Annotated in this window: 34 protein-coding genes (1 of these 34 running past the window's edge); 9 read left to right on the top strand and 25 right to left on the bottom strand. The window is 57.5% G+C overall.

What is annotated here, in order from left to right; translation table 11 throughout:
- From FYK55_RS05145 to FYK55_RS05270, 25 genes are all read right to left on the bottom strand, one after another.
- Window positions 1-1,063: the 5' portion of a glycosyltransferase family 2 protein gene (locus FYK55_RS05145; protein WP_161604315.1), read on the bottom strand. It extends 14 nt beyond the left edge of the window; 1,063 of the gene's 1,077 nt are visible here — the first part of the coding sequence; the start codon lies at window positions 1,061-1,063; the stop codon falls past the left edge of the window.
- 660 nt (window positions 1,064-1,723) lie between these two features.
- Entirely contained in the window at window positions 1,724-3,028 is a 1,305-nt protein-coding gene (locus FYK55_RS05150; protein WP_150075279.1) for a phenylacetate--CoA ligase family protein, read from the bottom strand.
- A complete protein-coding gene (locus FYK55_RS05155; RefSeq protein ID WP_150075280.1) occupies window positions 3,025-4,119 on the bottom strand; it encodes a glycosyltransferase in 1,095 nt (364 codons plus the stop codon). The genes FYK55_RS05150 and FYK55_RS05155 overlap by 4 nt, the downstream gene beginning before the upstream one ends.
- A 65-nt stretch (window positions 4,120-4,184) precedes the next feature.
- Entirely contained in the window at window positions 4,185-5,498 is a 1,314-nt protein-coding gene (locus FYK55_RS05160; protein WP_161604316.1) for a nucleotide sugar dehydrogenase, read from the bottom strand.
- 93 nt (window positions 5,499-5,591) lie between these two features.
- Window positions 5,592-7,451, bottom strand: a complete 1,860-nt coding sequence (locus tag FYK55_RS05165) for a hypothetical protein (protein WP_150075282.1) — start codon at window positions 7,449-7,451, stop codon at window positions 5,592-5,594.
- Window positions 7,452-7,462: 11 nt separating this feature from the next.
- Window positions 7,463-8,746, bottom strand: coding sequence for a glycosyltransferase (locus tag FYK55_RS05170; RefSeq protein ID WP_150075283.1), 1,284 nt, complete (start codon window positions 8,744-8,746; stop codon window positions 7,463-7,465).
- Complete coding sequence (locus FYK55_RS05175) at window positions 8,739-10,883, bottom strand: heparinase II/III domain-containing protein (protein WP_150075284.1); 2,145 nt, start codon at window positions 10,881-10,883, stop codon at window positions 8,739-8,741. The genes FYK55_RS05170 and FYK55_RS05175 overlap by 8 nt, the downstream gene beginning before the upstream one ends.
- Window positions 10,884-11,174: 291 nt before the next feature.
- Window positions 11,175-12,122: a sulfotransferase family protein gene (locus FYK55_RS05185; protein ID WP_161604317.1), complete on the bottom strand. Its 948-nt coding sequence runs from the start codon at window positions 12,120-12,122 to the stop codon at window positions 11,175-11,177.
- 102 nt (window positions 12,123-12,224) lie between these two features.
- Entirely contained in the window at window positions 12,225-13,196 is a 972-nt protein-coding gene (locus FYK55_RS05190; protein ID WP_161604318.1) for a sulfotransferase family protein, read from the bottom strand.
- A 250-nt stretch (window positions 13,197-13,446) separates the two neighbouring features.
- Window positions 13,447-14,757, bottom strand: a complete 1,311-nt coding sequence (locus tag FYK55_RS05195) for an O-antigen ligase family protein (RefSeq protein ID WP_150075288.1) — start codon at window positions 14,755-14,757, stop codon at window positions 13,447-13,449.
- Complete coding sequence (locus FYK55_RS05200; RefSeq protein ID WP_150075289.1) at window positions 14,754-16,112, bottom strand: glycosyltransferase; 1,359 nt, start codon at window positions 16,110-16,112, stop codon at window positions 14,754-14,756. Before FYK55_RS05200 ends, FYK55_RS05195 begins: the two co-directional genes overlap by 4 nt.
- Window positions 16,025-17,908, bottom strand: a complete 1,884-nt coding sequence (gene asnB / locus FYK55_RS05205; protein WP_150075290.1) for an asparagine synthase (glutamine-hydrolyzing) — start codon at window positions 17,906-17,908, stop codon at window positions 16,025-16,027. Before asnB ends, FYK55_RS05200 begins: the two co-directional genes overlap by 88 nt.
- A 53-nt stretch (window positions 17,909-17,961) precedes the next feature.
- A complete protein-coding gene (locus FYK55_RS05210) occupies window positions 17,962-18,936 on the bottom strand; it encodes a methyltransferase domain-containing protein (protein ID WP_150075291.1) in 975 nt (324 codons plus the stop codon).
- 38 nt (window positions 18,937-18,974) lie between these two features.
- Window positions 18,975-19,652, bottom strand: coding sequence for an SAM-dependent methyltransferase (locus FYK55_RS05215; RefSeq protein ID WP_161604319.1), 678 nt, complete (start codon window positions 19,650-19,652; stop codon window positions 18,975-18,977).
- Window positions 19,653-19,784: 132 nt separating this feature from the next.
- Window positions 19,785-20,903, bottom strand: coding sequence for a glycosyltransferase family 4 protein (locus tag FYK55_RS05220; protein WP_235908441.1), 1,119 nt, complete (start codon window positions 20,901-20,903; stop codon window positions 19,785-19,787).
- Between the two features lie 83 nt (window positions 20,904-20,986).
- The gene (locus FYK55_RS05225) at window positions 20,987-22,102 is read right to left on the bottom strand and encodes a glycosyltransferase (protein WP_161604321.1); all 1,116 of its coding nucleotides are present in this window, start codon (window positions 22,100-22,102) and stop codon (window positions 20,987-20,989) included.
- 141 nt (window positions 22,103-22,243) lie between these two features.
- Window positions 22,244-22,870, bottom strand: coding sequence for a polysaccharide pyruvyl transferase family protein (locus FYK55_RS05230; RefSeq protein ID WP_161604322.1), 627 nt, complete (start codon window positions 22,868-22,870; stop codon window positions 22,244-22,246).
- Between the two features lie 846 nt (window positions 22,871-23,716).
- Entirely contained in the window at window positions 23,717-25,150 is a 1,434-nt protein-coding gene (locus FYK55_RS05235) for an MOP flippase family protein (RefSeq protein ID WP_150075296.1), read from the bottom strand.
- 220 nt (window positions 25,151-25,370) lie between these two features.
- Complete coding sequence (locus FYK55_RS05240; RefSeq protein WP_150075297.1) at window positions 25,371-26,699, bottom strand: glycosyltransferase; 1,329 nt, start codon at window positions 26,697-26,699, stop codon at window positions 25,371-25,373.
- A 525-nt stretch (window positions 26,700-27,224) separates the two neighbouring features.
- Window positions 27,225-28,178, bottom strand: a complete 954-nt coding sequence (locus FYK55_RS05245) for an XrtA system polysaccharide deacetylase (protein ID WP_150075298.1) — start codon at window positions 28,176-28,178, stop codon at window positions 27,225-27,227.
- Between the two features lie 233 nt (window positions 28,179-28,411).
- Entirely contained in the window at window positions 28,412-29,326 is a 915-nt protein-coding gene (locus tag FYK55_RS05250) for a sugar transferase (protein WP_235908429.1), read from the bottom strand.
- 12 nt (window positions 29,327-29,338) lie between these two features.
- A complete protein-coding gene (locus FYK55_RS05255) occupies window positions 29,339-29,989 on the bottom strand; it encodes an exosortase-associated EpsI family protein (protein ID WP_235908430.1) in 651 nt (216 codons plus the stop codon).
- A 215-nt stretch (window positions 29,990-30,204) separates the two neighbouring features.
- Window positions 30,205-35,424 carry a hypothetical protein gene (locus FYK55_RS05260; protein WP_150075300.1) on the bottom strand — a complete coding sequence of 1,740 codons (5,220 nt, stop codon included), beginning with the start codon at window positions 35,422-35,424 and terminating at the stop codon, window positions 30,205-30,207.
- 147 nt (window positions 35,425-35,571) lie between these two features.
- Complete coding sequence (locus FYK55_RS05265; RefSeq protein WP_161604323.1) at window positions 35,572-37,818, bottom strand: polysaccharide biosynthesis tyrosine autokinase; 2,247 nt, start codon at window positions 37,816-37,818, stop codon at window positions 35,572-35,574.
- A gap of 409 nt (window positions 37,819-38,227) precedes the next feature.
- Entirely contained in the window at window positions 38,228-39,187 is a 960-nt protein-coding gene (locus tag FYK55_RS05270; protein WP_235908431.1) for an exosortase/archaeosortase family protein, read from the bottom strand.
- Between the two features lie 755 nt (window positions 39,188-39,942).
- Between FYK55_RS05270 and FYK55_RS05275 the strand changes: the two genes are divergently transcribed.
- The 9 genes from FYK55_RS05275 (at window position 39,943) to FYK55_RS05315 (ending at window position 54,254) form a co-directional block, all read left to right on the top strand.
- Window positions 39,943-41,304 carry a hypothetical protein gene (locus FYK55_RS05275; RefSeq protein ID WP_150075302.1) on the top strand — a complete coding sequence of 454 codons (1,362 nt, stop codon included), beginning with the start codon at window positions 39,943-39,945 and terminating at the stop codon, window positions 41,302-41,304.
- A gap of 595 nt (window positions 41,305-41,899) precedes the next feature.
- Window positions 41,900-42,187 (top strand): hypothetical protein, encoded by a 288-nt coding sequence (locus FYK55_RS05280; protein WP_150075303.1) that lies wholly within the window; start codon window positions 41,900-41,902, stop codon window positions 42,185-42,187.
- 194 nt (window positions 42,188-42,381) lie between these two features.
- On the top strand, window positions 42,382-43,410 hold the full coding sequence (locus FYK55_RS05285; protein ID WP_235908432.1) for a FemAB family XrtA/PEP-CTERM system-associated protein: 1,029 nt from the start codon (window positions 42,382-42,384) through the stop codon (window positions 43,408-43,410).
- Window positions 43,411-43,415: 5 nt separating this feature from the next.
- Window positions 43,416-44,036, top strand: a complete 621-nt coding sequence (locus tag FYK55_RS05290; protein WP_150075304.1) for a YdcF family protein — start codon at window positions 43,416-43,418, stop codon at window positions 44,034-44,036.
- A gap of 178 nt (window positions 44,037-44,214) precedes the next feature.
- A complete protein-coding gene (locus FYK55_RS05295) occupies window positions 44,215-44,706 on the top strand; it encodes a hypothetical protein (RefSeq protein WP_150075305.1) in 492 nt (163 codons plus the stop codon).
- A 329-nt stretch (window positions 44,707-45,035) separates the two neighbouring features.
- Window positions 45,036-46,163, top strand: coding sequence for an ABC transporter permease (locus tag FYK55_RS05300; protein WP_150075306.1), 1,128 nt, complete (start codon window positions 45,036-45,038; stop codon window positions 46,161-46,163).
- 4 nt (window positions 46,164-46,167) lie between these two features.
- A complete protein-coding gene (locus FYK55_RS05305) occupies window positions 46,168-46,935 on the top strand; it encodes an ABC transporter ATP-binding protein (RefSeq protein ID WP_150075307.1) in 768 nt (255 codons plus the stop codon).
- Window positions 46,932-48,011, top strand: coding sequence for an HlyD family secretion protein (locus FYK55_RS05310; RefSeq protein WP_150075308.1), 1,080 nt, complete (start codon window positions 46,932-46,934; stop codon window positions 48,009-48,011). The genes FYK55_RS05305 and FYK55_RS05310 overlap by 4 nt, the downstream gene beginning before the upstream one ends.
- Before the next feature lie 351 nt (window positions 48,012-48,362).
- Entirely contained in the window at window positions 48,363-54,254 is a 5,892-nt protein-coding gene (locus tag FYK55_RS05315) for a PVC-type heme-binding CxxCH protein (RefSeq protein ID WP_235908433.1), read from the top strand.
- Window positions 54,255-54,448 lie beyond the last annotated feature (194 nt).

The raw sequence follows: 54,448 nt of genomic DNA on the forward strand, positions 1-54,448 counted from the left end.
TCCAAGTTCCGATAGTGCGGCCCGATGCCAGTAGCCCAAGTCCTACCGCAGCGGCGGCGTTGACCAGCAACACATAGTAAGCGATGTAGATCAGGCGAATGGTGCGACAAGGCGGGAACCAGTACAGCGCTGCCACCCCATAGCCGGCCAATTGCAACAGCAAGATCAACGAGAACAGGTGGGAATTGCTACTCCCTGTCGTTTCCTGCATCGCCGCGACAGCTGAGCTGACCAGCATCAGTGCTAAGAAGACGGGGCTGAGCCACCGCAGCACCTTGTGGCCTATAAGCTCAAAGGCGAACCACCCGACGCGGAATGGATTGAATGCCTGGGGCACTTTCGTCACTGCCCGCAGGCTGCGGTTGACGATCCGGTACTTGCGACGGAACTCGCCGCCAAAATCGGGCGCGGCGTCTTCGAAACAGATTGCTTCCGGGTCAAAAATGCCCCGGAAGCCCTTTACCACAACCTTCAGCGGAATCAGAAAGTCGTTGATGTCCTCGGGGGCAAGCGGCTCGAACAATTCCTTACGCAGTGCATAAATCGCACCGTCGGCGCCGACGACGCTGCCGAGCCGGCTTTCCCACGCCTTCAGCTTCAGTTCCAGGCTCCAGTAGACGTTCTCCGAATCGGCAGAGGCACCTTGGTCGACGTGGTCATACTGCTGGCTGCCGACGGTGTACCCGACCTCAGGATTGTCAAAGTGGCGTACAAGCATCCGCAGCGCGTCGGGCCGGAACATCGAATTCGCATCGGTGAAAACCAGCACCTGACCACTGGCAGTGGGGCAGAACCGCGTCAGTCCCGCTGACTTGCCCAAACGCTGTTCTTGACGACAGAGGCGGACGTTCCGGTCGGCGTACTCCAGGACAATCTCGTCCGTACCGTCATCGGAAGCATCGGAGATAACCATCACCTCCAATTGGTCACGCGGATAATCCAGCGCCATCGCATTCTCAAGCTTTTCGCGGATCACCCCCGCTTCATTGAACGCGCTGATCACCAGCGTCACCGAAGGCACGGCCACACCAGTGCGCAGCGGACACCTCAGCCGCGACAGCAAATACAGCAGCGGCGGATAAATCAGATGCGGAAAGCAAAACGCCACCGCAGAGAGGATGAAAAGGGTTGTCAAACTAGAGAAGGGAAAGTGAGTGAGTGAGACGGCAGTCCGCGGTCCCACGTTATTGCTTCTTAATCATTTACGAAACGGCAACTCGCGTCTTGGTGTAACAAAAACTGTTTAGATTCCAAATCGAAACACCGAATGGATTTCTGCGAACCTGCTAAGCTGGACAGCGCAACTCTGGGCTAATCCGAACCCGACGGGTAAACAAGGAAACGACTTGCAGCAAAACCCCTCACTCACCCTTCGGGTTAAAAACAAGCAACTTTCGGTGAAAAGCGACGCTGTCCATTTAGTGATTTCGTTGTTGTTGCAAATACCGTTCTTAAATCAAGCATTTTGCTCGTTCCAGCCGCCAGGAAAACATCCGGGCGTACCTGTTGCCACGGCGTGATTCGCTAGCGGCGAGCGTCGGCCGTCTTATCATTGAGCCGATTATAATGCCGGATCGCCACCCATAATCTGTGAAGCGATAACGTGATCACCGTTGGTCAGCGACTTTACGACATTATTTCGAACAACCGGTCCCCACCAGTCTCGTCGGAAATGAATTCACAAGGCATCACATTCTATCGCTTCTGTCAGCCGATCGCGAAATCAAGAAACGCCGTCATCAATCGACGACACAAAATCTCTCTTTTTGCGACCTTGGGACCGCAAATTGCAGCTTTCGCGAATCTCTACATCGACATCTTTTCCATAGTAAGCCTCGCATTCCCCCAACAACAAAACTCTTGTTTCGGACGAGACCTTCTCTTCGATGTCGAGTCGAAGTACACCTGCTTGCTCCTGCACTCCCTGATAGTTCAAAACTAGATCATGCTTTCGCGCTAGATTCTTGAAAACGTAGTAAAGCGTTAGACTGGGAAAGGAACGGCTCTTACCGACAATGCGCTTTCCGATCCGGCCTGTAACCTCGCGAATCACGGGATGTGCGCGGCCGCAGGCACACTTCATTTCGCGGTCAAGCACAATCGAATCGCCAAGTCGGTAACGAATGATCGGAAACGAACGAGACACCAGGTTCGTGACCAGAATCTCGCCGTTCTCTACCTCCACAATGCAGGTTTCCATGTTCACGTGCATCGAGCCTTCTGGACATTCGAAGGCAATGATTCCCGACTCGGCAGCGCCGTACTCACTCACAATTCTTCTCCCAAACGCCTGAACTGCCTCCTGCTGATACCTTTCGAAGATTTTCTCAGACGTGCCCCGAATAAGTTTTAAATTGGTCAGTGGCTCGATACGCGGGTTTCTATTAATCGCCTTTGCGATTTCGTAAATCATCGACGAATAGCCGCCAAGATAAACTGCATGCCTCAGCTTACCGGCAAATGATGCGATTTCGTCGTCATCATACGAGAACATTCGAAAACGGTTCTGAAGCGCATCGAGTGCCCGCGTTTTAAGCCGCTGCGATGGAGAAAAATTGAATCCCCATAGATATCCATTGCGCTCCCATGGACGGACACCATGCCATTCATACCCACGCATCACTGACGCATTGTGCCAAGCATCCCAATCTGCGTTACGGTAGAAGACAAGCGGATTTCCAGTACTCCCTGATGTCTCGGAATAAAAAAGCCTTTCTCCACCATCCCTAATCTGCAACCTGTCTCGCTCACTAAGAATTTCATTCTTTTCAAGAATAGGAAGGCTTGCCAGATCATCAAGCGTCTTAATTTGCTGTGGTTCCAGGCCGGAATCATCAAATTTAACCCTATAAAATACGCTGTGCTCATACGCGTTCTGAACAATTTCCCGCAGAAGCGACTCCTGCCATTCTCGCAATTTTTCCAAACTCCACCATTGGCTCTCGAGCAAAAAAGCACGATGTGAAGGAATTTGGCGATTGCGAATGGCGACGCCCGCACGGAAGATTGCTTGATGAAAATTTATCACAAGCGAAGTTCCGAGCTGGTGACGAGCGGCGCACCCTCCTCGACGGAGACTTCAAGACCAACGCGCTGGAGGAGCTCATGACGTACGCGATCCCAGCGTAAAGTGCGTTCGCCACATGCATGCTGAGCCTCCTGCATGAGTCGCGATTGCGCATCCTGACACCGGCGAACGGCGTCAGAGATCTCCGCCGCGGAATTCCGAGTGAAGATTGCTCCCTTAGGAAATGCTTCCCTCAGGCAGCGCCAATCGGAAACAATGACCGGGGTAGACTGATAAATTGCTTCCCATGCTCCACGTAGCATCGTGTGGTCTTGAGTAGTGAGGGTCATGACCGCATCCGCCTGCTTTAGTAGCGCGCCATATTCCGTATCCGATAGATATCCGGTCAAGGCAACGTTGGCAGGGTATGAAACATTCGCATGACTGCGAAGCTTTGCAGGGTTGCCGGTTACAAAGAAGCGTATGTCTTTAACAAGTGCAGCCGCTTCGAACATTTCCTGAACAGGCTCATCGTAGTTGAATGAACAAACGACCGCGACATTGAACGATTTTGGTAGCTGCATGTCGATTTGCTGGTCAAAGATAACCGGTACATCGCGGACGATTGTTGCGTGCCCGCCATTGGATTCGACAAGTTCCGCCAAATGTTCGTTCGTAACTAGGTTGGTTGCGGCTTGGCGTCCTAGCCAGTGCTGAAGCCATTGGAACTTCCGCCACCGTGGATTTTTATAAGCTCCGGTGTGACAGTCGAGCGCAAAGGAAGCGCCCGAGATCCATTTCCACAGCACTGCCGGAAGGGCAGCGAACAGCGGTGGCGACATCACGAACACCGCCCGCGGACGCTCGCGGAGCAAGATCCACAACGTCATCAGGAACTGCCCGGCATACTTGAAGGGTACGGTCGCTGGATGGCTGCCGAGCCAACCGAGATACACCATGTACGACTTCCCCCCCAGCTCCCGTGCCGTATGATCGCTTCGGCTACAAGACTCCGCCCACGAGATATAAACGATCCGCCGCTGTGCAGTGCTTTTCGATTCCGCCGAGGTCACAGGTCTGGTTTCTGCTTCGGTCACTAATGATTCGGTCATGAGAGCTTAGTGAAGGGCTTGACGTACAGCGAGCACAGAGTTCCAAAATATCCGCCTGCCCGGTATCAGTGCGTCGGTACGAAATCGCTTTTCGGCAAGCTTTCTTCCCCGGCGACCAAATCTCGCCGCAAATCAATCACCTGGCCCTGAAACCGGTCCAAATCGCCGAACCGTTCGACCGCTCCAGTCGCTACGATCAGCAACTCCGATTCGTCGAGCATCTGCTGCGCGTCGTCGCAAAGCAGTCTGGCTAGGTGTGGAAGTTGCTCGTCGATGTAGTGACGATTCGCGCCTACGAGCGCCGTGACACGCACATCGGGGTCGAAAATAAGCAACTCGTAGCCCTCGCCAAGCAGTGTCTGCGCAAGGATCACCTGGGGACTCTCCCGCAGGTCGTCGGTACCGGCCTTGAAGCTGAGCCCCACCAGGCCTATTCGACGGGCGCCATTTTCCCGCACCAGCTTCAGCGCCCGCTGTAGGTGCGTCTGGTTTGACGCCAGGATTCCTTGCATCACTTCACAGCGTTGACCTTGTTGCTCTGCGTGTCGGACGAGTGCCCGCACGTCTTTGGGAAGACAGGAACCACCGAAAGCGAATCCCGGGCGAAGGTACGCTTTGGAAACATTTAGTTGTGTGTCTTCACAGACAATTCGCATCACTTCCTGGCCATCGGTACCAAATGCCTTGGCCAGTGCCCCGATTTCGTTGGCAAAGGAGATCTTTAACGCATGATAAGCGTTGCTGGTGTACTTCACCATCGCCGCGGCCCGCGTCGAGGTGACGATCTTTTGGCAGTCGAGATCACTGTACAGCCCCATCGCCGTCGCAGCGGCCGCGTCCGAGTTCGCCCCGACCAGCACAAACGGAGGCTGGTCATAATCGCGAATCGCCGTCGTCTCCCGGAGAAATTCGGGATTGTTGCAGAGCTGAATCCGTTCGCCGACCGCAGCCCCCGTCGCTTCTTCCAGTGCCGGTTGCAGCACGTCTTCCAACACGCCGGGGAGAAGGGTCGAACGGACGACGATGGTGTAAGGATTTACCGAAGCCTGCAGGCAGCGACCGAGCTGTTCGATTACCCGGAGCACCGTCTGATAATTCACACTGCCATCATCGGCCGATGGCGTCCCGACCGCGACCAAAGCGAGTTCGGATTCTGCGACCGCTTCTGCGATATCCGTCGTCCCCCGCAGCCGACCTGCATCGACCTGAGATCGAAGTAGATCCTCCAGCCCCGGCTCGAAGACCGGGGAGATGCCTGCGTTGATTGAATCCACCTTCCGCGGATCAATATCAACTCCGATCACCTGATTGCCATCACGAGCCAAACACGTCGCTGTGACGCAGCCGACGTAGCCCATTCCCACTACCGCAATACGCATCCTCATTCAGCTCCAAAAACTAAAAACAACCAAAACGCGGCGAGACGCGAAACACAAACAATTTCGCTGCCTTTCAAAATCGCCACTCGCCACTCACTTCACCTCCACAAGCATTTCCGCGTCGACCTTTCCGTCGACCACCTCCGGACGAATCTTCACTGTACCGATAGTCCACTGCGTCCCGCGACGGTCGTCCTCACGCTCGCTTGGATCCCAGACGATTTCGCGGTAGGGACTCAGCACGGTGATGCGAACTCTCGAGTTCTCAATCACATTGGCTTCGATTTTTGGCTTTTCGTGCAGACCAAAGTTGCTTTCTGTATCGAGTCCTCGCGCCAGCTCGACACGGTCGTTTATACGTACAGTCTCCTGATGCGGATCGATCACGACGGTTCGTTCAGCCAGAGGCGTGATCACGCCCAGCAACTTTTCAAAACGAGTCGTGGCGGTAACCACGCCATTTTCCTCGGAATAATGCGTGAGCGTCTCCGGTCGATGCCACGGCTTGTCTGGGTCGACCACATCCGCGGCCGAGTAGGCACGCTTATTATTCGGTTGCGACGGCATCGCACCACCGTACTTATCACCCCAGTACGAAGAACCTTGATTCTTGGAGCGTGGTTCAAGCGGATCCCAAACGCGAAGCTGGGTATACGCCGTCGCAGCAACCGACTTATACTGAGTCGAAAGCGGGAGCACTGGATTACCTCCTTTAGAGATCACCAGTTGCGATGAATCTTGTTCGTATCGCCCACGGTCCCAGTGGCGAGCAAAGAAAAGGAAGTTTGTGGAGGACCGTTCCCATGATGTCCTCACGAACACGCAATTTGCACCCGCCTGATACCCATGCAATTCCAGTTTCAGTTCACTCGGTGATAAGGGAGCGACACGCAGGTCGCCCAGCAACAGTCTCGGTATCAGCCCATTGGTGCCATCTAGCCTTCCAAATTCTTCCAACAGCCACTGGGCCAGTGCTGCTGACTCTTTGCCATTCGTCCCCGTACAGTATTCCAACGCCATTTTCCCGTATCTTCCCGGTCCTGGCTGGATCCAAAGTCGGGATTTCGCTATGTCGTAGGGCAGAAGCTCGAAAAAAGTTGTGCGGTCAAAGAGTGACTCGCCCGTCGCTGTTTCCCAAGCGCGAAGCACGATGGGACCACCAAGGGCTGCGTACATGCTTTCATAGCCTGTATACATGGCAGCGTGATTTCCAGCGTGCCAGCTTCCTCCACTATTCACCGCCAATGTTGTCAGCACATCCAAAGCACCGTTATAAACCTTGAACCGTCCGTAATCCTGGTCGAGTAGATCCTTGCGCTTCGCGATTGCCCAGTCGTTGTCCAGTGCCAGCGCCGCAACCACTTTCCACGAACCAAGATACCCCCACTCTGTTGACCAGTAATACTGCGCTGAATCAAGGCCCTGATCCAACTGATCCAGAATTACTTTCTGAGCCTGCTCGCGTTCTTGGATGGACATCAGTCCATATAGCCAGTCGTACATCAAAATAGACTGTAGCTGATTTGCGCGATCTTCCATGCCTGGCCACATACCGATTCTCCAGCCCAGCAAAGCCTCCACCGCCTCTCTGCCCTTCGTTTGGTCGCCCCAGACGAGATAACAGAACGCCTTGTCCGTGGCGTTGTTACTAGATCGGACAGTTGCAACATCAGCGGCGTATAGCGGATCCCTCAGCTTCTCCCGCAGCGCGAAAAGCGACTCATTCGTCACCAGAATACGGGGGTGGTCGGAGCTAAACACCGTGTCTCTGGGCGGGTCCGTAAGTCCACTCCATTGCTCGCCATTGGGTAGCGTGATAGGAATCGTGGAGCTGTGTGCCGGCGCATTACCTGTTGCAGAATTCGGTTGATCCTGTGGCTTATAGGGTTCGAACTGCCACAGCATCAAAACTGCAGCAACCCCGACCCCTGTTAAAGCAAAAATTTTGATCATGGTTCTTGATCCTAATCGCCAGAAATTGATGCGGTACACGCAGATAGCTTCGCCACTTGAAGCCGGCTCGCCTTACTCTCAGGAAGCAAGCTGCAAAAGTGCTGCAAAACGTGCCGAGCGGTCACATCCCACGAGCGATTTTCCATCCCATGACGAATCTGCTCTCGATTCCATTGCCGATCACACGCGGCAAGAATCGCATCCGCTGCGGCGATTGCGGATCGTTCACGCATGATGATTCCGTATCCAGTTTTCTCGATTTCGTCGGGTGCACCACCGACACGCGTTGACACTGCTGGCAAACCGCAGGCAAGTGCCTCCAGAAGCGCGTTGGGAGAACCTTCGCGGGACGAGGCAAGCACGTACAGGTCACTCGCGTTGTGCCATTTGTACAGCTGATCGTGCTCGCAGATCCCAGGGAACAGAACCCGATCCGATAATCCCAGTCTCGCAATCGCGGATCGCAGCTGAGATGTAAAATCAGTGCCATGCCGCCCCGGTCCTCCGACGCAGACGTACATCACGTCGGGACGTCGCTGCAGGACTTTTGGAAGAGCCTCGACGATAACCTGAAATCCCTTCAGCGCAATCCGATCACCGACACTCAGCAAAATGGTCTTAGCTTGCGGAAGCCCAAGCTCGGCACGGCACTGAGCGGAATCTGCCGGGCGAAACTTGTTGGTGTCCACGCCGTTTGGAATGAGAGCGACACTCTCCTTTGCGGCACCATTGATGATCATCGCCTCAGCGATTTCTGAACTCAAGGCGATAGAACCATCGCAATTTCGAAGGGCCCAGCGAATCGGACGCCCTTTTAAGGGATAGGAAGGAAATCGCAACATGTCGGCGCCACGTCCCGTCATGCAAACTGGCACTCGGAAATGGCGTGCGACTCGAGTTGCAGCGACGCCGCTCGGATAAACAAAATGGGCATCGATCAAATCAAACGGGAATGCTTGGTGTATCCGCTTCGCCTCTTTCAACAAGGCCGGATACATCAACTGTGGATGGATATAACCTCCGACTTTGGGCGGCAGCGGGTATCTGGGTCGACTAACAGAAAGGCCGTCCACAAACTCATGTTGTGGAAACTGGGATCGCTCGTACCATGACGGGATGGAACGGATCGGCGGCGCCCACGGGGTCGGCGCAATGACCCGGACCTCCACGCCCGGAATGCGATCGAGCGCGGCAATTCTTTCCTTGACAAAGATTCCTCGCGTGGGATCCACTGAAGACGGAAAGGTGGCACTCACGACAAGCACCCGCATGACGGTTTCGTCGCAATCACTCATGCAGATACCACGCTCCAATTCCGAGACTATCGTACTCTCGTTCTACGCAATTGCTCGCTCGGTGTCCCAACTCCACCGAGTCATCGGTGGAAGTCAATTGCACTTCCGTCTCTCCGGCGACAAAGCGGGCGGATCGACGCGGTGACCCGATCACCGTCAAAATCAAACTCGAATGACCTACGGGAATCTGAAACCGTAAAGCCGCCGCCCTTTCCACGACTCCATATCCCGGACTCGATCCTGCTGCGCAACCCTCATCGTCCGGGCCGATCAGCTCGAACTCCAGCCTATCACCATCAACCGCGGTAGTGATCGTTAGCGGACCGCTTTCGAACATCGGACACCGAGGAGTTGTGTTCGCCAACTGCCAATCTCGCGACGCCAACTGCCAATACCACTCAGCCGTCTGCTCGCGTGCTGTCTCCAGCCAGTCGGCAATCCAGACCGCCTCGCCGGGAATTGCCAACAAATGCCGGGTGATCGCGCAATCGTCCCACTTCACGCTGCCACACGCGCGCCAGCGAGCAGTATCCTTCGCCCAGCGAAGCTGTGTCGTCGCGATATCATGAGACCAGGAGAGTCCGCCAGCCGCACGGACAAGCGGAGCGCCATCAAAAATGATCGAGCTGTGGGCTGACGGCGATCGGAAATGATCACGCCGCATTGAGTTTCCCGCGTAGTTCGGCATCCCAGAGTCGCGAATAACTGAGCGCCCTGCCCAGTGAACCAGCACCTGCAAGGTATCAGCATGCCCGTGGGCAGCCGAAGGTGTTGCATCCGGATGCAGCCCATGCGCGATGGGACCCGCGTCGAAGGTGATCGAATCGCTCGCGTTGCAAGCGGTAAAATAGCCGGCGTGCGGGAGTACTGCGACACGCGCCTCGCTTTCGGAAACCGATATCGAATGCAAGTATTTCAGCCCTTCGATGCCCAGCAGCCAGAAGCTTTCCACAAAGCTTTCCTGGCCAACGCAAGCGATTTCCGGATCGTTGAGTGCCGCGGCGGCGAATTGGTGCAACGGGGCAAAATCCCAAAAATCCTCTCGCGCCACCGGAATGGCACTGGCCGAATCCACGTCTCCGATTGCCGGCCAACGACCGTCTGGCTGCCGAAACAGCAGTCCCGCCTGGTATCCCTTCCTCACCAGCTCGCTAATCGCCAAATCCGTGTCGCCCGGGGCCTGCCCAGCAACCATCGCCAGCGTGAGAAAACCCAGCGTGAAGTAATGGTAACCCATCGCCTGTTCAACGCAGAAACCGTCGTCATAAAACTGACGCGGACCAAATCCATGAAGCAGATCACGCCCTTTGTTCCGCCACCGATCGGCATCTGGCAGTCCCTGAAAGACCGCCCCCAGCAGGTACATGCCCGTGGCTTCGCCGATCACGTGGTTGTAGGGACTGGAGTAAATTGAAAGATGGTTTTCCAAGTAATGTCCATGCAGGAACAATTCACCAATCCACCGCTTCGCTAGCGCTTCGTCGTTCAGCAGTGATGGCGCACTGGCGATCATCCAGATCCAGGACATCGACCGCATTGCCACTTCCAGGCCACTGGTCCAGTGGATGCCATGGCCAAAGCGATTCTGCGCTAGCCAGCTTTCCAGGACGTGGCGAGCGAGTTCCAAGTGGGACTCAACACCGTTGAGCAATCCGCTGCGGGTCAGCTCGACCAAATACTGGTGTCGGCCTAGCTCCCAAATGTGTTTGAAATCAACATGCTCGGGGATACGGTGGTATGAAACGCGGCTGAAGAAGGCATCGTCCCAACGATGACCGCTCACCGGATCCGCGTGCCAATCGATCGGCCGGTCGACACGTACTGGCTGCCCCAACAGGTGATACTCACCCACCGCGATCCTGCCAGCGACTCGCTCTGTGGACTGACACAGCATTTTTAGTTCGCGAGGAAACTCCCTGGCCAATCGCTCCCGTTGATCCGGCCGTGTCCCTGGCACCAATGTCTGGCAAGCGGCGGCAATCTCTGCTTCCATCCCCGCGACCTGACCCGTCCAGTTCTCAGGCGTTCGCGCCATCCGTTTCAGCCGCTGGATCCCCCAGTGTCCCGCAGCACGCCCCAGCAGTTCCCCCGGAGGCATCCGCCGCAACTTCTTAAGTTTATTTAAAGACAACAACATTTAACTAAAGCAATCGGCTTTCCACCCTCGCTTGAGCCGACGGCGCTCACCGCTCGCTGCTCACCACTCGCCACTCACCACTCGCCACTCGCCACTCACCACTCACCACTCGCCACTCGCCACTCGCCACTCGCCACTCACCACTCACCACTCGCCACTCGCCACTCGCCACTCACCACTCGCCACTCGCCACTCACCACTCACTACTCACCACTCACCACTCACTACTCACCACTCACCACTCACTACTCACCACTCACCACTCACTACTCGCTACTCGCTACTCGCTACTCATCGCTGAAACAAATCCTTCACCCGGCACTTCACTTTGTAAACGTTGTCGCTCCAGTACGCTGGAAACTTCCATTTCATCAGTTCATCATGCGAACGCCAGAGACAAGCCTGCCACTTAGTCCCGTTAAGACTTTCGCATTCGGTGAGCGTTTCATAGCCGTGCCGCCGCAATTGGCTCCCCGCGTACCGCTCGAATGTCGCCACCTGCTCCCGCGACCATTCCCGTTTCCACTTGTTGCTATTATCCGTCATCAATCGCTGTGACAGCCCTCCGCGGATCTGTGAGATCAGCTTTGCGCGATCCCCGGGAACGTGCAAAAAATCAATCAGCTGTCCAAAAAACTCTCCCGGCTCGGTGAGCATGTCCTCATACCGCAGCGTGATGATCTGGTCGGGAGGAAGCTTTTCTGCGAATCGGCCTCCCTTGTCGATCGTGTCCCGCCACCGCATGGCAGCCGTGTACGGATTTTTGGAACCAAAGTAGGTTTTTGAAAGCGAGAGCGCTACGTCGCGTCCATCACGGACCAGATGAACATACTTGGCGTCCGGGAACAACTCATAGATCACATCCAGGTGGTGGATGTACCCCGGCGTCTTGTCGCCCCAGCGCTGGAGTCCAACGTGATCGGCAAAGCAGGAGAAGATCGCATCCAGGACTCCCGCGTACGTTTTGACCTCGACGTGAGCGATGACCTCATCAACGGTCAACGTGAATTTGTTGAACTTATGCGAGCGTTCCAGCCAGCGTTCCGAAAGCAGATGTTCCACGAGTCGTCGCAGATTGACTAGGTCTTCGAGCGGACGGTAGGCCTCTTGTCGCTCGAAATATTTGATGATGAACTGACTTTCGGTCGGGAACGCGATCCCCAGCCAGTCCCTCATCAGGTGACTGAGAATCGACGTGCCGCTACGAGCGTTGCCGATCAAAATTACCGGATGGTTCACTGCAGGTCCCACTATACTTGTTGTTTTCAGCGATGATGAGGCAGGAATGTTCATGAGCGGGATCCAAATCAAAGAGACACCCATCTCCGTACACGAGTGGGACTAGCCATAAAGCAATCTCGCCGCTTTCGCACCGAGTTTCTGTGGCACCCGTTGTGCCACGTCAGATGCACGTCGCCGTGCGATTTCTAAACGACCGAGCGAATCTCCTTCGCGGGTAGCACACTCGTATCCGAACCGCAAAATTTGTTCACGCAGAACAGATTCAGAAGCGATTAAATCTTTTTGGCTTAGCTGTTTCCACTTCAAGCTATTGCCTCGCTTTACAAAGACCTCGCTTACATGCTCAACCACCTCTGGTGTCACCGGCTCCCCAACAAACTCCGCAAGCTTCTCAACCTCGGACATGGGGTCAGTCAGCAAGTCCTCGTACTTGATGCACAAAATGCGATCAGGCGACTTTTCCAGATGGGCAGCATAGATTTCAAGCTGAAAGCGAATGTACCTGGATGCGAAGTACAGATCTCTCGGGCCAAAGTTCTTGTTTGCGACTGAAAGCGCATTGTCACGAGGGTCACGTACAAGCAAGATGATTCTGTAGTCAGGAATCACCTGTTCCAGATAATTCAGATTTTGCCAGATATCATCGCTTTTAATCGCCTTGTGCTTACCGCCCGTGTTGAAGGCATGATAGCCGTAGAAAAAATCAGCGAATTCGGCCCCCGATGCTGTAGATGCGTGGCTCAAATGCTTTTCGATTCCCTCGTAATTTGCTGCCTGTCTGAAATACTTTCGCGAGAGCATCCGTTTTCGTATCGGCCCAGGAAAAAGGGAACGATAAACGCGAATTGCTTCACGTTCGCCTGCCGACTTCGTCTGCTGCTGACACACCCTTACCGCAGCATCAAAAATGAGCGATCGATCAATCACAACAGAAAACTGCAACGCCTTTGCCATCAATTGCGAAATAAAATTAGTGCCCGATCCTTGAACGCCAAGGATCACATAGGTAGGTTCCGCACGCATCTTCTGTAGTGAACTGTTCAGAATCTCTTCGCTGGTTTCATTTCTCATTGCATTTCCTGACCTATGCTGGGTGCTTCGCCTAGTAGATTCGACTGACATATTGACCAACTTTTCTTCAGCAACATCGCAACGTTCATCCATCGTCAAAGCCAAAAGCGCCAATAGCCCAGCTGCTTTGCATACCGTGGCTTCAGGCAGTGTCCGGACACGGCCGATGGTCGTCGTACTCCGCGCAACGCCAAGCAGGAACAAAGTACCCCGCTTCGACCAGCCGACGACGTACTGAAGCGTCGCAATTTCAGAATGCGACTTCCTGTGCAGGCACTAGCAAGTCTCCGCGGTCGAGTAGCCGGTGACAGCCGATCGCAAGCGCGATTAGCCAAAGGCCCCATTCATTGTTGAGGAAGTTCCCGAACAACGATTGAATAAATAGCCCGCATAGGCCGGCTACAATGGATAACGAGACAATGCTAATGAAGAGCTGGTTTGTTTGAATTGCGTGCCGCGACGTCCGCCACGCCAGCAGCAGTCCTGAGGCAAACAAGGCCAGGCGAAGTGCCAGGCCCTGAATCCCCCACTCGCAAGCCTCGTTAATATAGCCTTGATGCACGGATCTCGCCGCGCCGACCCCCGTAACTCGATGAATGTAGCGCTCACCGTATACGTCTTTAAACCCCCCGCCACCGGCTCCCAGCGGATGTTCAGAAATCATCATCAGACCAGCTTGCCAGAATTCTACCCGGCTTGCCGCAGACCGGTCCCGCTCTTCGGCGTCGTTAAATGTTGTCGCGAACCGTTCTAAAATGCGGGGGTCTCCCAGAAGCAACCAGCCGGCTAATAGTCCCAGTGCAGCAATTTTATAGACTTGGGGACGTATTGAACTGGGTGCAGCGGCGAGGTACACGATTCCCAGGATGATCAGCCCTAAGAAGGCGCCGCGACTGTTGCAGAGCAACAACACGTTTAGGATGAGGGGCCCGGACATGACTGCAATCGCCTTGTCACGGCGTTGGCCGAATAGGAAGAGTGGACCTATGAACGCAATGCAAGTGACCATCAAACACGCCAAATCGTTCGACGTTGATGCGCTCGCCGTTCCCACTCCCTCCAGTCGCCCACCGCTGACACGACCGCGATCATTGAACGTTACCTCGTATCCCATGTACGCGGCGCCAAGTACGATTGCGACAATGATAATCTTGAGGTCCGTTTCGCTGCGAATGCTGTAGAGCATCGACACAAAGAGAACCATCATCTTCAGCAACAGGATGTATGTAACGCTGCTAATCGCCAGGCTCGGCGCGAGCAGAAAGTGGACGAGTGTCGCATTTGCGGCAATTAGCAGCACAAGAGTGATGAACCGGTTACTGACCCGCCGGGTGCCTAGATCCCGTTCGCTAAACGCCCCTGCCAGAATAAGGCTGCCGAACATCACCAGTGAAGCAAATAAATTCCAGCGGATATGGGCCACCGCACTTCCCCACCACCAATACGGAGGCGCGAGGAAAAAGGTCAGCATGTACAGCGCCACCCCCCAAGCCGGCCGGCGCAGCGCTGCTACGGCCAGGATGACGAATAGCATCAACCAGAGAATAAGGGTCAGGTTCATTGATGAACGTTCCCTGCCGAGGACAGGCGCGTTCCCTGTCTTATCGCTAGCATCTGGCGGTAGAGTTGCGCGTACCGCTGCGCCATCTGCACGGCGGCAAACAACTGCTGGTGACGCCGCATTGCGGCCCCTCTAAGAGAAAGCCGGCAATCCGCTGAGGACAACTCACCAATACCACCCACCAACGCGTCGACGTCTGCTGGCGGCACCAAGCGACCACATTCGCCGTTGCGGCCCAAAACCTCTGCAGAATCACCTACTTCCGTGGCGACTACTGGGCATCCGGCCGCCAACGCTTCCACCATTGATTGGCTCATACCCTCACTGTGACTGGTGTTGAGATACAGATCAAACAGCGAAAGCCAAGGGCCGACATTATCTTGGTGACCGGCGAAGTGGACGCGATCGCTGACAGCTAGCTCCACCGCCAAGTCTGTCAATCGCTCCTGCTCCGGACCGTCCCCCACGAACATCAGGTGATACCCGCGGCCTTCGGCCATTAGCTTTGCAAGGGCTCGGATAGCCAAATCAAAACCCTTCACGGGCACCAGCCGACCAACGCTCCCGAGTAGCACTGCTCCGTCGGGCACGCCGAGCTCGCGGCGGCGGACAGATGCCTGCTCGGCGGAGAGAAGACCGTCAGGAGCTTCGACGCCGTTTGGGATTACATATACATTTTCAGCCGGATAACCGCAGCGGTCTTCAATCCGCCTTGCCACCGTATGGGCGTTTGTGACGACAGCATCGCAGCGCCGCATGGCCCATCCAGCCATCCGGCCGCGTACCCGCATCCGCAGCCCGCGCATTTCTGCAGCCCCAAGGACACTTCCCCGCTCCGCATGTATATGCACGGGGACTTTGGCTCGACGGCGGGCGAGATGCGACTCGATGAGAGTACCCCAATTATGGGAATGAAGCACATCCACTTGATGATGCTCAAGGACCTCGGCGAAGCGACGAATGACTGAACGGTCAAACGCCTTTCGGGTACCAAGTTCAATAACGGGCACGTCACACGCCTCGATCCAATTCGCGGCTGGGCCGGTCCTGCTCAAACAAACGACGAGGGGGGCGAAGCGGTTGTGGTCGAGCGAGTTGATCAAGCGCGCAATGCTGCGCTCAGCGCCTCCGATCCGCATCGAGTGGATCGCGTACGCGACGCTGATTCGGGACAGCCTGTCTGGGTCGATTGTGGCCACTTGACCGGTCACCTGACACCCAGCAGCCACATCGTCAATCATCTCGATGGGTTTGTTCGACTGTGAAATCACGACGCTGAAACGCACTGATTTGCTGCTGACGTTTTCGAAGCCTGTTCGCGGCGCAGCCATCGAGCAAAAAAGAGCATCCTCCACAACTGGCCCGAACGGTCGCGCACGCCACTCTGGTGCTCCTTCGCCAAGCTGCGAATCGCATCCATGCGAAACATCCCTGATCGCTCCAGTGCCGAATCGTTCAGCGTTTCCTCCAGCATGGGACGCAGTCGCCCACGGAGCCAGTCGCCCAGCGGAATTGAAAAGCCTCGCTTCCTCGGCTCGAGAACCGATTCAGGCAACTGGTTGGCGAAAGCGTGTTTCAAAATGTGCTTGGTTTCATGCCCCTTGATCTTCCACTCCAGAGGAAACTTCGCCGCAAGCTCAACCAGACGATAATCGAGCAAGGGCGCACGAACCTCAAGCGAGTTCGCCATCGACATCCGGTCCACTTTCACCAGGATGTCATCGGGCAAATACCAGCGCAGATCAAACAGCGTGTAGGGAACCAGCGGGTCCGCCCACGCTTTCCGGAGTTCTGGCGTCAAGAGTTCGTCGGAGACGCGAGCGGGAATCGTCTCAAGGAACTCTGGACTAAGCAGACGTCTGGCCTCCAACTCGGCAACACCGCCCGCGAAGAACTCCTGATTCCCAAGAGCCATCGCCTGCAAGAACCGCTTGCCGGGGACCGCTCCGGGAAGTGATGCCGCAGCCTTTGACAGCGGACTAAAGAGACGACGGAGGGCCACTGCATCTCGACGTGCCAGGATTCGCTGGTAGCGTGAATAGCCACCAAAGCTTTCGTCGCCGCCATCGCCCGCCAGAGCCACCGTCACATGTTGCCGCGTCAGTTTAGAAACCAGAAAAGTAGGAATGGCCGAGGAATCCGCGAACGGTTCGTCAAAATAATGAACAAGCTGCTCAACCAATCCAACCGCGTCGGGCTGGACCGTCAGTTCATGATGATCAGTGCCATACATCGTCGCGACGTCGCGTGCATACTGCCGCTCACTATACCGCGGGTCGTCGAAATCGATGAAGAAGGTTTTTACCGGTTTCGAACTCTGCTGAGCCATCAGTGCGACGACGATGCTGGAATCGACACCGCCGCTCAAAAATGCCCCTAGCGGGACATCACTGATCATGCGAATCTTGACCGCATCGAAAAGCAGCGTTTTAAGACGCTCGGTGGCATCTTCGAACTTTAGTGCTGGATCGATCTCGCCGTCGACACTCCAGTACTGCCTGATCCGCGTCGTGCCTTTCTCGACAACCAACATCGAACCTGGAGGAAGTTTTCGTATCAACCGATAAATGGAACGAGGTTGGTTGATGTAACCGATCGTCAGGTAATTGAGTACGGCTTGAGGATCAATGGTGCGATCAATCTCCGGTTGCTCCAGCAGGCACTTGATCTCCGAGGCAAAGGAAAACTGCTCCGGTCCATCGTGGTAGTACAGCGGCTTTTTGCCCAGCCGATCCCTAGCAAGGATGAGACCTTGCCGATTGCGGTCCCAGATTGCGATGGCAAACATCCCGTTGAGATGCTTGACGAATTCATCGCCGTACTCCTCGTAGAGGTGCACGATGACTTCGGTGTCGGTGTGGGAAGAGAACTGGTGGCCGCGTTCGATCAGGTTCTGGCGCAGCTCCTGGAAGTTGTAGATCTCTCCGTTCTGGATCACGCAGATCGAGCGGTCCTCATTGAAAATCGGCTGCGATCCGCCCGCCACGTCGATGATGCTGAGCCGGCGCATGCCGAGGGCGATCGGTCCCTCCGCGTGGTAGCCGTCCTCGTCCGGGCCGCGGTGGACCATTTGGTCGCACATGCGTCGAACCAACGGCAACGAAGGTTCCGCCGACGGCGATTTGGCGACAATGCCCGAGATGCCACACATTTTACGTTATCGGTCCCGCCTGCAAATTGATTCCGGTGCTCGGAGGCCACGCATCACGCAGGAACCTCCGCGTCGCGGGTTCGTTCCGTAGCGGGTTGGACGCCGCAGACGGCGGTGGGAAAGTCGAGCACCTCGACGTCATCAAGACCCGCTTCACGGAACCAGCGTTTGACCTCATCCTCGCGATGGGAGTGAGCATATTCAGGGCTTAAGCTGTCGAAATCACTCATCACCCGCTGCCAAAAGTTGCTGCCACCACGTTTCGGCGCGGCGCCGGGGATCAGGCGGCTGAATCGGTGGCCGCCAGGCAGGGCTCGGATCCAAGAGAAAGCGGCTTGGTTGACGATGCACCAGGAGTAAAGCGCTGAGTGGGGGAATCTGGTCGTGTACCTTCGCCATCGGTCGGCAACACGTTTGCGGTCCGGGTGGTAAACCCAGATGGCAACACGACCATCGGCAGCGGCATACGGAACGATTGCCTTGAAGGCCTGCTCCGTGTCGGGCGTATGATGCAGCACGCCGAGTGAAAACACATTGGCAAAGGATTGTCGGCGAAACGGCATCTTGAACAGGTCGCACTGAACAATATGGACGCCGGGTTGACGGCCGACGAAGTCATACGCCAGTTCGACAGAATGCGTACTCAAGTCGACGCCAACGATCTGACCTCCGTGCCGCTGCACGACGTCGAGGTAGCGGCCGTAGCCGCAGCCGATTTCTAACGAAACGCCCTGGTTGAGATCCGAAAGGGGTATTCCCGTGGATGGTGTGAAACGTGCGTCGCCGGAACGATCGTGCTCGTAATGACGAAAATGGCGGCGGACGTACAGACGCTGCTTACTGAACGAGTCTGCATAGGCATCAGCGTCAACGAAACGCGGGATGCCACGCGAAATCGGGAACCCATGTCCGTTATTACAGCGAAGCTGACCATTGAGGATTTCGCCATCGATTGTCGAATCCGATTCACAACGCAGCGGAGACTCACAATCGGGGCAAACGAGGAGGTCGATTAAATCTGTTTTCATCGGGTCTTGATCATTGGCTGCGGCATGGCGCTTCGAGTTTATCGGGCGATTGGCGAGTCAAATGGAGCATTGCGTGCGTGTAATACGAAGTCGGAATTCAGAAAAAAATTCGCCACGGGATTGCTGATTAGTGCCCCAATCCCGCGAAGTCTATAGGGAACCGGGTACTGAACGCGGCAATCGACGAATCCTGCTTCGCGGAAGATCGCCATCCACGCCGCTGGCTGTTGGTGGAGTCGCCAGTTGATGGTGCGCAGGCGGGGGTTGGACAAACAGGCTGGCAGGCCAAGCTGTCGTGCCTGAGTCCAGACGCTATAGCGGCACACGTCGGTAATCACGGCAAGGCCAGCAGGTTTCAGCCACGACTTCATCTGCGTAGCGATTTTCACGAATGCATCGAATGTGGGTCGGTGCCAATTCGCATGATCCTCGGACTCCTGCAGATGATTGATGGAGGCATTGGAGACGATCAGATCGAAACGCTCAGATGGTTCATACTGTTGAAAATCGGTGGTCACGATCTCGATCTGGTCAAGCCCCAACCGGCAAATCCGTTCTTGTTGAATATCGACAGCCCCCGATCGCGAACCGTCCATTTCCGGCTCCATGCTCACAACTCGGCGTGCACCGGTGGTTGCCAACCACAGCGACGTCAGTCCTCGACCGCTACCGACATCGAGTATCGACTTGCCTGGAATGGAAATGCCGTGAAACATGCTTCGCATCGCATCTTCAAATCCGGTCGGATTATGGTGACCGTCTTCGGCAAGGATCGAAGCGAAAGTGTCAGAACAGATCACGAAAAATCTAGTTTCGCACATCGAAAAAATCTGAAACCACAGCCCGCGTTACAGAACATCTCGATACACCGACAAGAGTTGATCGACCATTCTGTCGAACGAGAATGACTCGACAACTCTTACCCTTGCCTTTCGTCCCATTTCGGCTGCCGCGCTAGAGTCGCGGAGAAGGCAGAGTATTCTCTCCGCAAGATTTCCAGGATTTCGTGGCTCGCAAAGCAAGCCAGTCTCACCGTCGGAGATGTATTCGGGAATGCCTCCCACCCGCGAACCGACGGCTGGACGTTCGCAGGCAGCTGCCTCGAGCAAGACGTTGCCGGCAGCTTCGGTGACGCTTGGCAGGACAAATACATCGCACGCTTGAAAGTATGACGGCAACAGACTTCGACCAACAAAACCCCTCAGTTCGAGATGCGACTTCAGTCCATGAATATCGCGGAACTCTTGAATTTCTTCCTCGAGCGGGCCTTTTCCGCAAATGACGAGCCGTGTCTCCGGGACGTGCTGCCGAACCACTTGAAATGCCTCCAGTAAATCCCGAACGCCCTTTTGGGGCCCCAAGTTTCCCACAAACAGTATCGTGGGAGCATCACTCAGGTCGAGGCGTTGCTTTGCATCGCCTTGGTTGCCTGGGCTAAACGACTCGTGATCAACTCCCTTGTGAATGACGCAAGTTTTCGAGGGAATCGCCCCTAAGGTATGCGCTCGCTCGATAACGGCCGAGCTGATGCCAATGATACGATCTGCCATCTGAAATGCGTATCGAAGCCGCCTTCGGAAGTAGGCATCATCGTATTTTCCATAGCCGATCTCGGGTACCTCAAAAACGTCAGCTCCTCGTAGTGTGATCACGAGTGGAACCCCGGTAAGTCGCTTAGCGAGGGCACCTGCTGTGCCGCTCGGCCGCGCCCAGTGGCTGTGAATGAGATCAATTTTCTCTGCCCGAACTATCCGTTCAATCGATCGTTGGATACGGACCAGCTCAATTCGCTCCACGACAGAATTAGAGGCGAGAGCGTCACATCCTCGGTAGCGGAGCGAACTCCAAACCGCATCAAAGCTGGTGCCAAGTTTCCGCTTTCTAGGATGCGTGTGTCGAACGAAATGATTACACTCACGCCCAATCCCGCTGTGGCCCACTGTATGAAACCGTACGCCACGTCTCATCAAGGCAGATAACTCATCATCCAAGAAGCTCAACTTCGTCAATGCCTGAGCATCTGTGCTCTCCGGAAGTAAGCCAAGTACGTTCACGTCCGACTTTCCCCACTCAATTCTGCGTGCGTGGCATTCCCGAGCCGCACGGAGGTGGCGGCATGACGTTCACCCAATGCCATTGCTACTGGACGAATTACTCTCTTCCAGTCATATTGTTCGGCCAGCGCGCGTGCCGCGCTTCCTCTTATCGCGGCAGGGATGGCAAGGTACTCGGGTATGACCGATGCAAGTTCGGCAGCATCGCCCACGCGAAACAGCTTTCCGGCGTCGGGGGCCCCGGAAAGGAGCTCTTTGAAGTAAGGAAGGTCGGAGGCAATAACGCCTCGCCCGAAAGTGAGAGCGGCGAGTAGCGCGCCGCTGCCGGTAACAGAGCGATACGGCAGCAAAATCCCATCACTCGCGTTCGCATAGTCCGCGAACTCCTGCTCCGTCAGTGAGCGTTCAACAAGCGTGATTTGAGGTGAGCCTGCCATTGAATGAAGGCAACCAGCGGAGAATTGCGGATGTCGCTTACCCGCGATTAGCAAGTGGACGTTTGACGGCAAACACTCGACGGCACGGCAAGCTAAGTCAATACCCTTGTAGTGTCGTAGATTTCCCAGGCAAGCGAGCAGCGGAATGTCCTCTGCAACTCCGAGTTCACGCCGGACTAGCTCGCGAGACCGCGGAGGAGGGTAAGCACCGTCGTAATTGCCGTGCGGCATCACCACGATCTGGGCCTCAGTCTGAAAGCGTTCACGACACTCGCGCGCAGTAGCCCCGTCATGACAGATGAGCAAGGTCGCGTAAGAGGCAAGACACTCGAAGGTGCGGCGTTGAATAGGGGATTCACCTTCGTGCGGGGTGATGTTATGTATCGTCCAAACAACCTGTTTCCCGTGATTGCGGGCAAGTCTAAGGAATTCCCGCAATTGCAGCAGCCGAAATGGGGGCGAAAGCCATTTACTCGCCTCGCCGCATCTCCAGCAACCCGGCAACCGCTGGAGTGATCGCACCCAACCGGGCCGGTGTGTGAGCAATCCTTCAGGCCAGTGGAAATGGACCGCATCAAACGAGTCGATATTTTTCCGTAGCCAACTCCGGCTAAGTTTCATGTTGCCTACTAAGCGGACGTCATGGTTGCTAAGCGCACGATAGAAAAGGCTCAAGTATGGATTTGCGCTCCTGACATTCGCGTTAGTTATCAAGCGGAGGTTCCTATGTTCCATATTCAGATCCCGCGTAGCGGCGTCGCTCGCAGTCTCTCTCGCGATCAAGACTACAGTTCAATTCCACAAGCTTCGGATCCACTAAAGCATTGCCCGATTCAGAGTTTCAATCTTTTCGTCGAGCCTGTCAATTTTTTCTTTCCACACCACGTCTTTGCTGAGGAACGGCTCACGCCTCGCAACGGCCGCAAGCCAGTGTTTGCAAACCGAAAGTTTGAAGCCACGCTTGATGCGCTGGAAATTAGTAGTTGCAGAGTCTTCGGGAAAAGGGAAGGGCACTTTGACTCTATTGAGCGACAATTCCATTGCGCCGAGCCAATCAGCCCACTTCCAAGCCCCAACGGAGCCCTCTGATAGGCGAGTTCGTAGTGAAATCGGAATCCAGGGTATGCGCAAGCAGTCTGCTGCAATCGCGCCGTGCATCGCCTCGGAAAGAATCAATTTGCACTGAGAAATTAACTCTAAAACCCGTTCCACTCCAGCTTCCGGAGAGATCAACACAAACCCTAACTCGTCGCACACACGCTGCCAATCCGCGGATGGCAGCGTGTGATAATGCGGCACAAAACCCACGGGCGCGTTTGCGGACGGATTCGCCGTTTTATATCCAAGCAGTGCAAGGCAGTAAGCGGGGTCTGCGATAAACTCTGAGCCGCGAAACGGCGACGTCTGAGCAGTGCATGGCCCCCGAACGAAGTGAACTTTCAAGCCGTGATGGCCACACAAGTTTGTTACTGGGCCTCGCGTTCCGGCCCCAAAGACCTCGACCGCTGGAAACTGCAAGAGCCTCTCATCCAAGACACTACCAATCGCTACAAATTGCGCACTGGGAGCCTCGGAGTTTAGGTATCTCGACAAAAGCTTCGGCCAAATATACCGGTTCAAGTCGTCGCCAAAGTTTCCTTGGGATCGGTTGAAAGAGTATATTTCCATTACGGAAATCGCGTTAATAGGGTAGGCTTTGTCAAAATACTGGCCAGAATCCCGGAAAGAGATTATGGCTTGGTCTTCAAGAGAATGAAATGTAGAACGTTGAAGTGAGCCTTCGTACCAGGCGGGCGAAGCATTCGGCTCTGCTTTCGAATCGTTGGGTGGTAGAAAAGCCTTTCAGCTGGCTTGGTCTATGGCGGGAGTTCAGTCGCAACAACAAACATCGAAGGGAGTTAGGTAGGCAATGATTTTCGCAGCATCGATTGGTCTGGTGCTCAAGTCGCTCGCGACAACCAGCTACCGGTCTTAATTCGATCATGGACTTACAAGGTGAATCGTTCTTAGATAGATTTGCGCCAGCATTGCAGAGTTTCTGCATGTTCTTGCCACGTCCGAGACTAACCCCATCCATCTGGGAACTTGCAAGCAGCGTTCGAAATTGAACCAGGAATGATTGCGGCGACACCTCGTACAGAACTACCTGCGGAGGCTAACGACAAGTAACGCCGCAACACGTTGGGATCGCGGTGGATCCTTCAATTTCCCAACCAACCACTCTGATTCATTCTAGGCGTGGCCCTAGTCCTAGTTAGCCGCCGAGCGTACTGCTTAGGGGACGAAGAGCTACTGCCGCCGCACTCCGCCAAAGGCAACGTTGCGGACCGTGACCAAGGCAATTGGATCTATTAGGTATACAGACAAAACGTATGATACTGAACCGCTAGCTACGGCTATTAGCAATGTGTATGCGGAGATGCCTGGGGCAAACAGTTGCGCAAGAAAGCTTGTGGCTCCACATGCGAATGAGGCGATGAGAGGGTTTTTGAGTACGCGAAGGGATGCTGAGATGGTAATTTCGGGTGATATATGTGAGATGACGGCTAAGTTGAGAAAATACAATGGCAGAACCGCCATGGCGTAGGAAGCGGCAACGCCCAGAACGCCCCAATGCACACCCACGAGAAAACTCGCTACCCGTATGACCCCGCGAAGTATGCCCATTCGGAACAACAAGTCGGTTCTACCTTTAGCGACGTAGATCTGATTGATAGGCGCTGAAGCCGACTCCAGCATTCCTACCGGCGCTAAGATCTGAATCAATGGTATTGCCAGTAGCCATTTTTCGCCTATCGCGACACGCACAAATGGGTCCGCGAGTACTGTGAGCCCAATCATCATTGGGAACGTCACTAAAGCAATGGCGCCGGACGTCCGTAGACAGACCTCTGCCAACCGTACATTGTTGTCTTGAAGTTTCGATAGCTTCGGAAACAGTACGCGAGTGACGACACTTGAGACTGAGTCTCGCGGTACAAGCATCAACTTGTAAGCCAGTGAGTAGTATCCCAGCGCCACCGGACCGAGAAAAACCCCAATGATCAAGTTGTCCGCGTTTCGGGCGAAGTAGTTGAAGATATTGAAGCCGGTTAGGTTCAATCCAAACCGCAAGCATTCTCGCAAGCCCGCGCGGTCGATCACCATTGCCGGACGAAAGGGGACCGCCAGATTGATCAGGATCATTTGGACGGCGGAACTCGCCAGGGTGGCGGCGACTAATGCCCACACGCCCCAACCAAAATAGGCCAGTGGTATCGCAGTACCTCCCGCCGCAGTCACTCCGCCGATTTCACGCAATGCCAGTTTCTTAAATTCCATCTGCCGCTGGAGCAGGGCGGCGGGAATCATCGTGAATCCTGCAAATAGGAAGGTGATCGAGAGCACCGCGATGATTGGAGTGACGCGTGGGTCGTCGTACATCCACGCCGCCAGCGGAGCGATCGCCAGCACTACTAGCCCCACGAAGATACACACGCCGAGGTTGACCCAGAAGAGGGTGCTCAACAGATCGTCAGAGATCTTCTTTCGCTGGACGATCGCGCTGTTGAAGCCCAAATCCCGGAATATCTTCACAAAACCGGTGATCACGGTCGCCATCCCCAACAGCCCGAAATATTCCGGGGCAAGTAGCCGCGCCATCACCATCGAGATGACGAACTGCATCCCCTGGGCGCCGTACTTGGAAAAGGCGCTCCAGCGGACAGCCGAATAGCCGTCCATCCGAGGCTTCCGATTCGACTTGGCCTTCGGCTCGACGTTAGCGTCGGCTTTGGGCTCGTCAGATGTGGGAGTTTCGGTGGTCAAGGAGGGTAGCTGTCAGTCGTGGCTTGACGTGAGGTCGTCCGCAGGGGAATCTCTCGCTATCGCGTGAAGAGGTACCGGCGGGGCTGTGGGCTGGCGCCTTCGCGTTAAAGAAAGGCCGCGCGATGGCGCCTTCGCGTTAAGGTGGAGTGGTGGGCTGGCTTCTTTGCGTTCGCATAATTTGTTGGCTAAGTTGGCGGGCGAGGTCGCGGCCATCGTAGTTCGCTCGGGCCGATTCTCGGTCTTGTGGCTGACAGCTTTCGATCCGCTCCACACATCGCTGCAGCGTCGCTGCGATCTCCTCAACGTCTCCCGAACCCACCGACCAAGCATTGCCTGCCTCTCGGATCACATCACTCGTGGCTCGGCTGTCGCAGACCGCTAGGATCGGTTGATCAAACAACAGCATCTCGTACAGCTTGCCTGGTACCTGCAGCGGTGTCGCCGGCTGCACAATCAACAGGATGTCGGCGCCCGCCATTTGCTCCATCACCTCGTGATGGGACATTGGTGGAAGACATTCCCATAAATGATCGATGCCGAGCTGCCGAGCCATCCCGGTGGGGTCAAACTGGCCAGCCACCACGCCGATCTGCTGGAAGCGGACGTCAATCCCCTGGCGGTGCAGCTGCGCGATCGCGTTTAAAATCGGTCCCGGATCGCGCTCGCCGTACAGCGTTCCCGGGTGACACAGTACCGGAACGGGCCGGCGACCGTCTGCCGCCGTCTGCTCCCGCTGCCGCTCCCGCAGCTGTTCGGCAACGGGCACAAGATCAGGATCGTAGCCATTGGGGATCGCAACAATTTTCTCGCTCGGCAGATCAGGGTAGGCCCGCCGGAAATCCTCCGCCGACGCCTCGTTATTGACCACCACACAATCCGCTTCCCTGACAACCTGTCGCTCGAAATAGGGAAACAGCCGCTGCCCCCACGGATTCCTGGCCTTGATCCAAGCCTTGCGGGCAAAGGGGTCGCGGAAGTCGGCGATCCAGGGCAGCCCCGTCTGCCGGTGAATTTTCAAGCCTGCCAAATGCGCCGAGTGGGGTGGACCGGTGGTGTAAATTGCGTCGAAGTCGCCGTCGCGGCAAAGCTCGAGTCCTCGCACAGCGGCTTGACGGGACCAACCGATATATTGATCGGGGGTTTCCGTGATCAGTTCCCAGCCGGGGCGAAGGACGTTTTTGGTTGTGCGTTTGAGTGGGGCCAGCGGACTGGGCGTGGCTCGGTCGCTCGGCGACTGGTTTACGGCGTCCGCGTTCGGTGGAGTCGGGGGCTCGGGAGATTCGCCGACGCGGTGGATGATGACGTCGTCAGGTACCTGAGCCAGTAGCGACTCGCCGCCGGGATCCGGATCGCAGTTTCGAGTGAGTACCGTTGGATGACAGCCAAACTCGCCCAAGTATTTGACGAACCGGAGTGTGCGATGAACGCCGGCCGTTGCTGCGGGCGGGAAATTGATCGCGAGCATGAGCAGATTGGTTTCGCGAACCGGATTCTCTCTGACTTCAGATGACCGAGCGTTCGATTGGGCAGTTGTTGTGTTCAAGGAGTCTTCGGTGTCGAAGCTTGGCCGAGAGTAGGTCAGGTCAAATGCTGATGCCAAGCTGGACTGTCACTTTGAGTGAGAAGCGGGACGCTGGCCGCGGTTCTTTTCGCACGAACCGGCGGCTAGCGTCTTGCCGCTCATTACACGGCAAATCAAGGCCTTTCTGATTGAACGTGGCGTTGTCGAGCTTGGTTACTACTTGAAAGACCAGGCGAGCCGCGGTCGGCGCGGACTTCGTCCGCTTGGGTGGCAGTGGTGTTTCTGCTAACCAGACGTTTTGCGGTCATTTGCCCCTCTCTCCACGGTCCCTGCCCCTGCCTCTCTTGTGCATCGATCGTCGATGCAGTGGTGCCCTTTCGGATTGATGACGGGCGTTGCGAGATGCTTCTTCCTTGGAAGATTTCGCTTGTCGTGGATGGCGGTCGGCTGAAGCCTCCACACCAACGATCAGGCCTCATTTTCCTTGAAGGCTACGTTCTGGCTAGCGACCAGATTCGCATTTTCGCCAAGCGTTTCGGCGGCGTCACAAGATGCTCCGTTTGCATCGGTTGTGCGCGACTCCACCGCACGCAAAACACTCTCCATCGTGTCAAACGGATACGTCGACAGCATCCGCCGCAGCCTGCCCTCGGTTCGCTTCAGACCGACGTAGTGACGAAAACGACTCCTTCGTTCGATCCCACGAATCCGCGGCTGCCCCGGATCGACTTCCCACGGATGCGTGTAGAACATCGCCGGGCGTCCGTGAGCTTGGATTCTGCGAATCGCTTGCGACGTCATTCCCCACGGCAGCAGCCGGAAATACCCGCCGCCGACCGGTACCGAAACGCCTCGGACCCGGGCAATCGAAGGCGGGAACTCGCGAATGCGACCGGCCGGTGTTTGGATCCAGTGAATTTCCTTCTTGGCGTTCGGCATCCCGTAGCGGTCGTGCCCGCGAATCGGGAACACGCTGCTGTCGACCTTGAACCCCTGCTGGACCAGAATCTCCAACGCCCAAAGCGACTTGCCGGTGATCGAAAAGCTGGGCGCCCGGTAGGCCGTCGGAACGACACCGCACGCGCTGGCGATGGCCTCTTTGCTGTCGGCAAGATCTTTCGCAAAGGCTTCCGGGGTCAGCGAATACACCAGCTGGTGCCAGAATCCGTGCGACGCAATCTCATGGCCCTCTCGGGCGATCCGACGGACCAGACTGGGGTGCCGCTGCGCGACCCACCCCAAGATAAAGAACGTGCCACGCACGTTCGCGTCATCCAAGACGGCCAGCAGACGCTCGGTACTAGCGACGACGCGGCTTTCGAACTGATCCCAATTCGCACGTCGGATTTTTTTTTCGAAGCCAGAGACCTGGAAGTAGTCTTCGACGTCGATCGTCATCGCGTTGGGAACAGACACGGACATCGCTTTAGAACAACGCGCGGGCGGTGGCAGGCAAACGGTTTCGGGAGTGAAATCAGTAGACCGAAATCAACACGTTGTCAAACAGGGTCGGAAGCGATGTCGTGGTTGTAGGACTTGTGCGGCCGAGCGGGGCGCGGGGTTGGGATACGTCGCTCGAATCGGAAGGATGGGCAGACCGGACCCGAATGGGAGCAGACCGGCGGCTAGCGCCTTGCCGCTCAGGGAGTCAGAGCTTATTTGGGATGGCGGGGGCGATCGACACGCAGGCTGGTCGCTGCGACGACCGGCACGCCGTCACAATCGGTCGAACCGCCACGATGTCCGTCTTCGGGAAGCAGTCCTTGGGCCTCCAACACGTCGCGTCGGCAAAGTTTCATCCATCGCATCACCGTCGTACCGCGGATGCCGACCATCCGCATCACCGTCGCCATTACCATCCGCAGATCCAACCACAGGCCCGCGTTTTCGATGTAGTGCAGATCCAGGCATTGTTTGCGGCGGACGTCGTCGATCGTTCGATCCGGCTCCAGATTGATCTGGGCAATGCCCGTGATCCCGGGTTTGACGGCCGTGCGATCGTAGTAGCCGTCGATTTTCTGGGCCAGCTTCTCACAGATTTCGGGACGCTCCGGCCGGGGACCGGTGAGCGACATTTCGCCTTTGGCGACGTTCCACAACTGCGGCAACTCGTCCAAGTGGGTTTTCCGCAAAATCGCCCCCAAAGGCGTGATCCGTGAATCCCCTTTGGTGCTCCAGCGGAGGACTCCATCGGCTTCCGCATCGGCGCGCATCGTCCGCAGCTTAAACACGTCAAACGTTTCACCATGCAGCCCGACGCGTCGTTGGCGATAAAGTCCGGCTCCCTTGCTGGTCAGCCGGACCAGAACGATCAACAACAGGATCAACGGGGCGACCGCGAACAGCATCACGGTCGACAGCACGCGTTCGACCTGATACTTGCGGCGAAAATAGCGGCCACGCTGGACCGCATCCCACTGCTGCCCGCGGGCCTGCTCCACCTTAGAAAGGCGGCGACGCCGCTGCACCGCGATCGGAGCGGACGCTTGTGGTAGGCTGGCGGTCATGATGGACGAATCATCATCGTCGTGTGCCGAGGCCCCAGCACCTTCGTAGTTGTATTCCAACAACGCTCTGGTCCTTCAATGAATGAGTGGTTCTAGATGTGGTAGAAGCGAAGCGAGAAAAGACTTGCAAGCATTAAAATCAGACTGAGCAACCGGCCCCGCCAGTTGGATCTTGTAAAGATCGGCCGTGGGCCAGAATCGCGGATGATCCGCCGCCGTGAATGCGTCTCCGTTGGACCACCCGTACCAAACTTCCAGCGAAGGATCGGGATTCCCATCTTCCAGGAACTGAACGGACCAGAAATGGTGTTGCTGTCCGTCGGTCGTCACGGTCTCAACACGTGCCTTCCCAGCTTGCTCGGTGCCTTCGGAGCTGTAACAGATCTCGGGGGTGTGCACCGCAATCGGTCCGCGGGGCCCGTACAGGACGGCGACGTTGATGATCGATCCGGTGGGCTGGTGCCGGTAAACACGCACGACCGAGCCGTAGCACCGCAACATCTTTGCCGCACTGTCCGCCAGTTCTCCTTCTTCGACCAACTGCCAGTCGCCGAATTCAGCCGGAATCTCCAACAACTGCTCGCCCAGACGCGTCTTGTCTTCGGCCAGCGACCAGCGGCCGTCCAGGTAGCCGTGGACGACGCCCGACATCACGATCAGCACCAGCAAAGCGACGACCGCGTAGCGACGGGAGTTGAAAGACGGTTTGGAGTTCGAATCAGACAAGGGACGATCGTGGCGAACGGGGGACGTGAGGGAGTGGCAAATCAGGGGATTTGGGGCGGCGTGCCCCATGTTAACCCGAAGCTTTCAGATTAGTGAACAAATATGAATTTTTCCGGTGGCTGTGACAAAGCTTGTCAGTAGTTCTGATCGTACCCGTTGAGAACGTTCGGCCGGGTGGGCAGTACACAGAATCGATGCTCATCTGACGGGTTTTTCTAAAGTTGTTGTCTGTTCCGGATCAGGTCATCCAGCGCAGCGTCGAGATCACGTTGGAGGGCCGAAGAAATCTCGCGTTCCTCGGGTGTCAGAGCATCCAAATCGATCGCATCGACATCGATGGCCGACCACATCTCGCGTGCCTGGTCGATTTTGCCCTGGGCGACCAACGCCAGAAACATGTGGAACGAGAACCGAGGGTTGGACGATTTTTCGATGGCCGCCGCGAACGCGTCAATCGCCTCGGTCAGTTTCCCGGCCTTCAGGTAGACGGTTCCCAACGTATCGAGCAATTCCGGGTTCTCACCGGCCAACTTGATTGCCTGCTGGATCGGCTTGATTCCATCCACCGCCCGGCCGGGAAGCTGCGTGTACGCCATCGCCAAATTGTTGAGCGCCCGAATCCGCGTCGGATCCAGTTCCAGAACACGGCGGTAGCGTTCGATGGCATCACGGACGTCGCCGTGCTGGAACGCCCACGTCGCGATACTCTCCAACAGGGGAGCATCATTAGGATATTTCTTGTAAGCCTGCTTCAGCAATTCCACGTGCTGCGGCGACACCTCAGAAGGCTTGATCGACAGCATCGCCTCCACCATCAACATCGCGGATTCCGCGTCACCTTCCGACTTGTACCGCTGGGCCGCGGTTTCGGCCGCTTTGGCGTACTGACCGCTTTTGGACAGGGCCACAATGTAGTACTTCAACGTCTTCGGGTTGAATTTGTAAGCCTCCGCAAGCCATTTAACGCTTTCCTCGGCGAAACCAAGCTTCAGCAACGTCGATCCGGCGACAGCGTCCACGCCTCCCTCGTCGGCCACCGCCTCATCGGATTTCGTCTCATCCGCCCACTGCTCAATCCACTGCGCGACCGATGATCTGTCCCCCGCCTTGTTGGCGTAGACAATCCCGATCCGTAATGCCGCAATCGCCCCGCCCGGTGTCGAATGCAATTGATCGAGTAACTCTTTCACCTTCGGCAGGTCATCTTGATCTCCGTAATCCAACAGAAAGCCCGCATACCGGAACTGATCGCCGACTTTTGGCTCTTCAACACTGGCCAACCGTTTCAAAATTTGCTCGGCCTGGTCAAGAAAAGCCTGCCGGGCGTTCTCATCAACCGGCGACGGTTGGCTATCCTCGCCTTCACCGGACGGCGTCTCGGTTTTCGCCAATCGGATTAAGACAAACGCACGAACGAGCGACGCGTCATGCTCAAATTCCGGTTGTTCCAGTGCGATCGTCTCGAGCCTTTCCAAAGCTTGCAACTGCTGGTTGCGATCACCTTTGACGCCGAGCAAGACCGCATACTGGAATTGATTCAGCGAAGCACCGTCAGCATCTGCAAGCAATTCGGACAGTTCTTGCCAATCGACGTCACCGCCACCGCGGGCCATCAACGCAACGGCCAACTCGCTGCGCACCTGTGGGGTCTTCGGAAACTCGCTCAGGGCCTCGCGAAGTACCTGAATCTGGTCATCCAGACGGTCTTGGATGCGGTACAGACGGGCCAGCGCTCGCTTGGTTCTCCACGAGGAGCGGAGTTGATCAGCACGTTCCAGCTGTGCAATCGCCGGGTCAGTCTCGCCAAGTGCCAGATGAGCCCGCGCCGCAACCATCGCCCGATCGGCGTCGTCGATTCCGTTGGAGAGAACAACCTCCAATTGCTTTCGAATACTGTCCGAATCGCCGAATTGAATCTCAATGTCCAATCGGACCGCCTGCAATGCGATGTCTCCGTCCGTGGTGGCGGATTCGGCATCAGCGATGGCTGACCGCGCGACCTTTTCAAGCTCCGCGCCGGTCAGCTGGTCCGTCGTATCAGACTCCTCCGTCGCGTCCGCCATGTCAGCCAACATCGCAGCAATCTTCGCAACGGCCAGGAAAGGGGTTTTCTCCGGACGCCGCTGTGCGGCATCCTGGGCGGCAGTCAATACCTGGGAGAGATTTTGGCGAGTACTAGCCGAATCAATCTGACGTGAACCGTAGGCGTCAGTGGCTCCATCGAAAACCATGGACGCACGCAAGATTTCTTTCTCCGCCTCTTCCATCCGACCAAGCCCGATCAATTGCTCCCACAGCAGTTGCCGTGTCAATTGTTGACGATCGCCCACGGCGATGGCGTCGCGCATCTGTTCGACTGCCTTCTCCGATTTTCCAACCAGAGAGTAAATCCAACCCTGCACCGCCATCGCCATTCCCCATTGCGGGCGGAAGACCAACACGTCGTTCAGATTGGACTGCGCAGACTTCAATTCTTCGTTGTCGGGACTGATCGCCCCATCGGAATTCAGCAGGTGCTGCACGGTCTGGCGAACGTCGATCAACCTCCAATACGTGCCGTGATCACCTTCCAAATCCTTGAGGGCCTGCCACCATTGCTTCGCATCTTCTCGACCACCCTCTGGAAGCCGCAACGCAAGCTCGTGCAGTGCGAACAAATCTTGTACCGTGCGTTCCGGCTCCGGAATCATCTGCAAAGCTTCGTAGGCTAATTCCAATTCACCGGAACGTGCCGCGCAGGTCATCGCCAACTTCGCCAATTCGGCATCCACGTTGGCGTCGGAGCTCGGGTGTTTTTTAAGATGCTCGATAATTCCCTGCGCGGCCTGGGCTCCATCACCTCCGATGGCCTCGACCACTGCATTGGCACGCACATACTCTGGAGATTCCGAACCTCGGATCTGGGCCAATCGCTCCAGCGTTCCCTGAGCTTGTTCGGAAAAACCAGCCACGGCCAAACGGCGGGAAGCAAAATCCTGGACTCTGGCGCTGTCGGGAAACCGATCGCTGAATTCAAGCAATTCGCCTAACATTCGCTCGGAGGTGACGAATGCTTCATAGGCAACACCGACAGGCGGCACGGACAATTCCAGAATCCGTTGCAGCTGACGCAACTCTTCAAGCAACCGCGTCGCGGATTCATTTCCGGCAACTTGCTCATCCAGACTGTTCAGCGCCTTTGCGATCCGCTGAGTCGTCAATCGCAAACCGGTGAAGTCACGCTCGCCGGGCACCTTCGCGATTTGTTTTTCGAGCTCAGCTTGTGCCGCCGAAAGCTGAACCAGTGGCGACGACGACGACGCGATCATCTTCCAATGCTTATCGGCCTGTCCCTGATGCCCCGCGAGTGTCCAAGCACGGGCCGTCTGTATCCGTAAACGTTCGTCCGCGGGTACCAAATTGGCCGCCTTCGTCAGCGTTTCCGCTGCACGTTCTCTCTGGCCGAGCGTCTCATACTGTTCTGCCAATCGAATCGCGACACGCGCGCGTTCAAGCGGTGACACGTCCACGGTCGAGTTCAGAGCTTCATCGAGAATCCCGATCAACTCCTGCTGCGACTGTTCACTCGGATCAGCTTCCGCCAACAGCAATTGAGCGCGAATCAATCTCGCCTGCCAGCGGGCCAGATCAATCGCCTTTCCGACAGCATTTCGTCTCGCCTGCGACATTTGCGAAGTGGTGGCACGCAACAGTGACTGCGACTTGTTTTCAATCTCCTGATCAAACCGCTCCAATGCTTTCCGGGCCTCCGGCAGGCTCTCGGCGTCATCAAGTCGCAACGCTTTGGCCTGAGCAATCCTTCCCGCCATTTCCAGATTTTCGTCCGGCACCTCTTCGGCCCCGCGTTGCCAAACCGCAACGGCTTCATCGAGATTCTCGCGACGGGCCTCCAGGACGCCGGCCTCCAGAAACGTCGCGGCCCTGAGCATGTCGCCGACTTCGGGCGAATCATAGTCAAGTAGAAGCTCATACCAACCTGCGGCCAGTTCCGCGTCGTCTGCATCAGAGTTTCCGTCGGCGACGCTGCCAGTGTCAGCAACCTGCGATACGGTCGATGTGACCTTTGAAGAGACTCTCCGCGCCGCCTCCAGGACACATAGATAGTTCCAGTAATCTCGTGGAAGCTCGCGTTCCAATCGAAGCGAGGGAGGGATCGCTCGCTTGAAGTTCGACACGGTCGAATTTGTTGCGTCACCGTCTGCGGCAAGTCGCTGAGCGCTCTCATTGGCGGCGGACACCAACAATTTATCAGCCGTTTCTTCATCGCCCGTGGCTCGTGCGTAATTGCTTAGAATCAGGACCGCCCGGGGATCCGGGTTGTTTCGCAACTGATCCAACGTCGCCCGCACCGCCTGATTCAACTCGGATTCCGCCGGTGGCCGTTCGCCCTCGTCATCCGCCGATTCGGTCTGCCCATTCGATGTTGCGACAGATTGCGGAACGACAAAGGATTCCGGCTGATTCCTGGCAAGTTCCAGGAACTCGCCACTTAATTGCAGATCATTCGGATTGGCACTCACCGCTTGCATCACGACGTAGGCCGGGTTCTGATCGGCAAGCCAGGCCCAAAACTCCGCCTGACGATCATGAGAGTCGGGATCTCGTTTGTCGTAAATCGAGGCGCTGACCTGGCCTTGAAGTGCGAGCGCCAACGCCTTCATGGCAAACGGGTCGTTTGGCTGAGCATCCAACGAAAGAATCTGCTGCTCAGCTTGTCGAAGCGGATAGGCCCCGGCATTGCTGCGAAGTGAGTACAAACCGGATTGCACCAAGCGTCGGATCAGTTGGCGTCGCAATTCTTCTGATTGGTCTTCATCAAGCCCCCCCGAAAGCGCCAAAGCATTTGCGAGTTTAGCACGCGCCGAATCGACCGCACCGGCCCATTGATCATCCGAAGCGTCATCAGCGGCTTTATTCGCGGCTAGCGCGGCGCGCAGTCGAGCGCCCTGGTCATCCGGCCACATCTTCAGGTAGCGGGACAGCCAAACTGATTCGGCCTCGTAATCTCCATCCGCGGCTGACTGGTCAGCCCGCGTTAAGAACGTCTCCGCGGTCCGATTGGAGTGGTAAAAGTACGAGGCCGCGGCCAGCCCTGTCACTGCCGCTGCGGTGGCGACCGTTCCGACGAGCAGCGGAACGTTCAACTTCCATTCATAACGCCGCTCGCGTAACTTCCTCTGGTGGATTTCCGAGGTTGTCTTCGGGACGCGCGGCTCCGCGGTAGATGCCGTGGACACGTCCTGACGCTCAAGATCATCAGCCGGAAGGTGCTCAGGGACGGTCAGTTCACCGTCGGTCCGCGAACGGGACTCCAAATCGGAAAGCTCTGGGCCAGATTCCGCCGTCGGCTCGGCAAAAGTGGCTTCCGATCGCGTCTCGGAGCGGTCGCTTTCGTTGGGCGACCCGCTTGGCGTTGGTGTCGAGCGCATGCTCATCAAAATCTATTCGGTCGACAGCGGGAGGGAAGGGATCATCACAGGAAGGACCGTCAAAGTTGCTGCCTTGACGCGCATCCGGTGAGAGATGGCATCCTGCAATTGGGTTTCTTGTCAGGCGTTCAAAGTCGCAACTGACTTTAAGTCTCATGAGTAGTCGGGAATTTCGCCGGCGCCCGCATAGGTATAGTCCCCGTAGCGATAGGCGTACTGACGCGGAGTGACCCCGTTGAAGATCGTCCCGGCGACGTTCGCACCAGCTGCTTCCAGCCGGTGGGTGGTACGAACGACGCTGTCCTTTCGAGTCACGTCTCGCATGGCACAAACCAGCGTCGTGTCCACGGATGCGGCCACCGCAAGCGTCTCGCTGGCGGACAATACCGGTGCGGTGTCGACGATGACAAAGTCATATCGCTTGAGCGCTTGGTCAATCAACTCACGCATCTTGGCCGGGGACATCAACCGGTGCGGGCTGGCCTTCAACCGGCCGGCGGGCAACACGTGAATCAAGTCGCCCAGTTCGGTGCGTACCGCGTCTTCGAATTTCACCTCGTTCAGGAGCACGCCGCTCAGGCCGGGTTCGAGCGTCAAGCCGAACACGTCGTGCTGATCGGGACACCGCATATCCGCGTCGATCAAAAGCACGGTCTTCCCGGTTGCTTTGGCCAATGAAATCGCCAGCTGTGACGCTGCCGTACTCTTTCCCTCGCCCGACATGCTGCTTACGATCGCAAAGGATCGAGCGTCGCGCGTCGACTCCGATAGAAATAGATTTGCCCGTAGCGTATCGACACTCTCCTGGAATACACGTCGCCCGCGCGAGCCTCGTCCGTTCTGCCCGGCCGGCGAACGGGCAAGTTCCCCCACGATCGGGGCTAATCCACCGGTTTTTTCCAGAACTTGGATGTCGGTCACACGGTTGGTCCGCATCTCCCACAACAATCCAAACACGAAGGGGATCAAGAAGCACGCCCCACCCGCCATGGCCATTTTCTTGACCGGAACGTTTTCCACGGGACTCCGCGGCTCGGTCGCATCAGCGAGCAATCGGACGACACCCTCGTGTTCACTTTCCGTCCGGATCGCGTCGATGCGATTGCGCAGCGTTTGCAAGGTTTCGCGTTCAATCGCCAACTCTTGTTGAGCGAACTCCAGTTCGGCCGAAGCGCCGCTGTACTTCTTCATCCGCTCCCGTTCCTGTTCGTACTGCTCGCGGACGCTCGCTAGCCGCGCGACGAGCTGACGCCGCTTCTCCTGATCTTGCCACTTCTGTCGCTCCAATTCCGCCTGGTTCTGGCGGTCGCGGTCGGCCAGACTTCTTCGATACTCGTTCTGAAATGCGATTTTCTGACGTTCGATGTCCCCCTCGGCGTCCTTCAATCGACGCTGGTAGTCGAACTCGATCCTTTCCTTCATTGCTTTTTCGGCACGCGTCCTGGCTTCTTTCCGAAACGCAAGCAACTTTTCTTCCCACTCGTCCCGTTGATCCATCATCTCCCGGTAATACTCTTTTCTCATGCGAGCAACGTCATTGTTCTCCATATCAAAAACGCGATCTTTGAAGTAATTGTAGCGTTGCCTAGCCTCAACCACCGCGGGGTCGTTCTCCGCCATCGCGTTGACCTCGTCGGGATCAAGAATGTCGCGTCGCACATCGATGATTGGCGGAACGAACTTGGGATAGTCCAGGTTTTCGCCGTTGGACGCTAAGTTTTCGCGATCCTGGCGCTGCCCCTTCTCAATTGCGTCCAACATTTCGATCTCCGCCTCCAGCGACGAGATTTGAGACTGCAATTGGCCGAATAGAGAAATGCTATGCTGATTCTCCATCGAAGAGAGCGGCGCCGACGGATTGTAGCCGAGCGTTTTCTCAGACAGTTTCTGAACGATGTCCTGCTTTTCCTGCACCTTCTTTTCCCGGTCTCGAATTGCCGGTGTCAGGTAATTGATCAGGCTGTTGACCCGGTTGGTATCCATACTGTCGCGCTGCGATAAATAGGACACTACAATCGCCGTGCAAATCTTTTGAGCGTACTCTCGGTCGGTGTCGGTATAGCTCACTTCCATGCGAGATTTGCTTCCGGCACTACGAATCGACAAGTTATCTCTCAGGTTTTGCTCCGCCTGTTCCGGGTCCGACAAACTGGGAGCATTGCGAAGTTCCGGGTCTTGAAGAATTGGATCCAGAACCACGGGGTTGACGATCAATGGTTTTTCGGTCCGGGCAATGTCATCCAACGCGGGCATTACTCCTTTGAATGCCACGTAGTCCCGACTCGCCTCCAGCAGTGCACTGGATTCATACCGTGGCACAAACTGCTTCAACACCGCGAAGGCGGCGACCGATGCGAGAACAAGCCCTACCGGAACGGCCCAGTACCAAGTGCGTCGCAACGTGACCCAAATCAGCCAAGGGTCAAACGCGTTGCTCGAATGCCCGTGACCGGGATGCCCGGGACGATGATGTCCAGGACCGTGCCCGGGATGCCCATGGCCAGGCTGATTCGTGTGCAACGTCATGGAATGGGTACCGGTTGAGTTTTGTGCGACCATCTGCGTGTTGCCAAGCGAGCCAGTATTTGAAATGAAGTGACGCAGTTAGAACAGTTTGCAGTCCGCGAGAGGACTCAGTTGAATGTCATCAAAATCACCACCTGCGATTCCGCGGTGTGGTTGCCGTCAACGCAAACACCCCACTGATCATTGCGTTGGGTGACTACGAAGCTCCGGGGGGATTGCCGAGCCCACACCAACCCCTTCCCAAGGAGTAATACTAAATAGTCCGAGTGCCGCATTCCATGATTCACCCCGGGGAATTTGCTAATGGTGCGGGACGATCCTTTAGGAACTCCCGAGCGGTCATCTTTTCCACCGGCCGATAGAGTGCCTTCCAGTAGGCACCCACTGCCCACAGCAGAACGAACGATGCAGGAATCATCAGCAGTCCGGAGATGTCGTGGATCCAGTGGCGGGCCGACTCACCTTCGAAGGCCCGATACAGCAAACCCGTCACGACGATCCGCATCGAATTGACGAACACGGCCGCGGGAATGACCGCCAACATCAACACCAGCCGGTCCAACCAGGACCGGTCGTTGACCGCTGCCCAGAAATAGGCGATCGCCGTCATCCCCACAAAGATTCTCAAACCGGAGCACGCCGCTTCGATCGACAACTTCTCGTCGCCGACCCAGACCATGTGGCCTTCGGCGACCGCCGGCTGTCCGAATACTCTCAGCAAAATCGTGCTGAGGTCCGTGGCGATTCCCTGCAGCTGCCAGCTGAGCATGCTTTCGGCCTGGTAGGGCATCGGGATCGCAAAGAACAGAAACACGATCGCCGGAAGTGCCCAACGAAGTGCCCTGGGACCCGCCAGGCACCAAACCGCCCCGGCGATTAACGGCAGAATGGACCAAGCGTCCAAAAAGTCGGCGTAGATGATCCGGCCGACCAGCCGCATCACGATCGCCAAACCGACCAGCGAGAGCCCCGCCCAGGAAACGTTCGGTTCGAACCCCGGAAAACGGTCCGCACGCTGATAGCAGATCACGATTGCTAGCGGGAGGACGAGCCAACCGTGGGAATAATCGGGCTCTTTCATCCAGGCTTCGGCCATCCACTGCAGTGTTGGCCAATAGCTGTAGAGAAACACGGCAACCATCGCCGCAATCGCCGCCCACCAGGCAGCCGGCCAATGACTGGGGCCTTCGACGGGGACCAACGCGTGCTCAGGCTTGCGAACGTGCGACGAACGCGGGGACAACGATGCGCTCGCCTGTTGAGCGGTTGCGACGTTCTTGTGACGACGTTGACCGCTGCCGACCGACGCTTTCGCACCCGACTTTTGGCGGCTCGACGCCCGCTTTCGTCCACCGGAACGCGCCATACTTAAACTACCTGATCCAATAACCGAGGAAAATGTTGCGCTGTCGATCGGGTCCTTGCCAGACGCCGGTTTCCGTGACTTTGAAGCCACCACTATGAGTCTGCAAGACTGTGGTGGGACGGTCCGGCCGAGCCGATCTTCGGCTCTTCCCGCAGCCCCCCAAACTGGTCCCGCTTCGTCGAAATGGGAGGGGAAGGGTCTGGCGATCAAGCGAACTAGAAAGATAAATGCGTGTACATGGCGGTCAACCGAAAAAACGGAAAGGTTCAGCACGTTCTGCAGACTTTCGCATGCCGCTCACCTGCATCGTCTGCCCCATCCTTTCGACCCTCAAAATCCGCCTGATAGTCACCCCTGCAGGTCCGCCAGATGAACGCTCAACGTTGCGTTTTTCCACTCCTAAATCCCCAGAAATGCCGAACCGTGCGGATTTGACACGGCGAAGATTTTTTCGTTCCCTACAAGAACGGAACTGTTACAAAAGAAAACTTGATTTGGGCGCCAAAGGTTTCACAATCAACTGAGCAAACGCACACCACCCATGGTGCAGGAGTTAAACCACCGGTAGCTCGGTGGGCTTTCGGGATCGGCCGCTTTTCTCAGTTTCGTCACACTCTTTCGACACCACCCGCATGGTTGCCAGCGCCAATGACGCCCCCGCGATCGATCGTGCCGACGTTGACACGGAGAGGTCGTCAGGGATGACGCTGTGGCATGCGAAGCGCTGGGGTGCTGTCATCCAACGGAAGGACGAACCGGCAACCTTCATCGAGCTGTCGCGCCCCTTCGCGTTGATCGGGACCCACAAACGCTGCGATATCGCTCTACCCGAACGCAATTTGTCGTCGGTCGTGTACCTGGCCGTTGCCTCGGGTAGTCGCATTGAGGTTTGGCCCACCTGCCCCCTGGCTTTCGGCATGTGGGGACGCGTGACGGGACAAGACGAACTGTTGGTCGGTAAATCGCATGTCCGGCTGATCAACGAAGACGACCCGGAATGGCAGGAGCGCATCCGGCAGTTGAACCGCGTTCAGGTGTCAAAGACTTCCGATTCCGCAATTCAGCGACGCACCGACTCGCCAGAAAGGTCCTCCCTCGCTGGCCCCCACAGCAAACTGGACGAAAGCACCGGCGCGGCGGATGACTGGGCGCGATCCGAATTGCACGCGACCACTCCAAAATCACGCCCATCCACATCGGCTCACTCGGAACCCACGTCACAGACGCTGATGCCCGATGATGAAGAAGAAAGCAATGACGATGACTTTGAAAGCGACAACGCCGAACCGGTCATCCAACCGCACTCCGTTCCGGCACCCGGCCAAGCGAAGGATGCCGATCCAGGAAGCTGGGAACCCTCGGCCAATTTGATTCTCGACTGGGGATCCAACATCAAAATGAAGACGCTCCGTCGCAGCGTGTCCATTTTGGGAAACGACCATCCCAGCACGATGCGTTTGCGCGGCAGGGATTTAAACCGGTGCGAGTGTGCCGTCATTTGCTTTGGGCCCAGGGTGTGGATCGTCGAACTGCACCCCGAGCAGATGGCGGCGAACGACGAATTGATTCGCGAATTGCTTCCCGGTGATCCATCGCTGATGGTGGGATCCATCCACGTCTGGGTCACGCAAGATCAACGGGTCAAGCCGAAATTGCTGCGACGATCTCCCCACCGACTGCCGGGTTCCGGCAATGCGGCGGCGGAACCGCCACCGATGGTGCGCCCGGTCCCCACCGCCGTCTCACAGCCGCTGCTCTCCGAAACCATCGCGAAAGCAGCCATGGTGACGGCCTCGCCCGAAGCCGGGGCCGAGTTGGAGTCGTTGACCGGGACGGTCACCGACCGGCTGCTCGCAACGACACAACGTAAGTCTCGCCGACAACGCGCAATACGTATTGTTGCGGTGACGGCCCTCGCCCTGCTGGCCGTTGGCATCGTCGCTTCCATCTTGCTGTTCGGTTTGATTCCCCTGATCCGATCGATCTACCAATAGCCACTCGGAGGTGGTCTACGGACGCACCGGCACCGGTCTGAAAACTCTTACAACCCCGTCACTGCCACCGCCAGACGGCAGACAGTCACGCTCTGGCGAGCGTGGCTACTCGTTTTCAGGCAAAGCCTAACCGGACAGCACCACCTCGGGTGAGCCGCGTGTCGCTCACTACACTGCAGACGTCGGAACCGAAAGGTCCCCAGCCGACCGAGGCGGCACCGTTTGACATTCCCTCCCGATTTCCCTTACGCCGCCTGCTGAATTCCACGATTGCCATTTGTTTCCGTTGTAAACTTTCGCTGCCAGTTGTGCAGTTTCGAATGGTCGACGTGACCAAGTGTTGTGCACCAACTTGAACTGGCTTGCGGTGACTGGATCGACCCGTCTCCGCCGCATCTACCGACATCGTTGTCTGATACTCGGTGATTGATGTGACCGTGATTATGAATCGCAACTCCTAGCTCCTCGGAGCATGCAGGTTCGGCACCTTAGTATTCCTCGGCCGGATCTTTGTGCCTGCCAGACATCGGATGAACCGATGAAATCGAATGCGCGTCTTCACCGCCGTCCCTGAATGAATCGGAAGCGGAGTGTCATGCCTCTTTGGCTAACCGTCACGATCGCAACGCTGCTTTTCTGGGGAGTCTGCGTCCTCCTGCTGGCGATTCAATATCGATGCGCACCGCGTCTGGAAGAACGTTCCCGCTGGCGACAGGAACGAACCGCAGCGAAAACAGACCGGTCCGCCGGCACGCCTGATCGACCGAGCCCGGAAAACGGGTTGACCGGCGAGTTCGAACCACGACAGAACGATTCCCCGGAACCCAACTCGCCCGAGTCGGAATCTCCCAAACGGCTGGACGATGGCGACCTTCATTCCTAATGCGGTCGCCACAGCGGCTCGGATGCCCCGATCCTGCCGAATGTTCTGATTGGGGTGGTGTTGACTGGTCGTCTTCGCCTCGCGCCGGGCACGGGCTCAGGCGACAATTGGCAAATCCCCCTGCTTGGTCTACGATCGCCAGCGTCGTCCGAACTCCTTAACCCTCGCCTGACTGTCAACCTCGGAAGCCCACCTTGATCAATGTCGAGGAATCCTCGTGGCCGGTGTCGTGGCCCGACTTGGATGTCGCAGCCGTTCCCCGGCTGGCCGCCCACGATCCCTGCTGGATCGAAGCGATCCGCGAGGGATTGGGCCATCGGGTCTTCTTTCTGCAAGCCTTCGCAGAAGGCAAGGTGGAAGGAGTCTTACCACTGATGCTGGTCAGCGGTCCGATCTTCGGAAAGTTCCTCGTCGGCATGCCCTACCTGAACACCGGGGGCGTTTGGGCGCGGAGCGTGGACGCAGCCAGAATACTGATCGACAACGCGTGTGACTTGGCAGATCGTCTGGATGTGAAATACTTGGAGTGCCGTCACGAGGTCCCGGTGGATCACGATCGCTTCAATTTCGAGCGGACCGACAAGGTTCACATGCGACTCTCTCTGCCGGGCAGCGACGAAGAGCTGGACCGATCTTTCAAGTCCAAACTGCGCAGCCAGGTAAAGAAAGCCGGCCAATACGATTTGGACGTCCGCTATGGCGGATCCGAGCAGCTGGACGATTTTTACGACGTCTTTGCCGTCAACATGCGCGACTTGGGGACGCCGGTCTTTTCAAAAAGGTTGTTTGCCGCCGTGCTAAAGCATTTCGACGGCGATGCGGAACTTTGCGTGGTCCGAAAAGACGATTCCGCAATCGCCGGGGCCATCGTCGTGCATCGGCACGGTGTGACTGAAGTGCCCAGTGCCAGCAGCCTGAGAGAATTCAATCGCACCGGCGCGAACATGCTGATGTATCGCCATTTGTTGGCGCGAGCGATCGAACGGGGAAGCCAGACGTTTGACTTCGGTCGCAGCAGCGAAGACAGCGGAACGTACAAGTTCAAAGCGCAATGGGGCGCCATTCCGTCACCGGCGGTCTGGCAGTACTACGTCCGCAAGGGCGATCCGAACGAGATGCGGCCCGACGCCGGCGGAAAACAACGGTTGGTCCAGCTCTGGCAACGGCTGCCAGTCGGGCTGACCCGGATCATCGGACCGTCCATTGTCCGCGGGATTCCGTGAACGCCATGAAGGATCCGGCAATCAAGTGGCGGCGACGTTTTTGGGCCGTGCTGGCAGCTTGGCTGGTCGTGACCGTCGCGACCTCCTTTGAGCCGGTACGCGGCTGGTTGATTCGGCCGTTGTATGTGCATGACGAGGATGCGAAAGGCGAAATCGCCTACGTGATGGCGGACGGCCCGGCCTACTGGGAACGCCTTCATGCCGCCTCGGACCTGTACCACATGCACCGAATCGGCGAAATCTATGTGCTCCATGAAGACAGAGCGTCCGGGTACGACTTTGAACGTCACCAAACGTCGATGCGGATCGAACGGGTGATCGATTTCCTGGGACTCTACGACGTCCCCAAGGAGAAGATTCACAGTGTGCCGATCCGTCCAGATGACAAGCTGAGTTCGCTGAGCGAGGCAGTCAGTCTGTCAGAACTTCCGCGAAAATTCTCAAGCATCGTCGTCGTGACATCACCCCCGCACACCCGACGCTCCTTGATGTGCTTTCGACGGACGTTTGGCGATGAAGTCAAAATCACCGTCTATTCCGCTGCTCTGCCGGGACACAGTGATGAAACCTTTTTTCCCATTTGGATCGAGTACGTGAAGCTTGTAGTCTATTGGTTTGCAACCTAGCTCGACAGCGCCACTTTGGGTAAGCCGCGTGGTGCTAGCCGCGGGTTTTCTCGCTTCAACCGGCGGCTAGCGCCTTGCCGCTCATTGCACTGAATAACACGGTGTTTTTTGATTGATTGTGGCACTGTCCAGCCAGGTCCGTCATCACGCTAAATCTTTCGCCAACGCCCCGGTCGTCATGTCACGTCTGCCAAAACTCCCAATCTTGCTTGCGGCCTTTTTGATCCTGACGACAACCTTCTGTGCCAAGGGTCGTGCTCAGGATGCTCCCAAGGGAGATTCTTCCGAAAAGACCATCGAGATTCCGAAGGCTGCGTACGAAACCGAACAGGGACGGTTCCTGGCGATTGAGTTGAGGAACCTGCTGCGGACGCGTTCGACCCTGGGGTCCAAGCATCCGACGCTGCCAATGGTCGAAGCTCGTATCGAGGAGATCTCGCAGCTGCTGGAACCGTACCGGACCGTTGCCCCCGAACCGGCACCCAACCCGTTCCAGAAACGCGGGGAAAATGCGATGCCGGCGTCCCGGCAACTGGCAAGTCCACCGACCAGCCGGATTCCGACCGATGACGATCAGAACTCGGACCTGCGGGTGCTGCTGGTCGAACTGATGCAACGCGTGCGGACGTTGGAGCTTCGCGTGGAGAAGTTGGAGCAGAAACTTCGCTAGGGTTTGTTTTCGCGCGACGCGGTGCCACGCATTCGAGGGAGATAAACGGCCGGGCCGTTGGCCCTCCATGTCTTATGTTTCCGGTCCCCCCAGCCCTGTCGGGCTGGGAAACGCGCAACCAAAGATTCGTTCAGGGCCGAAGGTCCGGCCATTTGTCGCAAATCGGCGTCCGGGCCTCCAACGGTCCGAAGGCGAACCGCCGGAAAGCCGTCAAACCTCTAGCGGCGGGCCCCCCGATTCTCTCCACTTCCGCTGCGGAATGATTGCGGATCGGCCGATACAACCGAATGAGGTGTGTCCGTGTGCCTATCCCGCCAATCCCCAATCCGATGCGTTGGAATCTCGCCTACCGAACGCTGCTGCATGATCGGGGGAAATTGACCGCCGGACTGGTTGGAGTGATTTTTTCGGTCGTCCTGGTCAACCTGCAAGGCGGCCTGTTCCTGGGCCTGATGGGGAAAACCAGCACGCTGATCGACCGATCCGATGCCCAGATTTGGGTCGGCCACCGCGGCATGCGGAATGTCGACTTTGCCCATCCCTTCCCGGAACGATGGCAATATGTCGTCGCCGGTCTGAAAGGCGTCGATCAGGTCGAACCGCTACGCGTCGAGTTTGCGGAAATGTCGATGCCCGACGGCAATTTTGAAACCGTCGTGTTGGTCGGGGTCCAGGAAGATTCCGATCTGGGACGCCCCTACGAAATTGTCACCGGCCCCGCCGACGCGCTGCAAAAGAACGACGCCGTCGTCATCGACGATTGCGACCAGGATTTGCTGCGTGACCCGGCCCTGAACGAGCTCCGTGAGATCAATGGTCGCCGCATCCGCATCGCGGGCAAAAGTCACGGGGTGATCGGGTTTCTGGCAAACCCGTATGTCTTCACCCGCTATGAGCAGTTGGCGGAACTGACCGGTTTCGACCGCCGCGACACCTCGTACCTGTTGGTGCAGCTGAAGCCTGACGCGGATGCCGACGCGGTTTGCGAAGCCATCGAAGCCCGCTTGCCGGATGTCTCGGCAATGACCGCTTCCCAGTACGCTTGGACAAGCGCCGACTTCTGGATCCGCCGGACCGGGATCGGTTTGAGTTTCGGCGCCGCAACCTTGTTGGGCCTGTTGGTCGGTCTGGTGATGGTTGGCCAGACCTTGTACGCGATGGTCTTGGATCGGGTCAGCGAATACGCCACACTCCGCGCGATCGGACTGAACGAGCGAGAACTGCTATCGGTGCTGATCATGCAATCGGCGATCGTTGCGATCGTCGGCATCGCGATCGGATTCGTGCTGACGGTCGTTTTGCAAGGGGCGCTCAGCACTCCCAAAGCAACCATCGAGATCCCGACGCTGTTGTACCTTGGTTGCGGAATCCTGATCTTCGTGATCTGCCTGGTCGCGTCGGCGCTTCCGTACCTGCGGATTCGTCGCATCGATCCCCATGTCGTGCTGCAAGGGTGAATCGATGAACACGAACAGCCGTCCGACCAGCCATCCGACCAGTGGCGACATCAACGCCTTCGCGATCACGCCGCGGAACGCCCCCAGCGATTCCGTGGCTCCCGGCGCGGTCCTGCGTGCGGAGGGGATCACCAAATCCTACGTCATCGGCGGCACGGCACGAAAAGTCCTCGACGGATTGGACTTTCGCGTCGACTACGGAGAGTCCGTTTTCCTGGCCGGCCCCTCGGGAAGCGGGAAAACGACGCTGCTGTCGATTTTGGGGCTGCTGTTGACCGCGGACTCGGGGGAGCTTTTCCTGCGCGAGCGCCGCGTGGACGCGTTGTCGGCAGAGGAACGCTCACAAGTTCGCCGCGATTCGATCGGCTTTGTCTTTCAACGGTTCCAGTTGATCGCCGCACTTTCGGCACGGGACAATGTGGCCATCCCACTGACGTTGCACGGCCATCCGCTGCATCAGGCCCGCGGCAAAGCCGAAGAGCTTCTCGAACGTGTCGGGCTGAGAGACCATCGTTTGGCCCTGCCGGGGTCGATGAGCCCGGGACAATGCCAGCGTGTCGCCCTGGCCCGCGCCCTGATCACCGAGCCGGCCTTGATCCTGGCGGACGAACCAACCGCCGCACTGGACGGAGTCGCCGGGCGCGCGGTGATGGAACTGATGCGCGAACTGACGACGAACTTCGCCACCGCGACCGTGGTCGTGACGCATGATCCACGCATCTTCCCTTTTGCGGACCGCATCTGCGAAATGGAAAACGGAGGTTTCAAATGAGAAACCTGATCATCATCGCGGCCTTTTCCACCCTGGCTGCAGGCGTGTTGTTGTCAATCGATCATCAACAGCGCGTTGACGCCCAACGTCGACAGGAATCCATCGGCCCCGACGGAATTCCGGTGACCGACCGAATTCATGCCGCCGGCCGCGTCGAAGGGACCACGGAAACGATTTTGATCCGTCCGTTCTTTGCGGGTCGAATCGCGTCGATCAATGCCCCGCGTGGCACCCGAGTGCAAGCGGGAGCGCCGCTGCTGTCACTGGTCGCCGACCGCTACATCGCGCAACGCGATCTGGCGACCGCCGCTTTGGAAGCCGCCCGCGCTGGCAAGATGCGGTTGATCGAAGGTGCTCGTCAGAGCGAGATCGAGGCTGCCAACCAGGAAGCCCTCGCTGCCGAAGCCCGATTCACCGCGGCGGAACGCAATTTCGACCGGGCTGAACGCCTGTTGGAACGGAATGCGATCAGCCCACAAGAGTTCGACCAACGACGCAGTGAGTTGGACTCCACCCGTGCGCTCCTGAAAGCGGCGCGCGAGAATCTGGAAACCGTCCGAGCGGCACCGCGTCCGACGGAATTGCTGGCAGCCGATGCGAAGATCCGCGCCGCCGATGCGGAACTGCGGATGGCCCAGATTGATCTGCAACGCTGCACGGTCAAAGCACCGTGCGCAGCCATCGTGCTGGACGTGCACACCCACGTCGGGGAATGGTACAGCCCTGAAATGGAGCAGGCCGCGGTGGAATTGGTGAACCCCGAACGGCTGCGTGTGGTCGCGGACATCGACGAACGCGACGCGCTGAATGTTCGCCTGGGGCAGCGTTGCAACATCACCACCGACGCCCTGGCGCAAAAAACGTTCGTCGGAGTCGTCTCGGAGATTGAACCGAGAATGGAGCCGAAACGGATTTATGGCGGCTGGGCGGGCGAGCGCAACGAAACGCACACCCGTCGCGTCTGGATCGATCTGCAACAAACGCAGAACCTGCCGATTGGCCTGCCGGTGGAAATCGTCATCTCCCCGGACGCCGCCCAACAGGCCACCCGCACCGCGGCTCTGCCCCCGCGTTGATGCGGTCCATTGACACCAAACGGTCGGGCCGTTGGCCCTTCGTCGTTGGGTGGCTTCCCTCACCCAGGCCTTCGGCCTGGGCTGGACAAACGGCTGGGCCTTCGGCCCGATTGAAACGTGGATGCTCTGTCCCCCGCGCCGACTCCGGCCCGATCGGCACGACGATGCACTGTCCCCGGGTTGGACAAACGACGGGGCATTCGGCCTGACTGGCCCGGCTTTGCGGCAGCACACCGCGGGGGAAAGTGGCTAAAATCTTCGATTGCCGGAATCACGGCTGCGGCGACCCTTTGAGGGCTGCGGCGCGTGACCACGCGACCTCCCTCCTTTCCTCTCCTTTCATCGCCCATCATGAACTCTCCCACCGCGATGCGTTGTCTTCCCCACATCGATTGGCTCCCGCTTCCGGCGGTCCTGCCATGGGCCTTCGCCGTACTGCTGCTTTCGACAGCCCATGGCGAGGATTTCCAACTGCATTCGTTTCAGCGACAACAACTGACCGACGTCTATTTTTCCGAGGGCGCGGGCGCCGGCGACCTCAACGGCGATGGCATTGCCGACGTCGTGTACGGTCCCCATTGGTATGCCGGGCCGGATTTCAAGGATCGGCACGAGATCTACGCGCCGGTTCCACAAAACATGGACCGATACGCCGACAACTTTTTCTCCTGGGTTCACGATTTCAACGCCGACGGACTCAATGACATCCTTGTCGTCGGCTTCCCGGGCACACCGGCCTACGTCTACGAAAACCCGGGCAAGGAAGGATTGGAATCCCATTGGAAAAAGCACGAGGTCCTTGACTGGGTCTCCAACGAGTCCCCGCAACTGACAAATCTGGTCGGAGACGACCAACCGGAACTCGTTTGCACCCGCGACGGCTTCTTCGGTTTTGCCACCTTTGACCCCAGCGAGGGCTTCGGGTCGTGGACCTTTCACCCGATCTCGTTGCAGGTCACCGCCAAGAAGTTCGGCCACGGGCTGGGGGTCGGTGACATCAACGGCGATGGCCGGATGGACATCCTGCACGCCAAAGGTTGGTATGAGCAGCCTGAATCCAACGCCGACAACTCCCGGTGGCTCCATCACGACGCCAATTTCTCCGCTGCCTACGGCGGCGCGGAGATGTACGCTTACGACGTCGATGGCGATGGCGACAACGACGTGATCACCAGCGAGGCCGCTCACGACTTCGGCCTGTCCTGGTACGAGCAAGTTTCCGATGGGAGCGACCGCACCTTCAAACGACACGTGATCATGGGATCGCATCCCTCGGAGAACAAATACGGGGTTCTGTTCAGCGAACTCCACTCGGTCGCCCTGGCCGACATCGACGGTGACGGCTTGAAAGACATCGTGACCGGCAAGACCTACTGGTCGCATCATCGCCAAAGTCCGATGTGGGACGCCGGGGCGGTGGTGTATTGGTTCAAACTGGACCGAACCCCGGACGGAGTTGACTGGGTGCCTCACAAGATCGACGGTGAGTCCGGCATCGGGCGGCAACTTTGGGTCACCGATCTGAATGACGATGACCAGCCCGACCTGGTTGTCGGTGGCATGAAGGGCGGCCACGTGTTGACGCACTCGGTCCGCCAGGTTTCCAAGGAAGACTGGCAGGCCGCTCAGCCAAAGCTCTACTCGGGACCCAAGATCCCCTCCGTCGAGGACAGTGCCGCGACCCGGGGCCCCAAATCGAAACTGCAGGCAGACTCCGGCCGCGTCGAAGGTGCAATCGAAGGCGAGTCGCTAGACGCCAAAGCGACCGCCGGGACCGCAAACGCCCAAGACATGTCGCGTTTCAGCGCTGACAACTGGAGCGGTCAATCGCAATTGTGGTGGACCGGCGGCAAACCCGGCGACAAGCTGACGTTGACGCTGCCCAAGTTCACCGGCGTGGTCGACCTGGAACTGGCGATGACGTGCGCCAAGGATTACGGAATCGTCCAGCTGGAGTTGGACGGAAAACCGTTGGGTGACCCGATCGATCTGTACGACACCCAGGTCGTCACCACCGGCGTCGTCGCGTTCCCCAAATTGTCCGTCCAGGGAGCCAAACACACGCTGACCGTTCAGATTGCGGGAGCCAATCCCGCCGCCGTCAAATCGTACATGTTCGGATTGGACTACGTGCGGATCAAAACCGCCGATGGGACCTTTGTCGCGGCGCCCAAAAAGTCTGCCGGAACCGACGGCAAGACGTCGGCCAAGGGCGGTACGGTACCGAAAACGGCCGACGGTCGCGTCCTGAACTTGGGGTTTGAATCCGGAACGCTGGAAGATTGGGTCGCCGAAGGTGCTGCGTTCGAAGGCCAGCCGATCCAAGGCGACACCGTGAAGCCGCGACGCGGTGACATGCAGAGCAACCATGTCGGAGACTATTGGATCGGCGGTTACGAGAAAGCCGGCGACGACGCCGAGGGGACACTGACGTCGGTCCCCTTCGTGGTTTCACAACCCTACGGATCGTTTCTGGTCGGTGGTGGCGATCATGAGGGAACCCGCGTGGAACTGGTTCGCGCTGACAGTGACACGGTGTTCTACCGCGTCAATGGTTCCAATTCGGAAACCATGAAACGCGTGGTCGTGGACCTTCGTGGGCACCTGGGCAAAGAAATCAAGGTGCGGCTGGTTGACCAGCAGAAGGGCGGCTGGGGCCATGTCAACTTCGATGACTTCCGTCTGCACGCGGAGCGTCCGGCACGTCCGACGCCCCCAATGATCGTGTTGAAGCCCGACGAATATCCGCACGCCGGTCTGGATGCGGAACAAGCCGCGGCTGCGATGGAGGTCCCGGAAGGTTTTCGCGTCACCGTCGGTGCCGCGGAGCCGGAAGTGAAACAGCCGATCGCGATGGCTCTGGACGATCGTGGTCGCGTCTGGATCGCCGAAGCGTACGAATACCCGGTTCGGGCAAAGGACGGTCAGGGCCGCGACCGAATCCTGATTTTTGAAGACAGCGACGGGGACGGCACGCTGGACAAACGCAAAGTGTTTGCCGAAGGATTGAATCTGGTCAGCGGACTGGAGGTGGGCTTTGGCGGCGTCTGGGTTGGTGCGGCGCCCTACCTGATGTTCATTCCCGACCAAGACGGAGATGACGTGCCCGATGGCGAACCGCAAATCCTGCTGGACGGATGGGGATACCAGGATACGCATGAGACGTTGAACGCATTCATTTGGGGACCGGACGGATGGCTCTACGGATGCCACGGCGTATTTACCCACTCGCGAGTCGGCAAACCGGGAACGCCTGATGCAGACCGCATCCCGCTGAACTGCGCCGTCTGGCGCTATCATCCGACGCGTCACGAGTTCGAAGTGTTTGCACACGGCACCAGCAACCCGTGGGGCGTGGACTTCAATGACCACGGTCAAGCGTTCATCACGGCCTGTGTGATTCCCCACCTGTATCACATCATCCAGGGCGCCCGCTATCAGCGACAGGGCGGCCAGCATTTCAATCCGCACACCTACCGCGACATCGTCACCATCGCGGATCACTTGCATTACCTGGGTGCGACGCCGCACGGTGGCAACAGCAAGTCGGATTCGGCCGGTGGCGGCCACGCGCACGCCGGCGCCATGATCTATCTGGGCGATCGATGGCCGCAGCAGTACCGCGATCAGTTGTTCATGAACAACATTCACGGACAACGTCTGAATGTCGACGTGCTCCGCGCGGAAGGATCCGGCTACGTGGGGGAACATGGTCCCGATTTTCTGCTGACCGGCGACCAGGCATCACAAATCTTGAACCTTCGCTACGGTCCCGACGGCGATGCCTGGATGATCGATTGGTATGACATGCAGGCCTGTCACCGCCGCGAAGTGGAAATCCACGATCGCAGCAACGGCCGCATCTACAAGATTTCCTACGGAGCCGGCGAGGATCAGCACGCCCCCGTCGATTTGGCCAAGGCCTCCGATCAGGAACTTGCCGAAATGACGCTACGCGCTAACGACTGGTACGTCCGACACGGTCGACGCCAGCTGCAAGAGCGGTCGGCCAAACGCGCCATCGATGCGGCAGCCGTTCAATCGCTGGCACAGATTCTGGAACAGAATTCGGATGACACGCGTCGATTGCGTGCCGCATGGGCGTTGCACGTCATTGGCCAGCTGGATTCTGAGCGGTTGGCTGCAATGTTGGCTGACGAAAGTCCCTATGTGCGTGGCTGGGCCGTTCAACTGGCGATGGAATCCGCCGACGATCACCCCTCGCAAGCGATGACGGAAAAGTTTGTCGCGATGGCGGAGTCAGACTCTTCGCCGATCGTGCGGCTGTACCTCGCTTCGGCAGCCCAGCGACTGGAACTTGATTCCCGCTGGCCCTTGTTGGAAGCACTGACGTCGCATCCCGGTGACGCGGGCGACCATAACCTGCCCCTGATGTACTGGTACGCGGCCGAACCGTTGGCGGACACCGATCCGGCCCGCGCCCTGACGCTGGCGATGACCGCTGGAGAAAACGTGCCGCTATTGCGGGAGTTCATGTTGCGGCGGATCGGGAGCAGTGAAGCGGATTCATCCCTGGCGGTCCTGGTCGAAGGCCTGGGCAACGCCGAATCGGCGCCGATCCGATTGAGCTATCTGAAGGCGATCCGCACCGCCCTGGAGGGCCGCCGCCGAGTTCAAGCACCGGCCAATTGGGCCGCGGTCGGAAAGCGGTTGATCGACAGCCCAGATCCGCAGGTACGTCTGCAGACGGTTGCCCTGGGTGTCACCTTCGGCGACCAGAACGCCCTGCAAGCGATGCGGGCGCGAATCACCGACCAGGACGCGTCGGACGACCAACGCCGGATCGCCCTGGAATCGTTGCTTGACGCGGGCGACCCTGGTTTGGTCCCGACGTTGGTCGCGCTGTTGGACGCCGACGCCAAACTTCGTGAAATGGCCATCACCGGGATGGCACAGTATGACGATCCGCGAATTGCCGAAGCGTTGTTGCGAGCGTACGACGAACTTCCCCCGCCGCATCGACGCTCCGCGCTGGCGACGCTGTGCGCCAGACCCTCTTCCGCCGTCGCCCTGTTGAAGTCCATCGAAGCCGACCAGATCGATAGCACCGACCTGACCGCCGACCTGGTTCGACAGTTGCAGTTCTTGCGACAGAAAGAAGTCGATGCCCTGGTGGAACGGGTTTGGGGGACCGCACGCGAATCGGCGGCCGACAAATTGGCGCTGATTGCAGAATACAAGCAGTTGGTCGAATCCGCCGATCATCCGGAACCGGACGAGCAACTCGGACGGACCGTGTTCGCCAAAACCTGCATGAAGTGCCACATCCTTTACGGTGTCGGTGCCAAAGTCGGTCCCGAACTGACCGGATCGAATCGATCCAATTTGGACTACCTGCTCAGCAACATCGTCGATCCAAGCTCCGTGATGGCCAAGGAGTACGTCCCGGAGGTCGTCTTGACCACCGACGGCCGAGTTGTGAACGGGCTGCTGAAATCCGAAGACAAGAACTCGATATCCATCCAAACCGCTGACTCGCTGGTCGTGATTCCCAAGGAGGAGATTGAGGAACGGATGAAGGCGGACAAGTCGATGATGCCCGACGATCAACTGAAGCAGTTTTCGCCACACGAAGTTCGTTCGCTGGTCGCTTATCTGCGGGCGAAGGAACAAACTCCGATGCTCGCAACCGACGAAAACGTCTCCACCTTCTTCAACGAATCCGACCTGACCGGATGGAGCGGCCGCGATGGACTGTGGTCCGTGGAGAACGGAGAACTTATCGGCCGCACCGACGGGCTGAAACGAAACGAATGGATCGTCAGTGACCTTGCCGTGTCGGATTTCAAACTGACCCTCGAGGTCAAACTGGTCGACAACGCCGGCAACAGCGGGATTCAGTTCCGGAGTGAAGCCCACGACGGCGAGGTTTCTGGATACCAGGCCGATATCGGACAGGGATGGTGGGGAAAACTGTACGAAGAGCACGGACGCGGACTGCTGTGGGATCAATCCGGTGAAAAGTTCGTCAAACCGGGCGAATGGAATCAGTACGAAATCGTTGCCCGCGGCGATCACCTGAAGACCTACATCAACGGCAATCTGTGCGTGGATCTGGCGGATCCCAAGGGAGCCGACCGGGGCATCATCGCTTTCCAATTGCACAGCGGCGGCAAGACCGAAGTCAGATTTCGCAACATGCAGTTGGAATTGTTGTCGGAAAAGAAGAGCACGGATCGACAGGCCGACGCCGGTCCGCCACGCGAGGAAGATGCGTCATGAGAAAGACGTTCCCCGCCGTTAGGCACTCGAAAACATCCTTCACCCTCCCGCGTTTTGCGGGAGGGTCGGAGTCGAGGAACGAGGCTCCGGGGAGGGTGTCTCCAAGAACCCGCTGAAACCAATCGCGCCCGGACGTGCCCTCCCCGCGAGGAGCTCGTGCAGCTTTCCGAGCCGGGAAAAGACGTGCTTTTCTG

This window comes from Roseiconus nitratireducens (genome assembly GCF_008629675.1).
GTDB lineage: Bacteria > Planctomycetota > Planctomycetia > Pirellulales > Pirellulaceae > Stieleria > Stieleria nitratireducens.

Excerpts from the sequence above, each read along its gene's own strand:
- FYK55_RS05235 (WP_150075296.1), bottom strand. The coding sequence starts at position 25,150 with ATGGACGGCTATTCGGCTGTCCGCTGGAGCGCCTTTTCCAAGTACGGC.
- FYK55_RS05275 (WP_150075302.1), top strand. The coding sequence starts at position 39,943 with ATGGTTGCCAGCGCCAATGACGCCCCCGCGATCGATCGTGCCGACGTT.
- FYK55_RS05215 (WP_161604319.1), bottom strand. The coding sequence starts at position 19,652 with ATGTTTCACGGCATTTCCATTCCAGGCAAGTCGATACTCGATGTCGGT.
- FYK55_RS05210 (WP_150075291.1), bottom strand. The coding sequence starts at position 18,936 with ATGAAAACAGATTTAATCGACCTCCTCGTTTGCCCCGATTGTGAGTCT.
- FYK55_RS05170 (WP_150075283.1), bottom strand. The coding sequence starts at position 8,746 with ATGAGTGATTGCGACGAAACCGTCATGCGGGTGCTTGTCGTGAGTGCC.
- FYK55_RS05290 (WP_150075304.1), top strand. The coding sequence starts at position 43,416 with ATGAAGGATCCGGCAATCAAGTGGCGGCGACGTTTTTGGGCCGTGCTG.
- FYK55_RS05220 (WP_235908441.1), bottom strand. The coding sequence starts at position 20,903 with ATGAGACGTGGCGTACGGTTTCATACAGTGGGCCACAGCGGGATTGGG.
- FYK55_RS05315 (WP_235908433.1), top strand. The coding sequence starts at position 48,363 with ATGAACTCTCCCACCGCGATGCGTTGTCTTCCCCACATCGATTGGCTC.
- FYK55_RS05280 (WP_150075303.1), top strand. The coding sequence starts at position 41,900 with ATGCCTCTTTGGCTAACCGTCACGATCGCAACGCTGCTTTTCTGGGGA.
- FYK55_RS05310 (WP_150075308.1), top strand. The coding sequence starts at position 46,932 with ATGAGAAACCTGATCATCATCGCGGCCTTTTCCACCCTGGCTGCAGGC.
- asnB (WP_150075290.1), bottom strand. The coding sequence starts at position 17,908 with ATGTGTGGCATCTCGGGCATTGTCGCCAAATCGCCGTCGGCGGAACCT.
- FYK55_RS05175 (WP_150075284.1), bottom strand. The coding sequence starts at position 10,883 with ATGTTGTTGTCTTTAAATAAACTTAAGAAGTTGCGGCGGATGCCTCCG.
- FYK55_RS05240 (WP_150075297.1), bottom strand. The coding sequence starts at position 26,699 with ATGCTCGCGATCAATTTCCCGCCCGCAGCAACGGCCGGCGTTCATCGC.
- FYK55_RS05295 (WP_150075305.1), top strand. The coding sequence starts at position 44,215 with ATGTCACGTCTGCCAAAACTCCCAATCTTGCTTGCGGCCTTTTTGATC.
- FYK55_RS05260 (WP_150075300.1), bottom strand. The coding sequence starts at position 35,424 with ATGAGCATGCGCTCGACACCAACGCCAAGCGGGTCGCCCAACGAAAGC.
- FYK55_RS05155 (WP_150075280.1), bottom strand. The coding sequence starts at position 4,119 with ATGACCGAATCATTAGTGACCGAAGCAGAAACCAGACCTGTGACCTCG.
- FYK55_RS05195 (WP_150075288.1), bottom strand. The coding sequence starts at position 14,757 with ATGAACCTGACCCTTATTCTCTGGTTGATGCTATTCGTCATCCTGGCC.
- FYK55_RS05300 (WP_150075306.1), top strand. The coding sequence starts at position 45,036 with ATGCGTTGGAATCTCGCCTACCGAACGCTGCTGCATGATCGGGGGAAA.
- FYK55_RS05245 (WP_150075298.1), bottom strand. The coding sequence starts at position 28,178 with ATGTCCGTGTCTGTTCCCAACGCGATGACGATCGACGTCGAAGACTAC.
- FYK55_RS05165 (WP_150075282.1), bottom strand. The coding sequence starts at position 7,451 with ATGATCAAAATTTTTGCTTTAACAGGGGTCGGGGTTGCTGCAGTTTTG.
- FYK55_RS05190 (WP_161604318.1), bottom strand. The coding sequence starts at position 13,196 with ATGAGAAATGAAACCAGCGAAGAGATTCTGAACAGTTCACTACAGAAG.
- FYK55_RS05160 (WP_161604316.1), bottom strand. The coding sequence starts at position 5,498 with ATGCGTATTGCGGTAGTGGGAATGGGCTACGTCGGCTGCGTCACAGCG.
- FYK55_RS05305 (WP_150075307.1), top strand. The coding sequence starts at position 46,168 with ATGAACACGAACAGCCGTCCGACCAGCCATCCGACCAGTGGCGACATC.